A 53914-nucleotide genomic window follows, 5' to 3' on the forward strand; every position below is an offset into this window, starting at 1 on the left:
GCCCCAGGCGGTGCGCGGTCAGCCGGGTCATATCGCCGCTGGCGTCCTTGATGCCGACAATCCGACCGGGAAAACGCCGGGCCAGTTCGATCACGGTTTCAGGTTTGATATCGGTCACGGTGCGGCCCGGCACATTGTAAAGCACCATCGGCAGATCAACCGCTTCGGCCAGATAGCTGAAATGCGCCAGCAGCCCGGCCTGGGTGGGGCGGTTGTAATAGGGGGCAACCATCAGCGCCGCCTGGCAGCCCAGTTCCCTGGCCACCTGCATATGCCACTTGGCGGTCTGGGTGTCGTTCGATCCGCAGCCCGCGATCACCGGAACCTTGCCGCTGGCCGCTTCGACGCAAACTTCGAACAAGCGGTGCTGTTCTTCGTTGGTCAGGGTTGGTGCTTCGCCGGTGGTTCCGCAAGGGACCAAAGCGCTTGATCCTTCAGCCACTTGCCACTCTACCAGCCGCCGGAAAGCAGCCTCGTCAATCACTCCGTCGCGAAAAGGAGTCACCAGAGCCGGTATCGAACCCGAAAACATTGCCTATTTCCCCGCGCTTGTCCCATAGGGCGCCTGTTCAGCCTGCCATAAGGAGCGTTTCCGCAGAATGTCCAGCATGCATCGCAAGACCACCATCGCCGTGCTGGCATTGCTGGCTTTCACCCCTGCCCTTGCCCATGCGCAAGACGGCAGCGATGACACTGTGATGGGCGAAGACGGCCGCCAGTGGGACAAGGCAAGGGCCGATCTATCGGCATTGCCGCCGGGCGATATGGCCATGGCGATTGAGCGCTGGAAGATCCTCAGCAAATCAGCCGGCTATAGCTTTTACGATTATTCCAGCTTCCTGCTGGTCTATCCCGGCCTGCCTGAAGAGGCAAAGTTGCGCGGCCATGCCGAAGCCGCGCTTGATCGCGAGGCTGTGCCGCCGCAGCAGATCGTCACCTATTTCAGCCGCTTCCCGGCGCAAACCAATTCTGGCCGCGCGCACTATGCGCTGGCACTTTATGCGCTGGGGCGGCCCGAAGCCGGCACCGCTGCACGCGAAGCCTGGCGCGGCGGACCGATGAGCGATGCGGCAGAAGCCGCCCTGTTTGCACGGATCGGGCCCAGCCTGACCCAGGCCGATCACGACGCGCGCATGGATGCGCTGCTGTGGGCGGGTGCGGCCAGCCAGGCCGAACGCCAGATCATCAATGTATCGCCCGCGCGCCGGGCCACTTTCGCTGCGCGGCTGGCGATGGCCAAGGGGCAGGATCCAGCCAGCCTGGCATTGACCGCCGGGCCGGAAGCTGCCGGAGATGCGGGTTACGTCTATAACCGCAGCCGCTATCTGCGTAACCACAGTCAGCCAGGCAGCGCGGCAACCGTGCTGATCAACCGCCCGCGCTTTGCGGTTCCGCCGCGTGAACCGCGCAAATGGATTGCAGAATTGCTGGCCGTCGCGCGCAAGTCTGATGCGTCTACCGCTGTGGCAATCGCCGGTTCGGTCGATGATATGTTTGCACCCGGCACCGATGTCAGCCGGCAAAGCTTTGCGGTGCGGGATGATTACACCTCGCTGATGTGGCTGGGCGGTACCAAGGCACTGTGGGCGCAGGGTGATGGCCGCCGCGCCGCGCCGCTGTTCTACCGCTATGGCATGGCCGCCCGCAGCCCGCAGACCCGGGCCAAAGGCTTCTACTGGGCCGGCCGCGCGCTGGCCCAGGCCGGGGACAAGGCTGGCGCTGCGCAATACTTCGAATTGGCCGGGCAATACCCCGATCAGTATTACGGCATGCTTGCGCTGGAACGGCTGGGCCGCGCGTTGCCGCCGCTGGCCAGCGCGCCCAGCGTGGTCCCGACCGCGCAGCAGCGCGCCGCTTTTGAAGCCCGCCCGTTGACCCGGGCGGTGCGCGAGCTGGCCCGTGAAAGCGATTGGCCCACGGCGGTACGCTTTTTCAAGGAAATCGCCGATCAGGCGGAGACTGAGGCCGATCACGTGCTGGTGGCCGATCTGGCCCGCCAGATCGGGCGGCGCGATCTGGGCGTGATCCTGGGCCAGGCTGCCCATTCCGATGGGTTCGGCAATTTTCGCACCATCTCGTTCCCGCTGATCCCGGTTCCGCAAGGCGCCAATTGGACCGCGGTGCACATGATTACCCGGCAGGAAAGCCAGTTCGCGATGAACGCCGTTAGCCACGCTGGCGCGCGCGGGCTGATGCAACTGATGCCGGGCACCGCACGCGAACAGGCTGGCAAGATGGGGCTCAGCTATGATCGGCAGGCGCTAACGCTTGATGCGGGTTACAACCTGACCCTTGGCAGCGGCTATTTCATGCGGATGCTCGATTACTATAACGGCTGCTGGCCGCTGGCGATCGCCGCCTACAACGCTGGGCCCGGCAACGTGAACAAGTGGCTGCGCCTGAACGGCGATCCCAGAAACGGCGGGATTGACTGGGTTGAATGGATTGAGAAGATTCCGATTACCGAAACCCGCGGATATGTGCAGCGGGTGCTGGAAAATGCGGTGGTCTATGAAGCGTTATACCCGGGCCGGGCCAGCTACAAGGGAGCCAACCCGCTCAGCCATTTCCTGGGCAAGCCCTATCCCGGATGAAGCCTGACGGCCCGCCCATTACGCCAGCCGGAATGGCCGCGCTGCGCGCGCGCTATGATCACCTGCTGGGCACCGAACGCCCGGCGATCACCGAAATCGTCAGCTGGGCGGCGGGCAACGGCGATCGCAGCGAAAACGGCGATTACCTGTATGGCCGCAAGCGGATGCGCGAGATTGACCGCGAGCTGGCACACCTGGCGCGGCGGATGAAAAACTGCCGGGTGATCGATCCAGCCCGCCAAGAGGATCGCACCCGGGTGTGGTTCGGCGCCACCGTTGCCATCGCAGATGAGGATGACATCCAGCGCGTGTTGACGCTGGTTGGTGATGACGAACAAGACGCAAGCAAGAACCTGATCGGCTGGAGCGCGCCCATGGCCAAAGCCCTGCGCGGCGCAGCAGTGGGCGATCTGCGCCGGGTGTTCCTGCCCGGCGGTGAAAAGGAATGGGAAGTAGTCGCCGTCAGCTATCCCGAAGGAGCCTGACCATGGCCGAGATCGTCAACCTGCGCCGCGCCCGCAAGGCCAAAGCCCGCACCCAGGCTGCCAAAACCGCCGATACCAACCGCGCCCGGCACGGGCTGACCAAGGCCGAGCGAGTTCGCGCCAAGGCCGAAGCGGAGCGCACGGAGCGCGCGCTCGATGGCCTCAAGCTTGAACCCTAGCCCCCAAACACATCCCCAAACCCAGTGGCATAATGCGCCATCGCCATGGTGGTGTACTGCGCGTTGACCCGGATGCAACTGGGGAACACGCTGGCGTCTGTCACCAGCACGTTTTCCGCGCCGTGCAGCCTGCATTCCAGATCGACCACGCCTTCGCTGGGATCCTGATGCATCGGGTTGCCGCCTTGCGGGTGTGAGCTGGACAGGGTGATATCGTCCGCCTCTTTCACCGCCTCGCGGTAGAAGGCATCCACATCCATCGCCGGGGTCAGCGTCTGGCCTTTCATCAAGGCCGGGTAGACCTCCAGCGCGCCGGCTTCGAAATGGACCCGCGCCAGCGTGGCCGATGCGCGGCGGATCAGGTGGATGTCATCCAGCGTCAGCTTCATATCCAGCTTGCCCCCAACCAGATTCCCGCGCCGATCGGCGGGAAACAGGATCCCGGACGAACAGACCCGGCCATAGGCCCGCATCCGCCGGTCCATATCGCCAAACCAGCCGGGCATCATCGAGCTCATCGACATCGGCGGCTGAAAATGGCTTTCGAGCAAAAACTCACCGCAATCGACCACGCTGGTCATCTGATCCTCGTCCCACGCCGGAGTGGCCCCTTCGGGCATCAACGCGATGATCGGCGAGGCGACGTTGAGCGAGATCTGGTGGCCAGTGCCGGCAATTCCGCTGCGATCAAGCAACAACGAGCTGGCAATCGTTCCCGCCGCTACAACCACGCCTTTGCGCGCCTGGATCACGTGGACCATGCCATCGTTATCGACCACTTCCACCCCGACAGCGCGGCGCTTGCCTTTGGTCCCGCGGGCCCAGAGGATCTTTTCAACCTTGGTTTCGGCCAGAATTCGCATGCCGTAATTGGTGCAGGCCCAGGGCAGATAGGTCTGGCCCATCCCCATCTTGCGGCCATAGGGGCAGCCGGTGTTGCAATAGCCGCAATATGCGCAGGCCGCAGCAGTGCCCGGCGGGCCAAAATTCTTGTTCACCCAGCCGGCTTTTGCGGCCTTGAACCAAGGATCATCAGATTTTGCCGCGAATTCGCCCCAACCTCTGATCAGATGGGTGCCATTGGTCTTGCCCGATCGCGGCTCTGCCGGATCAATCCCCAGATCAACGGCCACCGCATCATAGCTGGCGGTAAAGCGCGCCTCATCGATTGGCGCGCCGATGCTGGCCCATTTGGCAAAGACATCTGCGGCCATCGGATGGCTAAGCCGATCCCCCTTCATCCGCAGGCAAATGCCGTTGTTGATCGTGGGCGATCCGCCAACATTGCGGCCCTGAAACACGATAAAATCATTGTCACGCGAGGATTGCAGCGCGCCGTGCTTGAACAGCGCGGGCACCATCGCGCGCTCTTCATGGGTGATCTTTGGCGATGGCATGAACGGCCCGGCCTCTATCACCAACACCTTGTAACCACGCATGGCCAGATTGTGCGCGGAAACGGCCCCGCCCGATCCCGATCCTACCACGATCACATCGATGTCTTGCGGCACCAGATCAATCGGCAGGACATGTTCGGCTGCGATCTCGCGGCCTTCGATCCGCTTCAGTGGAACCTCGCCGCCTCCGCGCCGGCGGAATTTGGGCAGTATGAAGCCGATCTGCTTCAGCACCGGATTGTCCTTGTTGGCGCTTTGCCCGCCATCAAGATTGGTCTGCCCGATCGGATCGATCCAGTGGCCATAGTAACCAAAATAGATGATCGAGCGCAGCTTTGCCATGTCTTGAAAGGCATCAAACTGGGTGTTCTGCATCCGGCTTTTTATCCGGGCCTTGCGATCTTCAATCGAAAGCCCGGTAAAAAACGGGGCCATCGCCAGCTCTGCCAGCCGCAGCGATGCGCTGATTTCCCTGGCCTTGGTTCCGCCAATCTGGGCAAACAACCGCTGGATGTTATCGATCACCTGATCGATCGGGATCGCCAGCGCATCGAATTCGTCGAACAGCGCTTCGGCCAAAGCTTTCAGGAAGCGCAACTGCGCATGATCAAACGGAAGTTTCAACGGCCGCCTCCCCCAAGTGGTGGTGATAGATTTAGCGCCCGTTTTTCAGCGTTGTATCGGGCAATATCAGGCCTGCCAAGGGGCTCTGCCACGGATCGACCTGCGCTGCCTTGCCAGCAGCGGACATTGCTCTAACGATACGGGCAAGCAGAGGAATCAAAGCCCCAATGACAACCACATCGCCAGCTGCCGACAAATCGTTCCTTGGCCACCCAAAGGGGCTGGCCTATCTGGCCTTCACAGAAATGTGGGAACGGTTTTCCTATTACGGGATGACTGCGCTGCTGACGCTCTACATGATCGAGCAACTGTTGCTGCCCGAACATGCGGCAAATGTTGCCGGGCTGGCGGCGCTGCGATCGGCGATCGAGGTTTCCGGGCCGATGAGCAATCTGGCGTTCGCTTCAATCGTTTATGGCTGGTATTCGGGGCTGGTCTATCTGACCCCGATCCTGGGCGGCTGGATCGCAGACCGGATCCTGGGCAAAAAGCGCACCGTGGTGCTGGGTGCCTTGCTGATGAGCGCCGGGCATCTTGCGATGACGTTTGACCAATCGTTCCTGCTGGCGCTGCTGCTGCTGATCCTTGGTTCGGGCTGCCTCAAGGGCAATATTTCGGCGCAAGTTGGCACGCTCTATCCGCGCGAAGCGGCATCGATGCGCGATCGCGGCTTTGCAATCTTTTCAACCGGGATCAATATCGGCGCAGCCAGCGGCCCGCTGATCACCGGGGCGGTCTATGCCATCTATGGCTGGCACGCCGGCTTTGCCGTGGCGGCTGCGCTGATGCTGCTGGCCCTGGTTGCCTATCTGGCCGGGCAACGCCATCTGCCCGAAACGCCGCCGCAGGAAATCAAACAGGCCGCCAAAACCCCGCTGACGCCGGATGAGCGGCGCCAGGTATGGGCTTTGGCAGCAGTTATCGCGCTGATCATTCCGGCCGAAATCACCTATCCAATGGTCTGGTCAATCGGGATCGTCTGGGTCAAACAGCAGGTTGCGCTGGGATGGATCCCGGCGCCCTGGTTTGGTTCAGTTGATTCAATCGGGTCAATCATCGCTGCACCGATCCTGCTGGCCCTGTGGGCTGCGCAGGCCCGCGTCAGGCGTGAGCCCGATAGCGTTGGCAAAATCGCAATCGGGACATTGCTGACCGGAGTTTTCGCGCTGGTCATGGCCGGGGCCAGCTGGTTTTCTCCGGCACCGCAATCGGTTTCGGTCGTGCTGGCGCTGATTGCGTTTCTGGGCATGGGGCTGGGCTGGATGTATTATTGGCCCACTGCGCTTTCGCTGGTCAGCCGGGTTGCCCCGGCCAAGATCAACTCCACTCTGGTTGGCGCGGCATTTCTCTGTCCGTTTCTGGCCCATACCCTGGCCGGATATATCGGCAGTTATTATGATCAGATGAGCCCTGCCGCGTTCTGGACGATGGACGGCGCGATCGGCCTGATTGGGGCGGCGATCCTGTTTGCGCTCAATCGCCCGCTGTCGCGCGCGTTGGAACCTGGCCCGGCATGATCCGCGCTGCCCGATTTGCGATTGCTGCACTCGCCTTGTCAGCCGCACCGGCGCTGGCGCGCGATGCGCTGGGCATGTTTGGCAATTGGGGGGTGTTCCGCGATCCCGCTGCGCCGCGCTGTTATGCCATCGCGATGGCCGCACCTTCCAGCAAAGCCCGCGATTTCCAGCCCTATGCCGATGTGGCCTGGTGGCCGCGCGCGCAGATCAAGGGGCAGGTCCACTTTCGTCTGTCGCGCAAGCTTCAGCCAAACGCACCAATCGTACTTTCAATCGGCAATCAAAAGATAGCGCTGACCGGCGGCAGCGCAGATGCGTGGGCGGCTGACAAGCGCGGCGATGCGGCGATCATGGCAGCAATGCGCAGCGCCCGGGAAATGACCGTTAGCGCGCGCGGCGCCAACGGTCAGGGCTTCTCCAACACCTGGAATCTGGATGGAGCAGCCACCGCAATGGACGCAGCGGCTGTGGCTTGCGCGCGGGTAAGCTAGAACCGCAGCCCTACTCCGCCCACAAAGTGCTGCCCGCGCACACTCTGGCCGTAGTTTGAGAAGCGATATTCACCGCGCACAAACAGGTTGTTGGCCAGATCGACTTCTGCCCCGCCGCCCACAACATAGCCGTGGCCTTCAAAATCGGGTCCGAGCGTGCTGTTGATTTTGTGATAGGCATAGCCGCCGCGCACAAACACCCGCGATCGGCCGGTCAGCGAAACGGCCAGCCGCACTGCGGCATTGCCGAACAGACCCTGGGCTGGCTGACCTGGCAGGTTGAGAGCGGCCGCGGTTGAATCGCCCAGCTCGCCTTCCACGCCCACTTGAACGCTGCCCAGATCCCAGTCAGCGCCAAGCTGAACCCCGTAGTAGAATCCGTCCTGTGCGCCGGTACCGGGCGCCGCATCGGTCCGTTCCAGCCCGGCAATAGCCGCCACGCGCAACTGCGGGGCTTCTGCCTGAGCCGGCAGGGCTGATCCCAAAGCAGCAAGTGCCGCGCCAATGGTAATAAGGCGGTATTGAGGGTTCATCCGGGCTTGCTCCTTTGCAACGAATTCCAAGACTATTCGCGCAAAAGGCTGCTTGGGTTACAGAGCCGCTTCTGGCGGCCACAACTGCAGACTGGCGAGAGCATGGGTTTGCGCCTATAGGCCGCCCCCTTATGGCCGACACCGCACTTATGCCGATTCCGGGACAGATCGATCCCGTCCCCACCCCGCGCGCGGTTACACCGCGTGAAGATGGCCGCCTTGATCTGATCGGGCTGCCCAAAAGCCAGATAACAGCGCTGTTCCTGGAGGCCGGGCTTGATCCCAAGGCCGCCAAGCTGCGCGCCAAACAGGTGTTCCACTGGCTCTATCATCGCGGCGCCACCGATTTCGAAGTGATGACCGATATCGCCAAGACGATGCGGCCATGGCTGACCGAACGGTTTGTTATTGGCCGGCCCGAAACCGTGCTCAGCCAGCATTCCAGTGATGGCACCCGCAAGTGGCTGCTGAAAACCGCCGACGGGCATGAGTTCGAAATGGTCTTCATCCCCGATGCCGATCGCGGCACGCTGTGCGTTTCCAGTCAGGTTGGCTGCACACTCAATTGCCGGTTCTGCCACACCGGGACGATGCGGCTGGTGCGCAATCTGACCCCGGGTGAAATCGTGGGGCAAGTGATGCTGGCCCGCGATGCGCTAGGTGAATGGCCGCGCGCAGGCCAGGCCGATCTGGCCGTGCTGGGCGATGATCTAGTTGATGATGATGGCGGCTATTCTGCCGATGGCCGTTTGCTGACCAATATCGTGATGATGGGCATGGGCGAGCCGCTGTACAATTTCGACAACGTCCGTGATGCGCTGAAGCTGGTTATGGACGGCGATGGACTGGGCCTGTCGCGGCGTCGGATCACGCTTTCTACCAGCGGCGTGGTGCCGATGATGGCCCGCTGCGGGGATGAAATCGGCGTTAATCTGGCCGTTTCACTCCACGCCACCAACAAGACCGTCCGCGATGAAATCGTCCCGATCAATCGCAAATACGGCCTAGAAGACCTGTTGCAGGCCTGTGCAGACTATCCCAAGGCCAGCAATGCCCGCCGCATCACGTTTGAATATGTGATGCTAAAGGACAAGAATGACAGCGATGATGATGCCCGCGAACTGGTTCGGCTGATCAAGAAATACCGGCTGTTTGCCAAGGTAAACCTGATCCCGTTCAACCCATGGCCCGGCGCGATTTATGAATGTTCAGCGCCCGATCGGATCAAACGCTTTTCCGATATCGTGTTTGAAGCCGGGATCAGTGCCCCGGTCCGCACTCCGCGCGGGCGCGATATCGATGCCGCCTGCGGCCAGCTGAAGACCACCGCCCAGAAGCTCAGTCGGGCCGAGCTGGACCGGCTGGCTGATGAAAAGCAGGCTGCGCTTGGCTAGGGTCCTATCCTTGTTCGCGCTGCTGGCGTTAGTCGCCTGTTCATCGGGCGAAACTCCGCCAGAACCGCCGCTGATCGGTGAAACCGAAGCCGCACCGATCAAGGATCTGCCGATCCAGCCCGCCACTAGCGCTGCCGCCCAGGACAATACCAAAGCTGCCAATGCACCAACGGCAGCCGTACTGGTTCGCCCGGCCAGCAAAGCGATTCAAAAGCCGCCGCGCAAAGCCGCACCCGACGCTTTTAGGAAAATCGAGAGCAAGCCTGCGGCCAGCACCGCGCCAAAAGCCCTAGTAAGTCCGGCCCCAGCCGAAATCGATCACTCAGCGCACTCTGGTCACGGCGACCACTAAGCCAACGGTTCGGCGCAGGATATGGCAGGGCAGAACGCAGCTTGCCGTTTACTTCGCCCGCTTGGCCGCAGTCTTGCTCGGTTCATCGCAGCGTTAATCGCTGGTTGTTTTTGTCCCTGCATTCTTGGCCATGCTCACGATCATAACAGCGAGAAGGAACGGCCAATGAAAAAGACTATTCTAGCGAGTATGGCCGCAATCACTGCGATTACTGCCGTTCCCGCCCTTGGCGATCCGCCCTCCTGGGCTCCGGCCCATGGCCGCCGCCACCATGACGGTGATCGCGATCATCGCTATCGCACCTCGGACAATGGGGTGCGGTACTGGCGCGGTGATGATGGCCGATACTATTGCCGCCGCAGCAACGGCACAGTCGGCTTGCTGGCCGGAGCGGCGCTGGGTGCTCTGATCGGCCGTTCGATCGATACCCGCGGTGAACGGGTGACCGGCACGGTGCTGGGCGCCGCCGCTGGTGCGCTGGTTGGAAATGAATTGGCCCAGGGGCCTACACGCTGCCGCTAGTGCTTGACCAAGCGGGACATCGCTCGCAAGACCATAAGCGATGGCCCGACCCGCAGTTCTTATAACCGGTGCAGCACGCAGGATCGGCGCGGTTCTGGCCCGCCGGTTTGGGTTGGCCGGTTGGCATGTGGTGATCCATGCCGGCCATTCAGCCAGCGCCGCGAATGAGCTGGCCGCTTCACTGCCCAGCGCCGAAGTCGTCGCCTGCAACCTGATCGACGGTGTCGTCGCGCTCGACATGATTGAAGATCTGGCTGCCCGGCTGGAAGATTGGCGGATGCTGATCAACAGCGCTGCGGTGTTCAAGCCCGATAGCGCCGAAGGTCTGTCTCCAGCGATATTCGCCGAAGCGATGCGGGTGAATGCCGAAACTCCGACCCGCATGGCACAAGCCTTCCTGGCCGATGCAAAGGCCGCAGGCGGCAAGCGGGTCGTGCAGTTCCTCGATATGAAGATCGCCAACCCCAACCCCGATTTCTTCAGCTACTCGATGGCCAAGCACGCCTTTGCCAGCACGGTGAAAATGCTTGCCATGGCCCAGACCGATCCGGCCAGCCGGATCTATGGCCTGGCCCCCGGCGCGATGTTGCCCAGCCACGATCAGCACGATGCCGAGCATGAACTGTCTGGCCGAATGAACCTGCTGCACCGATTAACCGACGCACAGGAACTGGCCGATGCCGCGCTGTTCATGAGCGAGGGCTGGATGGCCAGCGGAGAAACGTTGTTTGTCGATTCCGGCCAGCACTTGCTGGCCCAGCCCCGCGACGTGCTCTACCTCGCCCGCGGATAGCGTGCTAACTCGGTTCGGCTCCATCTTCTTGCCGCTGGTATCAATGCCAATCGCGCGATTCCGGCAATACCTGGGTATACGGCTGGTACATGGATCGGACGCGGGCGCGGTAATGGCTCCGGCCAGGCGCTTATCGTCCGATCCGTCTGAAACGAAAATTTCGGACAAAGGGAACGCCGTTATCATCAACATCGGCAGCGCTTTCGGTCATTTCGCGGCCATTGGCAGAAACCGCATAGGTCCGCACCGATTCCAGTTGCTTGTCCCGCGCCAGGCTCATCACCAGAACATTGGGGGCCGGTGAATTGACAGCGGCGGTATCGCCCTCGCCAGCATAGCCGCTGCTGGCATTGGCCAGACCATCGCGGAGATAGCTGACCGCAATGTCACGATTGCCGCCATCGTCAACAATGTGGATTCGGGTTTCCCAGCGCCCGTTGCCCAGATCGACAAATTCATAAGTGACGCTTTTGGGCGGTGTGCCATAGGTGACCGGCATTGTCGCAACATCCAGCGCCCATTTTCCCAGGAACGGTGATTTGGAGCTGCGCGGTGCAGCTGGGCCAGAAGCGGCAACGCCGATCAGGCAAAGTGCGGCAAGACCAAGCACTGGCAACGGCATTTTCATGATCGGATTCCCTTCACCATCTTCGATGATTGAATGTTATACCGTCACAAAATCGGAAGGCAATGCTGCTTAGTCGGGATATTTCTCGTTCATCACCTGCCAACTGATCGCCACCAATCGTTCCAGCACCGCCAGATCAACATCGGCCAGCTTCTTGATATAGAGGCAGGCCTTGCCGGTTGAATGCTTGCCAAGGCGCGCAAAAAGATCGTCCACCTCAGCCTGTCTGTCGCAATAATTGCCCATCAGATAGAGCGTCAGCGCCGCTTTGCGCGGACTGAAACCGGCGCGGCACATGGTGCCCTCTCTGCCGCTGTCATACCTGTAATGATAGCTGCCATAACCGATGATGCCGGGCCCCCACAGCCTTGGCTCAAGCCCGGTCACCCGCTGGTGCAGGGCATCGATCACCGCAGCCTCATCCCGGCGGCGTTGGTCCGGTTGGCCAGCGATGAATTCCGCGACGCTTTCCTGTGTTGCCTTGGTCTTGAGTTCGGCCTTCGCCACCCGCCTTGCCCTCCCATGTCGCTTGGCCTAGGGGCCGGGGCGAAACCTAACGTCAATTCAGCGGAAAGCCAGTCCATGACCGAAGCCAAAACGCCGGACATCAAGAAAGTCGTACTGGCCTATTCGGGCGGCCTTGATACCTCGGTTATCCTGAAATGGCTGCAAGTCACTTACGGTTGCGAAGTGGTGACCTTCACCGCCGATCTTGGCCAGGGTGAGGAACTGGAACCCGCGCGGGCCAAGGCCAAGCTGATGGGCGTCCCGGATGAACATATCTATATCGACGACATGCGCGAGGAATTCGTCCGCGATTTTGTGTTCCCGATGATGCGTGCCAATGCCCGCTATGAAGGCGATTACCTGCTGGGCACTTCGATTGCGCGGCCCCTGATCTCCAAGCGGCTGATCGAGATTGCCCGCGAAACCGGCGCCGATGCGATTGCCCACGGCGCGACCGGCAAGGGCAACGATCAGGTCCGGTTCGAACTTTCCGCCTATGCCCTCGCGCCTGAGATCAAGGTTATCGCCCCGTGGCGCGAATGGGAGCTGACCAGCCGCACCGCGCTGATCGCCTGGGCCGAACAGCACCAGATCCCGGTGCCGAATGACAAGCGCGGCGAAGCGCCGTTTTCCACCGACGCCAATCTGCTGCACACCAGCAGCGAGGGCAAGGTGCTGGAAGATCCGTGGAACGAAACCCCGGACTATGTCTATTCGCGCACCGACAATCCCGAGGATGCACCCGATACCCCCGAATACATCACCATCGATTTTGAAAAGGGTGACGGCGTTGCCCTGAACGGCGAAGCGATGAGCCCCGCTACCCTGCTCACCGCACTCAACGCGCTGGGCAAACGCCATGGGATCGGCCGGCTCGATCTGGTTGAGAACCGCTTCGTCGGCATGAAGAGCCGCGGGATGTATGAGACGCCCGGTGGCGAAATCTATGCCCGCGCGCATCGCGGGATCGAACAGATCACCCTTGATCGCGGCGCGGCGCACCTCAAGGACGAGTTGATGCCCAAATATGCCGAGCTGATCTACAACGGCTTCTGGTTCGCGCCTGAGCGCGAGATGCTGCAGGCAGCGATCGATCACTCGCAGGCGCGAGTGAACGGCACCGTGCGGCTGAAGCTCTACAAGGGCACGGCGTCGGTGGTCGGCCGCAAATCGCCCGACTCGCTCTATTCAGAACGCCATGTGACCTTTGAGGACGATGCCGGCGCATACGATCAGAAGGACGCCGCCGGCTTCATCAAGCTCAACGCACTGCGGCTGCGGCTGCTGGCCACGCGTGATCGGCGCAATTTCTAAGCGATTCCAAGCGAGTCAAAAGCCAGGTTCAGTCGATTCCTGCATCCACAAGTTCATCCGCAGGCTTGTCCACAATCATGTGACAATTTGCGTACGATTTCGCTTGCGCGACTCACTTTCGACGCGCAGCTTGTCTGTGTCGAGAGTGTGGAACCGCACTTGAAGTTCCAGTGGGAAACCACTGAAAGGACAAGGGAAAACTTAAACCTCACGATCTGGCAGCGATGTCCGCAGCTCTGTTGGAAAACACGCCTCAGGAAGCCTTCGGGCGGAATCTGGCGAACCGCAAATGCAGCGAAAGACGCGCAGTCAGCAGGTCGCATCATCAGCGGCCGGGAAAGGCAAAAGCAAAGCGAAAGGCCTTGGCCAGACGCGGAACGGAAAGCCCCGAACGGCAAAGCGGCGATGCGGTCACGGAACCGCCAGGTGGAAAGCAAAGGTCGCAAGACCCTAGCCGACCGCCTGACGGGACCGGACGCCGGCGAGGTGGCCGGGCGATGAAAGCCGGTTCCTTCGGGAACCACCGCGACGCCGATCCAGGGCGCTTGCAGGCAGCGATGCCAGCAGATGCCTGAAGCGAGGCAAACGGCAACAGGCGATCGCCCAAAATCGACCGGGCACATGCAGGCGATCTTGGGGCTGGCGGCAACGCTGGCCCCATTTGCTTTGGGGGTTTGGTGTGGAGAGGGGCTTTGGCGCAATGGAGCGGCTGTATTTGGAAACTGAATACTAGTGGCAGTCATTCCGGACACGACAAGATTTCGGTTTTAAGCGGGTTGTTGGTTGAAATTCAAAAGCGGTCATTTGCGACACAGATCAACATCACTATGAAACGGCGATGACGCGACTCAACCGCGATACGATCACTGGAGCAACATAGTGGCCAAGGCGAAAAAGAAACTGCTGCCCAAGGACTTTGAGAATCAATTGAAAACGTGTGATTTTGATGTACTGAAATCAATATTCGACACCTGTGACGTCAATGCCCGTGGCGGCGTTTTCAAGCAGACTGCATTGGCATTCAATGAATGCCCCGACGAACTGGCCCGGTGGTTGGTCGAGCAAGGTGCCGATCTATCAGCGGGTGATAGCTACGGAGAAACTCCACTACATGCTCGAGCAAGAAACTGGCAGGGCCGAATTGATGTCCTGCTCGAATTGGGGGCGGATGTGCACCAAGGGGAAGGCGGTCGCGGAACGCCTCTTCACTTTGCCGCTGCGGTAGGAAACTGCGACACGGCGCAATTGCTTTTGCAGCATGGAGCTCGGGTCGACGCCCTCAACGGTGATAATTTGACACCGCTTGCGTACGCTTTGCAGCGCTGTTCGAATGCACAGATTGAGAATATGGCGGCAATGGCAGAATTGCTCGTCAATGCGGGTGCTAACAAACCTTTAAAACCAAAAGGTCTCTTTACTCGGGTCTTCGGCTCGGGCGGGGCGAAGCCATCAGGTTCAAGCGCAGATATCAAAACGTTTATCCAGCGCATTGGGACAGATTTCGAGTTCCACCGTAGCAATTTTAACCCTGAAATGCTGGATGCAACCAGTGCGGCTCTTGAAAAGCTATATTTCTTATTTGGCGTTGCCCCTGTCCCTCGGCGTGCGATATACGATGGCAAATCCGCGATTGTTGCCAACACGAAGCGTTGGCAAGATCAACATCAGGAGCTTTGGGAGCTGCTTGTGCCTTCAAGCGGCGCTGCTGGTACCGTTCAAGGCGAAGTGATCCGCATTCCGGGTAAGATTCGCGACGAACTCGAAGGAAATGGCGGGGTCAATTGGGATTCGGATTACGAGAAAATGGCTGACGCATTTCTAACGCATGTTGGTTCCGGCGTAAAACTGCCTGACAGAGAATTTGCTGAAGCGCGCACAATCGTCGGTGAAGTCAAAGGACGTAGGGGCGACACAGAACGGATGTGCGAATTGGCCGTGAATTGGGTCGCACTCAATCCAAAGCCGATGAAACTATCCACACCAATCTATAGCAGGTAGCTAGGGCAGCTTTTGTGATTCTTAGCCCACTACCCGCCTGTCCGGACTCCCCGACATTCCTACAATTGCGGTTTGCTTGATGCGACATCAAAGCTGACAATCGAGCGCAACCCCTCCCCCCACCACCGTCGCCCCGTGCTTGACACGGGGCTTGGCTACCTATCGGCGTCAGGGTTCTGCCCCGCACCATCCGGATACCACTGTTCCCACAGATCCAGCCAATCGGGATTTTCCGCCTCGATCAGCGCGAATTTCCATTCGCGGCGCCATTTCTTGACCAGCTTTTCGCGGGCTATGGCCGGCTCGATTTCCTCGTGGCGCTCCGCATATACCAGCCGGATCTTGGCGAAGTCTGCAACATGGATCGAACCCTCGCCTTCGCGGTGCTGCCACACGCGCCGGATCAGGTCTGAGGTTACCCCGACGTACATCCCGCCGCGATAGCGGTTTGCCATGATGTAAACCCAGCCGCCCTTTTCCATCTGAGCCTTGTGCCAAACGATGGGCCGCGAGGGAAGCCAAACCCCGTGTCAAGCACGGGGCGACGTGGGAGGTTGCGTTTGGGGCGGTGTGGCCATAGTCCCAATCCATGCCCCGCCTGATCCTGTTCAACAAACCCTATGGCGTCTTGTGCCAGTTCAGCAATGACGGCTCATCCAAGCCAACGCTGGCGCCTTATGTAAATGTGCCAGGGGTCTATCCCGCCGGGCGGCTTGATACCGATAGCGAGGGGCTGTTGCTGCTTACCGATGACGGCAAGTTGCAGGCGCGGATTGCCGATCCGAAGTTCAAGTTGCCCAAAAGCTATCTGGTCCAGGTAGAAGGCGAACCCGATGCCGCCGCGCTGGAGGCTTTGCGGCGCGGGGTGGAGCTGAAAGACAGCCGCACCCGCCCAGCTGAGGCCGAGCTGATCCCCGCCCCCGAACTATGGCCGCGCGATCCGCCGGTGCGATTTCGCAAGACCGTGCCCGATAGCTGGATCCGCCTGACCATCCGCGAGGGCAAGAACCGCCAGGTTCGCCGGATGACCGCCGCTGTGGGACATCCCACGTTGCGGCTGGTGCGCTGGCAGGTGGGCGATTGGACGCTGGAGGGGATCAGGCCTGGGGAATGGCGCGAGGTTGCGATCGACTAGACCCTCTCCATTTTCGGGTTAGCGCACGAACAAGCTTGCCAACTCCACGTGGGTTGACCAGCGGAACTGACCGACCGGGCGCAGTTCGGCGAGGCGATAGCCGCCTTCGATCAAGGTCTGCGCATCCTTGGCCCAGCTGGATGGATTGCAGCTGATATAGACGACGCGTTCGACCGAGCTTTGCGCGATCCGCTCCACCTGGTCTCGCGCACCGGCGCGAGGCGGATCGAGCACCACGGCATCAAAGCGGTTCAATTCATCCGCGAGCAGTGGATTGCGGAACAAATCGCGGTGAAGCGCGTGGACCGCCTGCTGCGCGCGCCCCGCCGCCAAAGCACAGGCCGCAGAGGCATCGCGCGCGGCCTCTACCGCCAGCACTTTGGTTTGCGGGCCCGCCAGCGCGAAGGCAAAGGTGCCAAGGCCTGCGAACAGATCGGCCACACTGGCCGCCCCTGCCAGCCATTCGCGCGCTGCGCCCACCAGCGTGTCCTCACCGTCGCCGGTGGCTTGCAGGAAGCTGCCTGGCGGAAACGGCACGGTCACACCCGAAAGTGTTACGTTCACCGGCTCAGGCTCCCACACCGTATCAGGGCCATAGCCGCCATCGATCGTGATCCGCGCGATGCTGTGTGCGCGGGCAAAATCAAGCAGAGCCTCGGTCAGCACCAATCCCTCAGCACTCAGCCCCTTGATCCCCAGATCCACGCCTTGATCAGTCAGGGTCAGCTCAACATCAGCGGCCATCCGCGGTGTGGCGTGCTTTGCTGGCTTGGACTTTCCCCGGCCCTTGGGTGCTTCCTGTCCCTGCCCCAGCTTGATCAGCAACGCCCGTAATGGGCCGATCAAAGCTGCCAGCTCGGGCCGCAGCACCGGGCACTCAGCCAATTCAACCACCCGGTTTGATTTGGCCTCGCTATAGCCCAGCACCACCCGCCCGCCGCTCGACACGGCCTTGAGCGAGGTGCGGCGGCGGCTGTGCGGGGGTGAAAGGTGCGGCGCGGTGATCGTTTGGGCACCAAGCTCTTGCGAGGCGGACATATTGCTGACCCGTGCGGCCACGAAATCAGCCAATGATTGCTCGTCCAGTTGCTGCAATTGGCACCCGCCGCACTGGCCGAAATGGCGGCAAGGCGGGGTTATGTGATGCGGCCCCCATTCAAGGCTGCCATCCTCGGCCAGCAAGTCTCCCGGCGCGGCGCCCCAGGCAAATCGGCCCGATGCGGTGATACCATCGCCCTTCGCGGCGATGCGGATGATGGGTTCGGCAGGTGCGCTCATAGCCAGGCCGCGTAGGCGCTGCGGATCACTTCAGCAAGGGCGCGGCGGAACGGACGGGCGGGCCATCACCTCCGCTTCAGCTGCGAAATATCGCGCACCGCGCCGCGCGCGGCGCTGGTGGTCATCGCCGCATAGGCTTGCAGTGCCTGGCTGACCGCGCGCGTGCGCGGGCGTTTGGGCTGCCAGCCTTTTGCTTCCTGCGCGGCGCGGCGTGCCACTAGCACTTCATCGGATACCGCGAGGTGGATCGTACGTGCCGGAATATCAATTTCTATCCGGTCGCCCGGTTCGACCAGTCCGATCGCCCCGCCCTCTGCGGCTTCGGGTGATGCATGGCCGATCGACAGGCCCGATGTGCCGCCTGAAAAGCGCCCATCGGTAAGCAAGGCACAAGCCGCGCCCAGGCCTTTCGATTTAAGGTAGCTGGTGGGATAGAGCATTTCTTGCATTCCGGGCCCGCCGCGCGGTCCTTCATAACGGATTACCACCACATCGCCGGCCACCACTTGCCCAGTCAGCACTGCGGTAACGGCATCGTCCTGGCTTTCATAAACTTTGGCTGGCCCGGCAAATTTGAGGATGCGTTCATCCACCCCTGCGGTCTTAACGATGCAGCCTTCAAGGGCGATGTTGCCGAACAGCACTGCAAGGCCGCCATCCTGACTAAAGGCGTGTTCCTTGCTGCGGATCACCCCGTTTTCGCGATCAAGATCAAGCTCGTCCCAGCGCCGATCCTGGCTGAAGGCGGTCTGCGTAGGGACCCCGCCCGGCGCGGCCTTGAAGAAGTGCTGCACGGCCGGATCATTGGTGCGGCTGATATCCCAGTGATTGATCGCATGGCCCAGTGTGGGTGCGTGGACCGTGGGCAGATCGGTATGGAGCAGCCCGGCGCGGTCCAACTGGCCCAGGATCGCCATGATCCCGCCGGCCCGGTGAACGTCTTCCATGTGGACATCGCTTTTGGCCGGAGCAACTTTGGACAAGCACGGCACCTTGCGGCTCAGCCGGTCGATATCCTGCATCGTGAAATCAACACCGGCCTCCTCAGCGGCGGCCAGCAAATGCAGCACGGTATTGGTCGATCCACCCATCGCGATATCCAATGTCATGGCGTTTTCAAATGCGCCCATGCTGGCGATATTGCGTGGCAGAACGCTGGCATCGTCCTGTTCGTAATAGCGCTTGCAAAGTTCCACCACCAGCGAACCGGCGCGCAGGAACAGCGCCTTGCGATCTGCATGGGTGGCCAGTTGCGATCCATTGCCCGGCAGCGAAAGGCCCAGCGCCTCGGTCAGGCAGTTCATCGAATTGGCGGTGAACATCCCGCTGCACGAACCACAGGTTGGGCAGGCCGCGCGCTCAATCTCAGCCACTTCTTCGTCAGAGTATTTCTCGTCCGCCGCAGCAACCATCGCATCGACCAGATCGAGCGCTACTTCCTTGCCCCCCAACACCACCTTGCCGGCCTCCATCGGCCCGCCCGATACGAACACCACCGGAATATTGATCCGCATGGCCGCCATCAGCATGCCCGGTGTGATCTTGTCGCAGTTGGAAATGCAGACCATCGCATCGGCGCAGTGCGCGTTGACCATGTATTCAACGCTGTCTGCAATCAGATCGCGGCTGGGCAGCGAATAGAGCATGCCATCATGGCCCATTGCGATCCCATCATCGACCGCGATAGTGTTGAATTCCTTGGCCACGCCGCCTGCCGCCTCAATCTCACGCGCGACCAGCTGGCCCAGATCTTTCAGGTGCACGTGCCCCGGCACAAACTGGGTAAAGCTGTTGACCACCGCGATAATCGGCTTGCCAAAATCGCCATCCTTCATGCCCGTAGCCCGCCACAGCCCCCGCGCGCCGGCCATGTTGCGGCCATGGGTGGAGGTGCGTGAACGATAGGCGGGCATTGTGGGTAACTCCGGGTGAACTGATGATGCTGCGCCCTATTACAGCATCCCGCCCGACCCTAGCCAAAAATTTCGCATCTACTGCGCGCCGCGTAATTTTGCGTCAGGCTGGCGGCGGGCCGAAGCGGTTCGGCCCCGACGTGCCCGGCTGGGCCAGCATAATCACCAGCACCGCGAGCGAGCCGAGATAGGCCATATTCGTAAAGAACATGCCGAAAAACAGCTCCATCAGTGGGCCACTTGGATCGTCAAATTGACCAAAAAGCTGGCTCATCACCGCCAGTCCTGACAACAGCAGGACTGCGGGCGGCAGGCCCCAGGCGCCGGTGCGATTGCAGTCATGCAGCCTGCGCGCCACCGCAGCTGCCAGAAGCACGATAACTATGACCGAAATCACCCCGACCCCGATAAGCATGCCGCCGAAATCGGGCATCAATTCGGGATGGTTGCCGTGCACAGTAACCGAATAGCCATTAGGACTGACAGTTCGGGTAACTTGGTCAGGGTGTCCGGCAGCGAACTTTTCCAATTTGGTGAAGGTGGAAACGATGGCCGGGATCATCACCGCCATCATCGCAGCGATGCTGCTACCCACCGCGATCCCTGCCCAGATCCAGAATGGCGTCTTCGCTTCACGTCCGGAGAACCGCGCCAAGCCCCGAAAATGCTCAGCTATCAATTTGATCATGCCCGCTCCCCTTGAAACGGCCAGCCTAGCTCAGCCCGATTGAAGTGCAACTGCATTGGCGGGACTGGGCAATGAAGCTTCGCAAAATAACTTTCTCCTGGAATGAACCTGATCGCCGTTCAGCCCGACTTAGAGCAGCTAAGCAGGGGCTTAGCCGGGAAAAGGAATCGATAAATGTTGAAGTTCACCTCTTTGAAGGCTGCGCTGGTGATAGTTGCATTGACCGGATCGACGCTCGCATCCGCGGGATCGACTGGCTGGCTCAACCGCGATAACCCAGGCGGTTCTGGTGATTGGGAAAATGCTGCCGGGATGGTGACAGGTTTTGAATGCCAGATCATCGCAACCGGCCAATCAACCGTCGGCATGGCAGGCTATACCTGCAGTGTCAGCGGATCGGTTTGCCAGAACACTGCGGCGCGGCGCTGTCAGGACACCCAGGTGCGCTTTACCTTTGATGACAAGCGCGGTCACTCACACGTCACACCTTGGCTCAACCGCGACAATCCGGGCGGCACCGGTGACTGGGAATTGTTTTCGAACTTCTTCAAGGTCAATTGCCGCTTCACTGTTGGCGGACAGCCGATCACAACGGCTGGTCCGGCCTATACCTGCGGCACTCCAGATTCGCGCAGCGGCGGAATTGGTCTTAATGCCAAGAACGGCGGCAAACCGGTTCAGGATTTCGAAGTCGAATTCGTCTATTAATTAGGCGTATGGTGGAGGATCTTGAACGGTTCTCCACCATTCAACTTAATGCGAGCGCAACCTGATTGGCGATCCGGTGCAGCAGCTGCGCCCACTTTGCCTGACCCGCAGCGTCGCTGATCTCATCCTGACGCACCTCGATCCCCAGATAGGGTCGGCCATCGGCTTCGGCATGACGGTTCATGGTGTAGTTTAGCAATTGGCCGGAATAGGGCTGCTGATCGCCCACCACCAGACCTTGGCTCTCCAATAAGGGAATAGCGATCCGCGCTGCGCGGTCGTCATGATTGTAAAGCACACCAACTTGCCATGGGCGCGGTTCATCGCTTGAATTCAATTTGGGCGTGAAGCTGTGCAATGAAAGGATCAGCGCCGGCGGCGCGCTATCCAGCAGATCAGCCAGCGCGGTGTGATAAGGATGAAAGAACCGCTCCAGCCGCGCCAGATGCCCGGCGTGATCGATCGCGTTGCCCGGGATTGCATGGCCATCGCTGGCGATCGGGATCACCGCAGGGGCATGCGGCTCGCGGTTGACATCACAGACCAGCCGGCTGGCATTGGCTTGAAATGCGGCGGTGCCGGGCCGCTGGCCCATTAGAGCGCCAATTTCGGCCACCCCGATATCGACTGCGATATGCTGATCGAGCAGGGCTGGATCGATGCCCAGGCAAATGTCTTCCGGCACAAAGTTGCTGGCGTGATCCGACACCACCAATATCCCGCCAAAGCGCGCAGCGCCGATGATCCGGTAGGCTTCGCTCATCGCAGTGCGCCCGCCAATTGCCACCAATCCGGCCAGACGGCCTTGATTGCCGCCAAAGCAGAATCGCGTTCAGATGGGCTGCGATAGAGCGCAAAGCAGGTCGCGCCCGAACCTGACATCCGGGCCAGCCACGGATCGGTTTCGCGCAGTGCCGCAAGCACCCGCGCTACCGCAGGGCACAGCGCGATTGCCGGCCCTTCCAGATCATTGCGACCTTCCAGTGCGATTGTGCTTACCGGCCCGCCGGGGATCGGTCCGCGATCTACCCCATCCCAGTCCTTGAATACTGCCCCGGTGCTGAGCGGCACGCGCGGATTGACCAGCAGCACCGGCATTCCGGCAAGGTCGCCCTCAACCTCAAGCAGCTCGGTCCCGGTCCCGCGCCCCACCGCAGTAACCGAGCGGACGCAAGCAGGCACATCCGCGCCCAGTTTTGCCGCGCGCTGATGCCAGTCATCCGGCAGGCCATATTCGCGGTCAAACAGCCGGAACAGTGCACCGGCATCGGCCGAACCACCGCCAAGCCCGGCGGCAACCGGCAGGTTCTTGTCCAGCGTCACCGCCCAGCCCTGTGGACGCGGCAGCGCGGACAGCGCCTGCATCACAATATTGTCAAACGGGTCAGTCAGCCCGCCGCCAAACTCACCAAGCGTTCGAAGTTCATCGCGCGTCGCGGGGGTAACACTCAGCCGGTCGCCCGCATCGACGAAGGCAAACAGCGTCTCCAGCGCATGATACCCATCATTGCGCCGCCGCCTGACATGCAGCGCAAGGTTGATCTTGGCGTAGGCGGTCTCGATCACAGCCGGAACCGGACGTTACAGGGTCGCGACATATTTCTTCGATGCGTCCTCAAATTCCATGATCGGCGCGCGGATGGTTCCATCTGTCAAAACCTCACCGCCCACCGGATCAATCGCCGCGATTTCATAGTCTGGCTGCGCAGGATCGATCCCGCTGATGATCACATCAAACGTCCGCGCTGGCCCGCCTTGCGGCACGAACCAATGGATATTGTCGCGATCGCCGGACATGGCCGAGAGCATTCCGGTGCTGGCCAGATAGTCCCGTGTGGGCCGAACCACCATGGCACCAGCTAGATCCTTGATCCGGTCATAATTGCGGACCCGGAAGGCACCTTCAACCACCAGATGCGACGAAACCATATTTCGGTGGCCATGCGGCGTGATCACATTGCTGGGCGAGAAATCGAACAGCGCCGCCGCGAAGCCCATTTTGCGAGGCGCGCCGTGCTGATCTACAAACCGGATTGATCGCTTGCGCGGATCGTTGGTCGGCAAAAGAGCGCCCAAGGTGATCTTTGCCCGGTTGATTTCGGCCATCAGTTCTGCAGGATCAACCTCAGCGGCCAGACGTTCAACCTCTGCCATCCAGGCAAGCGGCGCAAGCTGACCGGTTTTGAGCGCAACGGCCAATTCACCCTGACGTTCGATCCAGGTGCGCGCTGCCATCTTTCGCGTCGGTTTGGCGCCTGATACCTCGGCTAGCAACGCGAACATAGTAAAGGCCGCCAACCCGGTTGCCAGCGATCCCCTGCGGGTCAGTCCAAGATCCTCAGGCCGAGCAGATCTTGCATTGGTCCAATCGCTCGCCTGCATGATCACCCTTTCCGTGCCGATAGCACGCCAGCGCTCTACATATTCGGATAGTTTGGCCCGCCGCCGCCTTCGGGCGTGACCCAGTTGATGTTCTGGGTCATGTCCTTGATGTCGCAGGTCTTGCAGTGGACGCAATTCTGGGCGTTGATCTGCAGGCGCGGATTGCCATCTTCCACGCCAAGGAATTCATAAACCCCGGCCGGGCAATAGCGCGCCTCCGGCCCGCCATAGAGCTTGAGGTTGATTTCCACCGGCACCGCCGGGTCTTTCAGCTGCAAGTGGCAGGGCTGATCTTCCTCGTGGTTGGTAAAGCTTTGCGCCACGCTGGAAAGCCGATCAAAGCTGATCACCCCATCGGGCTTGGGATAGGCGATCGGCTTGTACAGATCAGCGCGTTCGATCGCTTCATTATCGGGGTGCAGCTTCATGGTGATCGGCAGGCCGATCTTAAGCGTGCGCATCCACATATCGATCCCGCCCAGTACGGTCCCGATATCGTCGCCATACTTTTCCATTGCAGGCAGCACGTTCTGGACCAGCTTGAGTTCCTTGGCGATCCAGCTGTCACGCACTGCGGCGTCGTATTCGCCCATCGCATCGCTGGTCCGGCCCGCAGCGATTGCGGCAGCAGCGGCCTCGGCGGCAAGCATACCGCTTTTCATCGCGGTGTGGCTGCCCTTGATCCGCGGCACATTCACGAATCCGGCCGAACAGCCGATCAGCACCCCGCCCGGGAAATCGAGCTTGGGCACGGCTTGCCAGCCGCCATCGTTGATCGCCCGCGCGCCATAGGAGACGCGGCGGCCGCCTTCGAGGATTGCGCGGATTTCGGGGTGCTGTTTCCAGCGCTGCAATTCCTCAAACGGGAACACGTATGGGTTCTTGTAATTGAGCCAGGTGACGAAGCCCAAAGCGACCTGATTGTTTGCCTGATGATACAGAAACCCGCCGCCGTTGGTGCCGCTTTCGCTAAGCGGCCAGCCCTGGGTATGGATCACCCGGCCCGGCACATGCTTGGCTGGATCAATGTCCCACAGTTCCTTGATCCCGAGGCCGTAAATCTGCGGCTGGCTATCGGCGTCGAGCGCGTATTTGGCCTTCAATTGCTTGGTCAGATGGCCGCGCGCGCCTTCGGCAAAGAAAGTGTATTTGGCGTGGAGTTCCATGCCGGCCTGATAATCGCCCTTGTGGCTGCCATCCTTCGCCACGCCCATATCTTGCGTGGCAACGCCTTTGACCGAGCCGTCTTCGTTATACAGCACTTCGCTGGCCGGAAATCCCGGAAAGATTTCAACGCCCAGCTCTTCGGCCTTGCCCGCCAGCCAGCGGCACAGATTGCCAAGGCTGCCGGTATAATTGCCCTTGTTGCTAAGCAGCGGCGGCATCGGCCAGTGCGGGATCGCGGTCTTCCCGGTTTTGCTCAAGGCCCAGTGCCAATTATCGGTCACGGGCGTTTCGGCCATCGGGCAGCCATCAGTCCGCCAGGTTGGCAGCAATTCATCCAGCGCCTTGGGATCGATCACCGCACCCGACAGGATATGCGCGCCCACTTCGCTACCCTTTTCAAGGATGCAGACACTAATTTCAGGATTGATCTGTTTGAGCCGGATCGATGCAGCAAGGCCGGCCGGCCCGCCTCCAACGATCACCACGTCATACGGCATCGATTCGCGTTCGCTCATGACCTTCGTCCACACCCTGTTGATGGCAAAATATCGCTCCAACCCTTGATTGCTGCGCTCCCGCAGGTCAAGACCAGATGGTGACATTCGCCGCGGCAAAATATTCATCAGCAGAAGCGCTGATCTCTGCGCTGGATTGGTGGCGTGAGGCCGGGCTTGATCACGATTTTTCCGATGAAGCGCAAAATTGGCTGGCCCGGCCAGAGCCCGAAGCCATGGCAGAACCGGCTTCTGCCCCGCCGCCTGCGATAATTTTTGAAGCGCCGCCCGCGCCGCCGCGCCAGCCCATTGGCGGTGATCGTGCACAGTGGCCAAAGGATCTGGCCGCTTTTCAGAATTGGTGGCTGGCAGAACCTTCGCTTGATGAAGGCCAATTGGGCGGACGGGTGCCACCGCGCGGACCAGCCGAGGCCGAATTGTTGGTGCTGATCGATCATCCAGAAGCGCAAGACAGCGAACATTTGCTAAACGGTCCGCGGGGACGGTTGCTGAATGCAATTCTGGCCGCGTTGGGCGTCGATCCCGCTACGGTCTATTTCGCAAGCGCTTTGCCGCGCCACATGCCGCTGCCCGATTGGACGGCCTTGGCCGGTGCCGGGCTGCCCGATCTGACGCTTCATCACGTCAATTTGGTCGCTCCAAAACGCGTGATCGGCTTTGGCAGCCACGTCTCATCGCTTCTTGGCCACGATCCAGCGAAAAGCGCTCAGCCCCTTCCGCAAATATGGCGTCTAGGCGCAAGTGTTCCGGCCATGACCGCGCCGGAACTGGAAAACCTGTTGGCCCGGCCAATGGGCAAGGCCCGGTTTTGGCAGGCGCTGCTCGATTGGCAATCAGCCTGATCATCGGCAGGACAGAATTTTGGGGACAGTGAAATCGTGAAATCCGCCGCACCGGCCAAAATCGCATTGCTGCTGGCAACGGCTGCGGGCGCCTGCCTGCCGCTGGTGGCGCAGGCCAATTCCGCAGCGATGCAATATTTCGCAGGCCGCGCCAATCGCGGCGCGGTGCCCACATTGCTAAGCCAGGACGAGCGCACGTTCTATCGCGATCTGTTCGGGGCAATTGCGGCCAGCCAGTGGGCAAAGGTCCAGCAGCTGTTTGCACAGCGCCCTGCCGGGCCACTGCATCAGGCTGCCCAGGCCGAATATTTTCTGGCCCCAGGATCGCCCAAAATTGAGCTTGATGCGCTAAATGCTTGGCTGGCGCAGGGAACCCAATTGCCGCAAAGTGACCGGATTCTGGCCTTGGCGCAAAAGCGCGGGGCAACCGTGCTACCGGCTCTGCCCCGCGCCAACAGCTTCGTTTCGGTTTCCAGCCGCGCCCGGCGTGAACGCCCGCGTGAGGCTTCGGATGGAACGATGCCCGGCGCGGTTGGCGCTGCCATCCAGCGCAAGATCAAGGATGATGATCCGGCTGGTGCCAAAGCTCTGCTCGACGGGATCGATTCCCAGCTTTCGGCTGGCGCCCGGGCTGAATGGCGCAGCAAGGTGGCCTGGAGCTTCTACATCGAAAACGATGATCCTTCGGCCTATGCCCTGGGACTTACCGCCCAGAATGGTGCCGGGCCCTGGGTGCCCGAAGGGTTGTGGATTGCAGGCCTTTCGGCATGGCGGATGGCCGATTGCATGGGCGCTGCCGATGCCTTTGCCCGCACCGCCCAACTTTCCGCCAATCCAGAGCTGACCGCCGCCGCGCATTACTGGCAAAGCCGCGCGCTGGTCCGTTGCCGAATGCCTGAAAAGGCGGCTGAGCCACTGCGCAAGGCGGCCCGGATGGATGAGACGCTTTACGGCATGCTGGCGGCCGAGCAGCTTGGCATGGACCTGCCCAAAACTCACGAAGCGCCCGATTTTTCGAACGCAGATTGGCAGATGCTGCGCGATGTCGGCAACGTTCGCGCCGCCGTGGCGCTGGACGAAATCGGCCAGAACAGCCTGGCCGACGAAGTGCTGCGCCACCAGGCACGGATTGGTGCGCCGCAACAATTCCAGGCGATTTCACGGCTGGCCCGGGCGCTGGGCACACCATCGACGCAGCTGTGGATGGCCTATAATGTCCCCGCCGGAACCAGGCCCGAACCCGCCGCCCGGTTCCCCACCCCGCGCTGGACCCCGGTTACCGGGTGGAAGGTCGATCCGGCGCTGGTCTATGCCCATACGCTGCAGGAATCGGTGTTCCGCACCAGTGTGGTCAGCCCGGCAGGTGCGCGCGGATTGATGCAAATCATGCCTGCTGCGGCCAGGGATCATGCCGCCTCGCTGGGCGTATCGGGCAATGCCAGCGATCTGAACAAGCCCGAAGTCAACCTGGCATTCGGCCAGAAGCACCTGCACATGCTGCGCGATTCGCCCGGCACGCAGGGGCTGCTGCCCAAGGTTATGGCGGCCTATAACGCCGGGCTAACTCCGGTCACCCGGTGGAATAGCGAAATCAAGGATCAGGGTGATCCGCTGTTGTGGATTGAATCGGTGCCCTATTGGGAGACCCGCGGATATGTGAACATCGTGCTGCGCAACTACTGGATGTATGAACGTCAGGCCGGCGGCCCATCGGAAAGCCGGATGGCCTTGACCCAAGGGATGTGGCCGATGTTCCCCGGGCTGAACGGTTCAATCGCAGTGCGGATGCGGCCCGATGGAACTATCGACCGTGGCCGTTGATCCCACCCGCCCGTTCAAACCGATCCGGATCGCCGTGCTGACCATTTCGGATACCCGTGATCTCGAAAGCGATACATCTGGTGCGCATTTGGCCGAGCGGGTTGAAAGCGCGGGGCATAGTCTGACGGCGCGGGTGGTGGTGCGTGATCATGTTCCAACCATTGTCGCGATGCTGCGCCAGTGGATCGGCGGTAACGAAGCCGATGCGATCATCACCACAGGTGGCACCGGATTGACCGGGCGCGATGTGACGCCAGAGGCGCTCGATCAGATCAAGGACAAGGATATTCCCGGCTTTGGCGAACTGTTTCGCTGGATCAGCTATCAATCGATCGGCACCAGCACCGTGCAAAGCCGGGCCTGCGCCGTGCTATCGGGCGGGGTCTATGTTTTCGCGCTGCCGGGCTCCAACGGCGCAGTTAAGGACGGCTGGGACAAAATCCTGGCTGAGCAACTGGATAGCCGGAACAGGCCGTGCAATTTCGTGGAACTGATGCCGAGGCTGAGGGAGGTTTAGGTCCCACCAAATATACTCTCCATTTTCAGCAAAGGCGGCAAATGGGGAGGATCTTGCTTCTTGCATTTTCGTTCCATATATGTTCCAAAGCAGTCATGCCCTCCCCGCCCCCCATCCATGGCCGCGGCGCGCCCAGCGCACATGTGCCGCAGCGCTTTGGTTTGGCCGCACGCGAGGCGGATGGGGATTGGCTTGACGCGCGCGAGGCCATCGACGGCCCTGGCCCCAAACTGCGGACCACAGTGATCCTGGAACACGCCCGCTCGATCATCAGTTTCAACCAATCGCCCGACATCCCGTTTGATCGCTCGATCAACGCCTATCGCGGATGTGAGCATGGCTGCGTCTATTGCTATGCCCGGCCCAGCCACGCCTGGCACGATCTTTCCCCAGGGCTAGATTTCGAAACAAAGCTGTTCGCCAAGCCAAACGCGGCAGAGCTGCTGCGCAAGGCGCTGGCCAAGCCAGGATACAAAGTGGCGCCAATCGCAATGGGCACCAATACCGATCCCTATCAACCGATTGAGGAGCGCTTTCGGATCACCCGCAGCGTACTCGAAGTGTGTCTGGAAGCCGGACACCCAGTGACCATCACCACCAAGTCTGCGCGGGTGCTGCGCGATCTGGATTTGTTGGCAGAATTGGCGGCACGCGGGCTGACAGCTGTCAGCGTTTCGGTTACCAGCCTTGATCCCAAGCTTTCAGGCCTGCTCGAACCGCGCGCATCTTCGCCTTCCAAGCGGCTGCACGCCTTGGAAAAACTGGCTGCCGCCGGCGTGCCCGCGCATGTCTCGGTCGCCCCGGTAATCCCGTCGATCACCGATGAATATATCGAGGGCATTCTGAGCGAAGCCGCCGCGCGCGGCGCGCAAACCGCCAGCTGGATCATGCTGCGCCTGCCGCATGAAGTGGCCCCGTTGTTCCGCGAATGGCTGGCCGCGCACTATCCCGACCGCGCCGGCAAAGTGATGAGCATCGTCCAGTCAGTCCGCGAAGGAAAAGACAACGACCCCGGCTTCTTCACCCGGATGAAACCGCTAGGCCCCTGGGCCGACATTTTCCGCCACCGCTTCCGGATCGCCTGCAAACGTCTGGGTCTCAACCGCGAGCAGCCGCGGCTGGATTGCAGCCAGTTCGTGCGGCCCGAGGCGGATGGACAGTTGCGGCTGCTGTAAGATCAGTCCGCCGCGTCTTCGCGCAGGGTCTGCGGGTTGACATAAAGGAAATCGACCCGCTGGATCAGGCCATCGCGCAAGGTGATCGATGCAACCAGCACCTGGGTAGTGGGCTGGTCCTTCAAAGCGCAGCTGCCAGATTGCTCTTCGGTCTTGCAGGTCAGCACCAGAGTGCCTGCAACCTTGCCGCGCGCGATTGGCAGGATCCGGGCAAGGGCCTCAGCCCCCTCGCCCACTTCCTCAACCCGCGTCACATTGTGCACCATATCGCGCCGCCCCAGCGTAACCTTTACAGTAGGCGAAACCTGCGCCGACAATCCGCCAAGCGTTCCGCCGAACAGCGCCTGGCCAAACCCATCCACCACCTTGCGGTCGGCTGCAGATGGTGGCTGCGGCAGGGACCTTGGCTGGAGCGATCCGATCGGCATTGGCGGAACTACCCCGAGCGGACGCCGATTGCCGTTCTCGTCAAATTCGGCCGCCATCCGCTTGGGGTCCCAGAATTCGGCAACCACCACGAACGGCCCGTTCTTGTCCTCGAACAGCAGCGCCCGGTACTTGCCATCGGGACATTGCCAGTCGACCTGCATGTGCGGGTTGTAGGCGGTTCTTTTCTGGCGCTGGGTGATCTTGCAATCGATGATCCGGTCAACGAATTCGGCCGGGGTAGCCACCGGCTGCGGCCGGCCCGAAATCGATTCAATCGCCAGAACCCGGTGGATCGCCGCCTGGCGATCATGCCGTTCCAGCGCGTCCAGCAACTTGTCGGCACCAGGGGTCAGCACGCCGCCGGAGGGTGCCGTAAGCGCCGCCAGTGCTGCCAGCAGAAACACCTTACGCATCATTTGCCCCCGAACCGGATCAACCGGCTGTCCGCAACGGCGGCAGAGCGGTGCGGCACCACATCGCGCACGTATTCCTCATTCTTGACCATGGCCATGAACACCCCGCTGTTCGGATAACCCATCACGAACGCCTCGTCCCATTCGCCTTCAGGGCCGGTGACCACGCATTCGATAGGTGCTTCCCAGACCATCGCCGCGCCATCATCTGCGACCACGCGCTGAAAGCCTTCAAGGTAGATCGCATAGGCCTCGCGCCCGGTCAGGCCTTTGCCGTGGTTGGGATGGCCCTCGGGGTACTGCGCCAGATCACGGAACTTGATCAGGTTGAGCATGTGGATCGGCCGATCACGCGGCAGGTCCTTGAAGCGCTGCCAGTTTTCACGGCTGGGATCGATGTGGGGCATTTGCTTCTCCTGATCCTCCCCCTTTGGGGAGGATCAATCCGCCAGCTTGTAATCGCGGAACTGTTCGCGCAGGTCTTTCTTGCTGACCTTTCCGGTGCCGCCGTGGGGAATCTCCGCGACGAATTCCACCGCATCGGGCAACCACCATTTGGCCACAGTCTGCGCCAGATGCACCTTGATTTCATCAGCGCTCACTTCGGCCCCGGCCTTTTTGACCACGATCAGGATCGGGCGCTCATCCCAGCGCGGGTGATAGATTCCAATCGCCGCCGCCTCGGCCACTGCCGGGTGGCTCATCGCAGCATTTTCCAGTTCGACCGAGCTGATCCATTCGCCGCCAGATTTGATCACATCCTTGGTCCGGTCGGTCAGCTGCAAGGTGCCATCGGGATGGATGATCGCAACGTCGCCGGTATCAAACCACTGTTCGGCATCGGTCGCATCGGCTTCGGCCTTGAAATAGCGTTTGATCACCCACGGCCCGCGCACTTGCAACGCACCGCTGGTCTGGCCATCGCGCGGCAGCTCCTGATTCGGATCGTCCAACGATACGCAGCGGATTTCCACCCCAAACGGTGTGCGGCCCTGCATCGCCTTGATATCGACCTGCTGTTCAAAGCTGAGATCGTCCCAATCGGGTGTCCGTGCCCCGGTGGTGCCGATCGGGCTGGTTTCAGTCATCCCCCAGGCGTGGGCAACATTGACCCCGGCCTTCATCAACCGTTCCAGCATAAAGCGCGGCGCGGCCGATCCGCCGATGATCGCGTGGCGCAGCGTCGGCAGTGTGGTGCCGGTGGCATCCATGTGCTGGAACGTGGCCAGCCAGACGGTGGGAACGCCGGCCGAATGGGTCACTTTCTCACGGTTCATCAGATCACACAGCACCGCCGGATCGTTGACTGCGCTAAACACGAATTTGACCCCGGCCGCAGCCCCGCCCCATGGCAGCCCCCAACTGGCCGCATGGAACATTGGCACCACCGGCAGCATTACCGATCGGGCATCGAAATCAAACAAGGCCGGCTGGATGCTGGTGATCGCGTGCAGCATGGTCGAGCGGTGCTCATACAGAACGCCCTTGGGATTGCCGGTGGTTCCGCTGGTATAGCACAGCATGCACGGATCGCGCTCGTCGCCCTGGGCCCATTCGGTCTGGCCATCTTCCGCCCCGATCCAGTCTGCAAACTGGCCGTTATCAAAACAGATGTAATGCTTGATCGTGGTCCAGCGCGGCTTCATCCGATCAACAATTGGCTGGAATGCCGCATCATACAGCAGCACCTGATCCTCGGCATGGTTGGCGATATATTCCAGCTGATCGTCAAACAGCCGCGGATTGATGGTGTGCAGCACTCCGCCTACGCCAACCGCGCCGTACCAGCTGATCAGGTGATGGACATGGTTCATCGCCAAGGTCGCAATCCGATCGCCCTGCAGGATGCCAAGCCCGCGCAGGGCCTGGGTCATCTTCAGAGCGTTGAACCGGACCTCTGCCCAATTGCTGCGGCTCTCGCTGCCATTGGCCCAGCGGGTCACGATTTCGCGCGTGCCGTTTTCCCGCGCCGCATGATCGATGATCCGCGTGACCCGAAGGTCCCAGTCCTGCATGGCTCCCAGCATTTGGCTCTCCTGATACCCGTTTGTCTTACGCAACCAGGCGGAGATTTGCCCCCCCGCGCCGCGCGCTCAACGCTACATTGGCAAGTCCAGAGACGCTTGCCAAGCGCTCAGCAAGTTCACCATCAAGCTGAAAGTCCTTGCCCAGGCAAATCCGGGCCTCTTTGCCGCCTGCTGTCTGGATACAGGCTACAACTTCACCGCGGCCATCCGCCCCGCGCGGCAATAGCAGAGCCAGTTCGCTGAACAGTTCGGGCCGCAACACTTCAAAACGCAGCAGCATTGATCCGGCGCTTTTCACCTCGCTGAGCGGGCGCGCCCCGCGCACGGTTACGCGTGGTGGCTCGTCAGGGCTTGGTGCATCAAGCTCTACCGTCAGCAGCAGGCAAGTACCATCCTTGGCCCACCCCAGCATCGGTTCAACCAGGCCTTCTTCAAAGCAGGCAGCAGAGAACTGGCCAGACTGGTCGGAGAAATCGGCCCGGACAAAATCTGCCCCGCGTCGGGTCTTGCCGCGATTTACCCCTTCAACCATCGCCGCCATCACCGCCTGGCTGCGCCCGCCCGGCACGCCGCCTTCCATCAGGCTAGCATAGGTCCGCGCGCCATTGGCCACCGCAACCGCGCGCCATTGCTCGGCCGGATGCGCGGCAAAGTAAAAGCCGAAAGTTTCTCGTTCGCGGGCCATTTGTTCGGTCTTTGACCAAGGTTCAACCTGCACCAACCGCAACGCAGGTGCGGCATGATCATCCCCGCCAAACAGCGCAGCTTGTCCGCTGGTGCGGCTGCGTTCGGCCTCATCCGCCACCGCCAGCAGCATATCGGCATTGGCCAGCACCTTGGCCCGATCAGGCTCCAGCGCATCGAAAGCCCCGGCCCCGGCCAGCCCTTCAAGCTGGCGCCGGTTCATTGATCCTTGCGGGGCCCGGCGGAACACATCCTCAAGGCTGGTGAAGGCGCCGTTCGCCTCGCGCTCTGCAACGATCGCATCCATCGCCTTTTCGCCGACATTGCGGACCCCGGCCAAGGCATAGCGAACTGCGTGGCCCTGATCGGTCCGCTCAACCGTAAATTCGGCTTCGCTGTGATTAATATCCGGCCCTTCCAGCGCCAGTCCGCAGCGCCGCATGTCGTCCACGAACGACGCCAGTTTTTCCGACTGGTGCATATCGAAGCACATCGAAGCGGCATAGAATTCGTGCGGATAGTGGGTTTTTAGCCAGGCGGTCTGATAGGCCAGCAGGGCATAGGCCGCAGCATGGCTCTTGTTGAAACCATAGCCGGCAAATTTGTCGATCAAGTCGAACAGCTCGTCGGCCTTGGCCTCCCCAATTTGCGAAAATTCGGCGCTGCCAGCGATGAACCGGGCCCGCTGATCGTCCATTTCCTTCTGATCCTTCTTGCCCATCGCGCGGCGCAAAAGATCTGCTTCACCCAGCGAATATCCCGCCAGGATCTGCGCTGCCTGCATCACCTGTTCCTGATAGACGAACACCCCATAGGTTTCGGCCAGGATCTGCTCCAGCTTGGGATGCGGATACTCAATCGCTTCGGCCCCGTTCTTGCGGCGGCCAAACAGCGGGATGTTATCCATCGGGCCAGGCCGGTAGAGCGCAACAAGTGCGATGATGTCTCCAAAATTGCTGGGCTTTACGACATTCAGCGTGCGCCGCATGCCTTCGGATTCAAGCTGGAAGACCCCCACCGTGTCAGCCGATTGCAGCAGCTGATAGACCGCTGCATCATCCCACGGCAAGGCATCAAGATTGATCTCGATCTCACGCTTGCTCAGCAATTGCAGCGCCTTCTTCAGCACGGAAAGCGTCTTGAGACCCAGAAAATCGAATTTGATCAGCCCGGTATCTTCGACATATTTCATGTCAAATTGGGTGACCGGCATGTCAGATCGCGGATCGCGGTACAGCGGGACCAGCTGCGCCAACGGACGATCGCCGATAACCACGCCAGCGGCGTGGGTAGAACTGTTGCGGTTTAGCCCTTCAAGCTGCATCGCCAGATCGATCAGGCGCCGCACTTCATCATCATTATCGTATTCGCGTTTCAGCTCGGCCACGCCGTTCAGCGCGCGCGGCAAGGTCCAGGGATCGGTCGGATGGTTGGGCACCATCTTGGTCAGCCGATCAACCTGGCCATAGCTCATCTGCAGGATCCGCCCGGTATCGCGCAGCACCGCGCGGGCCTTGAGCTTGCCGAACGTGATGATCTGGGCAACGTGATCGTGGCCATATTTGGCCTGGACATAACGGATCACCTCGCCACGGCGGGTTTCACAAAAATCGATATCGAAATCCGGCATCGAAACGCGTTCGGGGTTGAGAAAGCGTTCGAACAGCAGCCCCAACCGGATCGGATCAAGATCAGTGATGGTAAGCGCCCAGGCCACCACGCTGCCCGCCCCAGAACCGCGTCCCGGCCCCACCGGAATATCGTTGTCTTTGGCCCATTTGATGAAATCGGCCACGATCAGGAAATAGCCGGCAAAGCCCATCTTGTTGATCACGCCGGTTTCAAAATCTAGCCGGTCCGCATAAACCTTGCGCTCTTCTTCGCTCAATTCACCATAGGGTGCCAGCCGCGCTTGCAATCCGGCGCGCGCATCGTCCACCAGCATCTGCGCTTCACCAGCCTTGTCGCCGGCCAGGCTGGGCAGCAACGGCTTGCGCTTGGGCGCGGCATAGCCGCAGCGCTGGGCGACCACCAACGTATTGGCCAATGCTTCGGGCAGGTCTTCAAAGATCTCTGCCATCATCGGCGCGCTCTTCACCCAGTTCTGTGAATTGGTGCGCGGGCGATCGGCAGCATCCAGGTGGGTTGAATTGGCGATGCACAGCATGGCATCATGCGCCGCGACAAAGCCGGGATCCCCGTATGCCGCCGGATTGGTGGCGACTAGCGGCAGGCCGCGTTCAAACGCCAGCGCGATGAGCGCATCCTCGGCCACATCCTCAGCCATTTCGCCGCGCCGGGCCACCTCGATATAGAGCCGGCCTGGAAACAAGGCTTCAAGCCGCTGGCAATAATCGCCTGCCGCCTCTTGCCGATCTTCAGCCAGAAGCCGCACCAGCGCGCCCTCGCCCGCCGCTGTCAGCGCGATCAGGCCGTCGGTGCGCCCGTCAAGCTGATCCAGCGTTACATGCGGTTCCAATTCAAGCGGACGATCAAGATGCGCTGCGGACACCAGATGGCACAGGTTGTTCCAACCAGCTTCGTTCTGTGCCAGCAATGCCAGCCAATCGACCGGGCCATCAAGCCCCCGCCGCACCCCCAGCAACGTACCGATGATCGGCTGCACGCCCATTTCGCGCGCTGCCCCTGCAAAGGCCATCGCCGCATAAAGCCCGTTCCGGTCAGTCAGCGCGATGGCCGGAAAGCCGCGTTCCACTGCCAGCTTCGCCACGGCCTTGGGATCAATCGCGCCTTCAAGCATCGAATAGCTTGAAAGCACGCGCAGCGGAACGAATTTGGTGTGGGCCATTTTGCCGAGCCTAGTGCGGTGCACCGATTCGGCCAATCATCCAGCCGCGTTTTCCCCGGGCCTAAAGCAGCTTTTCGATGTCTTTGGCGATGCTTTCGGGCTTATCGGTCGGGGCATAGCGCCGCACCACCTGACCATCGCGGCCGATCAGGAATTTGGTGAAGTTCCACTTGATCGAACGCGTGCCCATCAGGCCGGGCGCCTCTTTTTTCAGCCAGCTGTAAAGTGGATCCTCGCCGGGACCGTTGACTTCAACCTTGGCCATCAACGGAAAGCTGAGCCCGAAATTGACCTTGCAGAATTCCTCGATCTGATCGGCGCTGCCCGGTTCTTGACCGCCAAACTGGTTGCAGGGGAATGCCAGCACTTCAAAGCCTTGCGCGCCATACTTCTTGTGCAGCGCTTCCAGCCCATCATACTGCGGGGTGAAACCGCATTTGCTGGCGGTGTTGACCACCAGCAGCACCTTGCCCACTTTGTCGGCCAGCTTGGCCTGCTTGCCGCCGGGCAAGTCTGCGGTGAAATCGGCGATAGTGGTCATCTAGGCTCTCCCAAATCTGTTTGGATCAGTCTGAGCCCGATTTGGCCGCAAGGTCAACTCGCCGGTTTTGCGCGCCGATAAATGAAATCGAAATTGTCGGTCCAGGTCATTCCATGATCGGTTGAGATCTGGCCATATTGGCGCACCGTATCAGCATCGATCCGGGTATAGCTCATCCGGATCAGGCCGTCTTTGCCTGGGCCAGCAACGCCGGGCCAAAATCCGGTCAACACCATTGCGCCCGCTACCGGACCTCCATCGAATTCAACCCGTCCGCCGGTGCTGTCCAGCCAGTATTGGTGCCAACGCCCGGTTGCCGGATCAGGCGCATTCAAACTGCCCCCTCCGGCGCCTTGGACCGGCATCCAGTTTTCGCGAATGGCGCAGCCGCCATAGAGTTTTTCGATTCTGCTGCGGGCAATCAGCGGAGCCTTGGCCGGGTCCTTGATGTTGGGATAGACATCCCAGTCACCCACCCAGAAATCGAACGCCTGATAAACCGGCGCAGCACAGGGGTTTGGCGGCGGCGCAGGAGCTGTCGCCCCGGCGGCCTGGGCGATCAGTGCAGCGGCAAATGCAAATGACATGGCGGTCCCTCCATGCCGCACGAGGCCGCGCTGGATGCCGCTTGGCAAGCCCGGTTCGACCGACCGCCAAGTCGGCCCGATCAAGGCCTGTCCAGTACGCCTTCGTGCAGCCGCACCACGCGGTCCATCCGCGCTGCCAGGCGTTCGTTGTGCGTGGCGACCAGCGCTGCGCTGCCGGCATTGCGCACCAGGCTGAGGAATTCGCCCAGCACCTTGTCCGCCGTCTGCTCATCCAGATTGCCGGTCGGCTCATCAGCCAGCACCAGCACCGGCTTGTTGGCCAGCGCGCGGGCTACGGCCACACGCTGCTGCTCGCCGCCGGAAAGCTGGCTCGGGCGGTGGGTCAGGCGCTCAGCAAGCCCCAGCGCGCCCAGCAGTTCGCTTGCGCGCGCTTCGGCCTGGCTGCTCTCCGTGCCGATCAGCAGCTGCGGGATCACGACATTTTCCAAGGCGTTGAAATCGGGCAGCAGGTGATGGAACTGGTAGACGAAGCCCACTTTCTCGCGCCGCAAGGTGGTGCGATTATCGCCGTCCAGCGCCGATGCATCGGTACCGTCAATCTCGATTGTGCCGCCAAACCCGCCTTCAAGCAGGCCAACCGCCTGCAGCAAGGTTGATTTGCCCGACCCCGAGGGCCCCAGCAGCGCCACGATCTCTCCGGGCGCGACGGTCAGATTGACCCCGCGCAGCACTTCGATCACTTCCCCGCCCTGCTGAAAGCTGCGGGTCAGCCCGGTCAGTCGGATCACGGGGTTACTCATAGCGCAGCACCTGCACCGGATCGGTCGCGGCCGCGCGGTAGGCCGGATAGAGCGTGGCAAGGAAGCTGAACAGCAGCGCCATCACCGCGATCATCGCCACTTCAAACGGCTCGCTACGACTGGGCAGCTCGGTCAGAATCCGGATCGTGGGATCCCACATGCTTTGCCCGGTAATCCGTTCGATCAAATGGACAAAGCCCTGCCGGAAATACAGCAGTACAAACCCCAACCCCAGCCCAAGCAAGGTGCCGGCCGCACCGATGCTGAACCCCAGCGTGACGAACACCTTGAGAATCGATTGGCGGGTTGCCCCCATCGTGCGCAAAATCGCGATATCGCGGGTTTTGGCACGGACCAGCATGATCAGGCTGGACAGGATATTGAACACCGCCACCAGCACGATCAGCGACAGGATGATGAACATCACCACCCGCTCAACCTCCAGCGTCTGGAACAGGCCAGAATTGATCGATTTCCAGTCCTTGATCAAGGCCTGCCCGGCATAGCGTTCTTCGATCCCGGCCATCGTTTCCATCGCCCGGTCCGGGTTTTCGACCTGCACCTCGATCATCCCAATCGTGTCACCGCTAAGCAGCAAGGTCTGCGCATCGGGGATCGGCATCACCACAAAACGCTGATCGTATTCATAGACCCCGATCGTGAAAATCGCGGCCACCCGGTAGCCGATCTGGCGCGGCACGGTGCCAAACGGGGTTGATTGCCCCTGCGGATTGATGATCGTGATGGTATCGCCAACTCGCGCGCCCAGATTGTTCGCCAGTTCATTGCCGATCACCACTTCACCGGCATCCGGGCGCACGTTGGCCAGGCTTCCGGCCACAACCTTGTCCTTCAGCCGGGCGATATCCTCAGCCGTGTTGCCGCGGGCGAAGATCAGATCGGCCCGGCCATTGAAAGTGACCATCAAGGGCTGTTCGATCAGCGGGGACGCGCGCTTGACGCCGGGCGTCTTCCTGATGTCTTCCAGCACCTGCTGCCAGTTATCCAGCCGCCCGCCATAGCCCTGCACGATCGCATGACCGTTCAACCCGACGATCTTGTCAAACAGTTCGGCGCGAAAGCCGTTCATCACGCTCATCACCACGACCAGCGCCATCACCCCCAGCATCACCGCGACCAGGCTGATCCCGGCGACCATGGCAATAAACGCCTCGCTTCGGCCCGGCAGCATATAGCGCCGGATCAGGGTCTTCTCAAAAGGGGTCAGGATCAAGCGGGTTCTCTTTGAAATTTCGCCAAGGCTGAGCGCAATTTAGGGGGACAGGCGAGCAAGAGCAATGGGCGACCACTTGCTTTCCCCTGCATCCGGGGCCAAAGGCGGCGGAACAGGGCGATTCCCCAGGGCCAGGCAACCACATATGAACCTTACCCACCCCTTTCTTGACGCAGACGGTGACAAGCTGCGCGAGGAATGCGGCATCTTTGGCGTGATCGGATCGCCCGAAGCTGCTGGTATGACTGCGCTGGGGCTCCATGCGCTGCAGCACCGGGGCCAGGAAGCTGTCGGGATCGTTAGCTGGAACGGCGCAGAATTCTTCGCCCGGCGGGGCCTTGGCCATGTTGCCCAGGTCTTTTCCGATGCCACGATCCTGTCTGAACTGCCCGGCGAAATGGCCAGCGGGCATGTGCGCTATTCCACCACCGGCGGCCAGGGGCTGCGCAATGTCCAGCCGCTCTATGCCGATCTGGCGCGCGGCGGTTTTTCAGTGGCGCACAACGGGAACATTTCCAACGCACTGCATTTGAAACACGAATTGGTGCACAAGGGATCGATCTTCCAATCCAGCTCTGACACCGAAGTGATCATCCACCTGATCGCCACCAGCCGCTTTCCAACACTGATGGACCGGTTGGTCGATGCGCTTCGGATGATCGAAGGCGCTTATTCGCTGATCTGCATGACCCCCAAGCGGATGATTGCCTGCCGCGATCCTCTGGGGATCCGCCCGCTGGTGATGGGCAAGATCGGTGACGCCACCGTCTTTGCCAGCGAAACCGTCGCGCTCGACGTGGTCGGGGCAACTTTCGTTCGCGAAGTTGAGCCAGGTGAAATCATCGAAGTGCGTATGGATGGCAGGGTTTCCAGCCACCGCCCGTTCGGCGATCCGGCCCCGCGCCCATGCATTTTTGAACACGTCTATTTCAGCCGCCCGGATTCGGTGATGGGCGGCAGGTCGGTTTACGAAGTGCGCAAGGCAATCGGCAAGGAACTGGCCAAGGAAGCGCCAGTAGAGGCCGATCTGGTGATTCCGGTGCCCGATAGCGGGGTGCCCGCAGCAATCGGCTTTGCCCAGGAAAGCGGCATTCCGTTCGAGCTGGGGATTATTCGGTCGCACTATGTTGGCCGCACGTTCATCCAGCCCAGCGACGGGGCCCGGCATGCCGATGTAAAGCGCAAGCACAATGCCAACCGCGCGTTGGTGGAAGGCAAACGGATCGTGTTGATCGACGATTCGATCGTGCGCGGCACCACATCGATGAAAATCGTGCAGATGATGCGCGATGCCGGAGCCAAAGAGGTGCACATGCGGGTGGCCAGCCCGCCAACCCAGCACAGCTGCTTTTACGGGGTTGATACCCCCGAACGGCACAAATTGCTGGCTGCGCGGATGGACGTGCAGGAGATGACCAAGTTCATCGTTGCCGATAGTCTGGCATTTGTTTCGATCGATGGTCTGTACCGGGCAGTGGGCGAAACCAGCCGTAACGGTGCCTGTCCGCAGCATTGCGATGCCTGCTTCACCGGCGAATATCCCACCAGCCTTACCGATCTGGCCGATCGCGCCGCAGATCAGGATCAGCTGCCACTGTCGGTTGGCCAAGTTGCATGACTGATCTTTCGGGGCAGATCGCGCTGGTCACCGGGGCCAGCCGCGGGATCGGTGCGGCTTCGGCAAAGGCATTGGCTGCGGCCGGCGCGCACGTGGTGATAACCGGGCGCGATGCCAAATCGCTTGAAAGTATTGAAGAAGCTATCTTCGAAGCTGGCGGCAGCGCCACGATTGCCCCGTGCGATCTGGCCGAAGGTGATTCGATTGCACGGCTGGCCGAAGCGATTACCCAGCGCTGGGCCAAGCTTGATGTCATGGTCCACGCGGCCGCCGTTTTGCCTCAGCTGACTGCGGTGCGCGATATCGATCAGGCCCAGTTTTCAAAGGCACTGACCGTCAATGTTCTGGCCACCCAGGCCCTGATCGCGTGGTTTGATCGGTTGTTCAAGGCATCGGCCGATCCGCGGCTGGTCTATCTGACCAGTTCAGTCGCCAGCGAAGCCCGGCCCTTTTGGGGGGCCTATGGCGCAAGCAAGGCCGCGGCCGAAAATCTGATCGCCAGCTATGCCGAGGAAGCGCGCAATACCTCAAAGACCCGGGTTGCGATCCTTGATCCCGGTGCAACCCGCACCGCAATGCGGGCCAAGGCCTATCCCGGCGAAGATCCGGCCAGCGTAAAGCCGCCCGAAGCCGTGGCTGAACGGCTGCTGGCATTACTTGGTGAACGGTTTGCCAGCCCACACCGCGAACGGGTTAACCTTTCCTCATAAGGCCCCGGAAACCGCAAGGCGCCATACTTTGCCAATCGTGTCGGGAAGGGAACCGGCAACGTTTGATCAAAGGGCCGGGCAATGCACGAAAACCTGTTGCAGACAAAAGATCCATATTTCACGGCCGCGCAGGAAGATCGCAGCGCACCGCGTACACGCGTTTCGATCCCCGCAACCTTGCGGGTTTCGGGTGGTCGTGGCTTTCAAAGCGTAATCCACGATCTGTCGCTCAGCGGCTTTTGCGGCGCTTCGGTAAACCGGCTGCTGCCCGGCACCGTCTGCTGGCTGACCTTGCCCGGCATCGAATCGCTGCAAGGCGAAGTGATCTGGTGGGACAACAGCCTGGTTGGCTGTGCGTTCGAAAAATTGCTGAGCCCGATCGTCCATGACAACATCCTGTCGCGCTGGCAGACCACTCCGATGTTCCGCACGGTTTCCTGAGCGGAACCTTGCCGTCCCACCTGGGCGCCGGGCTTTCCCCCCGTGTCCCTACCCCCCATAACGCGGTTGTCGCGCGTCTGGGTGGGACAACCCTACTCTAGGATCAGCGTCACCTGGGCCACAGTAATCAGGCCGCCGCGGAAGCCACCCTCGCAATACATCAGGTAAAAGCGCCACATCCGCACAAAGCGGTGATCGAAACCATCTGGCAGCCGGCCCTGGCTGACAGCGAGATCGAATTTCTCCAACCAGATCCGCAACGTTTCGGCGTAATCGAGCGGGAAGTCGATCTGGTCTTGCCAATCCAGACCGTGCAGCGCTGCGAGCGCGCGAAACCGGCTTTCGCTGACCAGCATCCCGCCGGGAAAAATGTAGGTCTGGATGAAATCGGCGCTTTGGGCATAGGCTTCGAATAGATCGTCACGGATGGCGATATACTGGATTGCGGCTCGTCCGCCCGGCTTCAGGCAGCGCGCCACTGCGGCAAAGAACGCGTCCCAGTATTCCTGGCCGACCGCCTCAACCATCTCAACCGAAACGATGGCATCAAACTGCCCCTGGGCATCGCGGTAGTCCTGCTTGCAAAAGTCAATTGCCGATGGCCGGTTGGCCCGGGCCCAGTCCAGCTGTGCATCGGACAGGCTGATCGCGGTGACAGCCATCCCGCTTTCAGCAAGCCGCTGCGCCAGCGCTCCCCAGCCGCAACCGATCTCAAGCACGTTGTGCGCACCTGCAACCCGATCCGCAACGCTATCCAGCTTGCGCCGTTGTGCCGCAGCCAGATCGGGTTCACCCGGTTGAAACCGGGCACTGGAATAGACCATTTCGGGATCAAGCCAGGCGGCGTAGAAATCATTGCCCAGATCATAATGGGCATGGATGTTGCGCCGTGCGCCCGATCGGGAGTTGCGGTGCAGGCAATGCAGCACGCGTCCACCCAGCCGCCACGGACCGCGTGCGCGCAATTGCTTTGAAAGGTGCGCTGAATTGGCCGCCAGCACTGCAAACAGGCCGGCCAGATCGGCACTGTCCCACTCACCTGCTTCCCAGCTCTTGAACAGCCCGACAGACCCGGCGCTGGCCCCGCGAACCAAGCCGCTCCAGTTATTCAGGGTAAGCTGGGCAGCAATGCCGGGGTTGCGTCCGCCCAGGCGCTGGCGGCTGCCATCGGGAAGTGTCAGATCGATTGAGCCCTGGACTATCCCGGCATCAAAGCCGCGCAGCAGCCGCCTGGCAGAGCCGACCCATAACCGCGCCAGCCAGCCCGCATCCAGTGCCACCGGCCCGCCCGCATGTGTCAATTCGGTTCCCCGCCCGCTGTTCATTGGGCGGGATATGGACCACGCGAATTGGGACTGCAATCGGCGGGATCACATCCGGCGGTTGGTAAGTGCTTCCAGGATCACTTCGTTGATCGGGCGCAGAAACTCGCAGCCGAATTCGAAATCGGTCACCCATGCGACCCGCGCCTCGATCGGTTCAAGGTTGCCGATCTTGAGGAAGAAGCGATCGCCGTCGTGGACCAGAAATACGCCCGATATGCGCGCGCCAAGCCCGGAAATATCGAGCACTTTCACATCGGCACGGCGATTGCCGGCGCGAAACTGCACTTTGGCTTCATACCCAGTCCGATCGGCCCGGCGTTCGCCTGTGGTGTTGGGATGTGCTTGCTCGATCATGGTTCTGGACGATCCAAATCCTCAGTTAACGTTAGAACTATCGCACCAGCAGGTAAAATCGAGGTTAAGGATGAATTTACCTCTCTATCAGACACTTGAAATGAAAGGGGCACCGCCAATGGCAGCGCCCCAAGCACCTTAACCGCACTGAATTGGTTCAGAACTTCACTTCAACCTGGATGTTGAACGAACGCCCGCGCGGATCGGCCACGCGCGGTTCCCAGCTTCCCCCGGCCCCCGAATTACCATCATAAGTGATGGCAAACGGCGGATCGGTGTTGAACAGGTTCTTCACCCCAACCGTCATCTTGTAACCCGGCGCCAGTGAAAGCAGCGAGGCCGACAGATGGTAGATCGCATAGGGTTTAACGCGCGGATTGTAATCGGGGCGGGTCACCGTTCCATTTGCAATCCCCGGCAGCGCGCCATTGCCATAGCTGGACCGGAACACCTGGGTAAAGGTGATCGCGAAATCCTTGCTGTTATAGCTGATCCAGGCGTTGTGCTTCCAGCGCAAGCCCAAATCGTTGGCAAAGCTGAACACGCCAAGTTGATTGAGATACTGCGCACCCGGGGTGACCTTGTCGCGTTTTTGCAGCAAATAGGTTCCATCGAGCCCGACATTTACTTTGGCCATGCCGGCCATATCGAAGCCGCCACGCAGTGCAATTTCGAGACCTTGGGTACGGCGCGCACCAGTGTTGAGCCAAGGCTGATCAATTGCAGTGATAACCCCGGCCAGGTTGCGGATAAAATAGGGCTGAAGATCAAGTGCGTTGCGCGTATAATCGCGAATTGAAACAATCGCGATCGGATCATCGACGTTGATCATCCACCAGTCCACCGACAAGGTCCATTGCCGGTTCGGACGGAAGACGACGCCAAGGCTGGCCTGAACTGCGGTTTCGGGGACAAGATTCAAATTGCCGCGGTTGATGATATCCGGCCGAATCCGCGAGCAAGGGAAACCTGCGGTGTTGGTGGTGGGAACGCCTCCAGGACAGGAAACCGGATCGGCAATGTCGCTGCCCGAATACGGCGATGTGGTGATACCATTATACAGCTGGTTAAACCCCGGAACCCGGAAGCTGGTGTTGTAACTGCCCCGGAACATCAGCCATTCACTGGCCTGATATTTGAACGAAACCTTGGGGTTGGTTGTGCTTCCAAACAGGGTGTAATCATCAAGCCGAAACGCCCCGGTAATTTCAAAACCTTCAAAAACGGGGATGAGCACTTCGGCATAGGCCGAGGCAATGTTGCGTGATTTTGGTGTCAGTGCGTTGACGTTGTCAAAGGCCGCCAGGAATATGACCGGCTGATTGGTCGCAGCAGCCGGCGAGCCATTGAAGCTGTAAGTCTCCTTGCGATAGGCCGCACCCAGTGCAATTTGCACCTTGCCCGCCGGCAGATCAAACAGTGGACCAGAAACCGAGGCATCGAATTCCTTGACCGTATAGCGCCCCCCATAAAGCGTTGTGCCTTCAGCAGAGACAGCGGCCAGACCGGAAATCGCAGCATCGGTTTGGGTCAGCGAAAAGGGGTTGAGGATGCCAGCGTTGATCAACCCGAGCAGGCCCGGCGCGGTTGCGCCCGGTGCAGTCGGCGCCGCCAAATCTGACGCACCGTTGCTAAGCGTGCCGCGATAGTAATACCCGCTGCCCAGCAACGATGAACTTTCGCTTTCGGCATGGCTGGCAGCCATCCGGTAATCCCAGGCACCATCACCGATCGGGCCTTCTATGCCCACCATCGCCCTAAGGGTACGGGTGTTGGTCACATATTCCCGTGGTCCGCACGCGATGCAGCGCCAGCGGCCTGAGAGCGGGCGGCCATAGCGCGCATTCAGCGTGGCAGCGCTGCCCGGAAAGGCATTGAGGAGCGAATTGAAAATCGCGTTGTAGGTGGCCGTGGTATTGCCGTTAAGTGGATAGGCCCATGGCAGGTTGCCGGTGTTGGCCGTAACCTGGGCGTGCGAAAAGCTTTTGGCTGATTCAGCGCTTGAACCGGTAACTTCGCCAAATAGCTGGCTGCTGCCCAGCTTGATCGTGACCTTGCTGTAATAGGTCAGCGTTTCGATCGGCTGCTGGATCACGGCGGCGCGCCCGGTATCCCAGGCGCAGGCATAATAGTTATCGGGCGAGGTCCACAGTTCCCAATCATAGGCCATGCCGCCGTCCATCGATTCGCAGCCAGCCCCGCCGGGCAGATCGAGGATGTTGATCCCGCCCGCAGCGGCATTGCCGCCGTTGGGCGCTGTCAAAACCAATCCGGCCAGCAACGAACCAGTGGGGTTCTGGAACGTGTTGGTGCCAATGTTGAACAGCGAGGCGATCGGTGTGCCGCGGGTGTCGATCGAAAGCCCCCGGCCCGGCTGGTTACCGTTTACGAAATCGCGCTGCGATCCGCGCAGCATCTTGTTCCAGCTGTAAGAGACGCCGCCCATTATATTGATGCCGTCTTCATCCAGATCGCCGATGCCCATCGCACCCGAGACGCGATAGATGTTTCCGCCGCCCTGCTCGGTCACGTCGGCCATCCCCGAAACGCTGAAGCCGGTGAAGTTCTTGCGGGTGATATAGTTGATCACCCCGCCAATCGCATCGGTGCCGTAGATGGCCGAAGCACCGTCCTTCAGCACTTCGACCCGTTCGACCAGCGCAAACGGGATCTGGTTGACGTCAACCGCGCCGCCCGAAAGCCCGTGCGCGGCAACCCGCCGTCCGTTGAGCAGGATCAGTGTGGAGCCACTGCCCTGCCCGCGCAGGTTGGCAGCCGAAAGTCCGTTGGTGCCGCGCTGTGCGCCGGTTACAACGTCAGAATTTGAGGCCAGATTGTCTGCGCCCGAACCGTTCGAGGTCAGGAACATGTTCATCTGTTCGGAGCTTTGCACCCCGGCGCGTTCCAGATCGGTGTTGGTAAAAATCTGCAACGGAACCGAACTGCGCGAAGGATCGCGCTTGATCCGGCTGCCGGTAACGATGATTGGCGCTTCCTTGGTTTCGGCCGATTGGGCCGCGCTGTCTGGCAATTCCTGAGCGAACGCGGGTGTTGAAAGCGCTACCAATGAAGCGCTGCAAGCATAGGCGACGCGCGCGAGAATGCGTGAATTCATGATTACCCCCAAAAAAGCCCGAATCGCGGATCCTGACCCGCAAGTGGCAGCAGCGTAACAGCCGTTTGACCGATTTCCATAGCGCGGAACCAGCAAGGACACTTTTGATCGGCAGACCGGGCAAGTGTTGCAACCGGGCAACAACCCCCCTCAATTGGCGGCGTGGATCAGTTGCAACACCTTTTCCATGGTCGGGATTGCGCTGGTTCCATCGGGGACATCATTGGCAAAGAATACAAATGTGAAGGTGCGCCCCTTGGCTGTGGTCAGAGTACCCGATAGCGCATTGGTGCCATTAAGCGTGCCGGTCTTGGCGTTGACCTGCCCTTCCAGCGGTGTTCCTTTGAAGCGCCGCTTCAGCGTGCCATCGACCCCAGATACCGGGAACGAGGCCAGCCAGGCCGGGCCCCATGGCTGATGCCGGGCGTATGTCAGCAAAGCCATCATCGCGCGCGGGCTGAACCGGTTGTAAGTTGACATGCCCGAGCCATCGAACAGATCATAGCCTTGCCGCGGCACCCCGGCTTGCTGAAGAAAGGCCTGCTCTGCGGCTAGACCATCAGCCAGCGACCCGCTGCCCTTTAGCCGGCCGATCCGCCGCAACAGCTGTTCGGCGTGGTGGTTCTGGCTGGGCTTGTTGACCAATGCCGGCATCTCGGCCAGCGGCGGCGGCGTGAGTGCCGCGAGCGGACCTCCCAACCAATCATGCCCTGCATCCAGCGTAGCGGCCGTTGCATCCTGGTCCGGGCGAGTGACCATTACGGGCTGGTGCTTCACCCGGATTGCACCGGTCACTTTCACCCCGCGCGCGCGCAGCATATCGGCAAAAACAAAGGCGGTATAATGCGCCGGATCATCGATCCCGATCCGCTCGCTCCACCCGGAATTGCCGATTGCGATCTGGCCGTGGAGCCGGAATTCGCGTGAATTGGGGGTGTGTTCGATCACCAGGTTGGTCGGTGCGCCGGCGCTAACGGTAACCGCTTCATTGCGAATCCGCGCATAGGGCGGCGCGATGATCTCCGGCGGCTTGCCCATTTGTCCGGGCGAGACTTTGACGGTCATTTCATTGGCATCAAGTGACAGAGCGGAAGCTGCCGTGGCGTCATTGGATCCAAAATTGTTCCAGCTCATCCCCGGGCTCCAGCGCTGGTCTGGGAAGAAGCTGTCATCGCCCAGCACATCGCCGACCACCTTGGTCTTGGCGGCCACCGCATCGGCAAGCGCGGCCAGGCAGTTCTGCGTGCAATCGGGCGCGCTCGACATCCGGGCATCGCCGCGGCCATAGAGCATCACATCGGGCACCTTGGAGCGTTTTTCCCGGAGCAGGAACACTTGCGTACCGCCCGCTACATCGGGCTTGTCGATATCTGGCAGCAGCGCCAGTGCAGCGGCGGTCGTGACCATTTTGGTATTGGAGGCCGGAACGAAACGCATATCGGGATTGACTTCAACGATGCTGCGGCCCTGATCGTCTACCACCATCAGGCCAAAGCGCGTACCGCTTGGGGCATTGGCCAGCTCTTGCTCGATCCGGATTTGGAGCAGGTTGGGCTGATCCACCGCAGCCATGACGGTTTCTGCAGCAGCCGGCCGATCGGCCAGGGCCGGTGTTGCCAGAAACAGCAAAGCGATCGAAGTGAGACGTTTGAGCATCGCAGCAGCTTGCCCAAGGCTTCAGCGCAAGTCCACCACCTCAATTGCAGATAGCGCGCCAGCGCCGGGTTGTTCTGCCCAATGCCGGGCATTTAGCACCCCGCCATCAGCGCGCAGCTGTGCAACTGTGGCCAGATCAATCTCTGCAAACAGCCACTGCGCCGCGTCCAGCTCGCCCAGTGCCACAACGCCATTTTCGGGCAAACCCTTGTCGGGCGGGCCATAGACCCCAGCTGCACCGCGATTGACGTCCACGGCCGGTGACCAGGCCGCTTCCCCCACTGTCGGGGCCTGGACCACAAAACATTGCCCTTCGAGCGCACGGGCCTGTGCACCCAGCCGCACCCGCCAATAGCCGTGCAGGCTGTCAGTGCAGCTGGGAACCAACAACAGCTCCATTCCGGCTTCCACCTGAGCCCGAGCTAAAAGCGGAAATTCGCTGTCATAGCAGATGTTTATACCGATGATTCCAAGCGACGTTTGAAACAGGCGTAGTGGGCCCGATCCGCTGATAAACCATTGCTCGCGCTCAAACCGGGTCATCACCAGCTTGTCTTGCACCCCTACTTTGCCTGATGGCGCAAACAGCCTGGCGCGATTGACGAAGCGATCCTTATGCCGAACCGGCATCGATGCGGCCAGGATGTGGATACCAAGCCGCGCGGCCAGCTGCCTGTGCAATGCATCAACTTGCGGGGCGAACGCGGCAACACTGGCAAGCGAACCTGCCAAATCACCAGAAGTTGCCGGATCCAGCGCGGCCAGTTCCATCGCGCCATATTCCGGAAACACCGCCAGCGCAGCCCCGCCTGTCACTGCGGCCTCAACCCAGGCTGTCAGCTTGCCGGCATAGTCTGCCCAGCTCTCAAGCTGCTCAATTGGGTATTGCGCAGCGGCGATGGTGAAGCGGGTCACAGCTCGCGCATCCAGTATTGCATCGGCTTGAGGCTTTCATCGGCCTCGCCATGCTCTTTCCACGCCAGTTCGGTAATCAGACCAGCAATCGGATTGTAACTGCGCCGGCGCCAGAATGCATCAAGCGGGGTGTAGCCTGCCGGACGCAACGGATGGCTGTCTGGCCGGATCACCGCCGCAAAAGTTGCGCGATCAGCGCCCGCCATTCGCGCCTGGCGTTCGCGCTGATCGAAAAAGGCATGGCCGATCCCCTTGCCCCGGTATTCGGGCAACAGCACGCTCTCACCAAAGTAGAACAAGCGCCCGGTATCAATCCCGCGCGTTTCAAACGGTGCGCGAATTGCATCCATCTGCGCCCCCATCGGGCTGGCCGTGGCTGCCCCGACAATTCGCGAACCATGGATAGCTGCAACCAGCACCGCATCGGGCGCAGCCGTGAAGTGCCTCAGGTAATCCGCTTCATAGCCAGGATCGCCATCGTAGCAGTAAGGATAGGCCGCAAAGACCGTGATCCTAAGCTGTGCCAGATCGCCTATTGCATCCTGCAATTCCGCACCGGTCAATGGGCGGACAGTTACGCTCATGCACCAACCTGCGCGCACCAGTCGTTGAGGTTGTAATAGACCGTGACCCGATCGATCTTTCCATCTGAAAACGCAAAGAAGGCTCCGGCGGGCAACTGATAGATCTGGCCATTGGCCTCGGGCAGGCCTTCATCGGTGCAGAGGTATTCGCCGTGGACGATGAATTCTGCAGCCCCGCGCGTGCCATCCTCGCTGGCCATCAGCACAATGGCATCCAGCCGTTCACGATAGCACCGCTCCATATGCGCCAGAAAGGCCGCGAAAGTGGCCTTGCCGCGTTGGGTTTCGCCCTGATTGATATCGTGCGCCACATCATCGCTGAGGCAATCGAGCATCCCGCGCCAATCACCGCCATTGAACGCGGCATAATAACGGGTCAGCAGGGCAAGGGCTTCGGCGCGGTCCATCTTATCCTCCGGTTGGTGCCGGGCGATTAACCCGAACCAGGCGGCGCGGCAACGCGGATGCGCGGTGCATCAGAATTCCTCATGATGGCATTCGCTGGGCTGAATATGCATGGGCAATGGGCGCCTGGTGCAAGTTGAGCGTGCTTGGCTGCGGCGCAGGGGCGCGGTGCGGCCCTATTTTCGCCGATCGGCAGCCGCCCTTCTCCTCCACTGGCGCGTTTTTCCAATCGTGTTGCGATCCGGCTGTCTAGGTCATGAATCCACCAAATTTCCAGCTGCCGATGCCCCAATCATTTTGAAAGTTTCACCCGTCATGGCCAATTCAAACTTCAGCCGCCGGTTTTTGTTCAAATCGGCAGGCGCAGTCAGCCTGCTGGCAGTGGGTGGATCGGATTTATTTGGCGCAAAGCCAAAAGTGCCCGAAGCGCCTGTGCCAGATTTTCTGGTCACAGAGGGTAACATAGCATCGCTTGCAGGCGTCAAGCGGGTGATAATCAGCAATTTCGTCTGTGCATTCCAGATGGATGGATCCGTTCACAACGACAACGCCACCCGCTTGGGTAGTACCACATTCTTTGGTGGTAAGACCAAAGAAGTAGAAGCGAAGATGGCCTGGCCAAACCCCGATACGGCCGTACTGCAAGCCATTGCTGACGCTGGCCTTTCTGCACTTAAAGCAGATTTCAGGGCCAAGGGTATCGAAGTGCTTGATGAAGCGCTGCTGGCCAGCCAACCCACCTATCCCGATATCATCGTAGCATCCGGGCTGACCCAATACGGCGACTACATGGTTGGCAACATATCTGACAATACGACCAAGGGCGATACCAATGGCGGCATGGCGAAAATCGTTAGTGCCACAGGGCTAAAGGCATACAATCACTCCTTATTCGAAGGAGGGCAATGCTGTTATGTCCATGGTAAAGGCTACCCATCGAGCAAGATATATTATGTGCCCGGTCATGAAACCGCGATAGCCAAGGCTCTGGATTGCGTGGTCGTGAAGGTATGGCAATTTATCAACTTCACAAAAGTATCGGCGAAGAGTGAAAGTGAACGCGCGAGTACTAACTACAGTGCATCTGCACAATCTGTGGTGCGCCTTCGTGAGGAAAAATCCCGGATAGCTTTCCGTTTACCGGTGAGCGCCAATATCAAAAAGAGCGCCAAGGCTATGCCGCCGAAAGATGGCGACGTGGTAGTTGCACTGGGCAACCCGGTTTTCATCGGCACGGACTATTATACAATTTTTGACGCAGGCGATCGCATGTCTCTCGCCGGAACGCAGCATCTCAACTTCGGCGTTACCCTTAATGACGCAGCAGGTTATAAGAAGGATGTCGGAAACGCGATCAGCGCCGCATTGAGCGGCCTTGTTCGAACGGCATTGGGCCGATAGCCGGCAGCCAGCCAGGCACACTCTTGCGGCGCTCACTTGTGCCGGCAAGGGCTGCGATGCGGTCCATCTCATCCTCCGGTTGGTGCCGCGCGATTAACCCGAACCAGGCGGCGCGGATGCGCGGTCAATCAAGGTTCGTCATCGATTAGGAGTCCGGGCGTGGCGCCGTTGGCTTCATCGGCTGTTCAGGCAATTTCGAGCACTGCTTTCCAGTCAGAGAATTGGCCATTGGCTTCTGACTTAGGGGTATACCGATGTTCAAAATTTCGCGCTTCACTTTTGCAGCTCTGGGAATCATGGGACTATCGCTGATGGCCGGACAGAGCCATGCCCAGCCTAGCTACGCGGAAGACATGGCCCGCCAGCACGCACAAGAAGCGCAGATTATGCAGCAGAGCCATGACCAAGCGGAATGGGAAGCGGAAAACAGCGACACCGACGAGGGTGACGATTATTGGTCTGATTCTCGGTTCTCCTCGGCACCACCGCAATCATCTATCAACTGGATTGCCCGCGCTGCCGAGCTGGAACGCGCAGAGCATGAGCAGCGGCTAGCAAATGACCCGACTTATCGGGCCCTGTACGAGGGGGTGTGGACCTTTCATCAATCTAAACCGACCGACCCCCAGCCAACTTGCATCGCCACGTTCTGGACCCTGAAAGGCGGGGTCACGATGATCCATTGGGGTGGCAAGGAAAATATCACGATGCTTGGGTTCTTCGGCGGCGTCTTTCCCAAGCCCGCAAAACCCGAAATGGTCCAGCTCGATCTAACCCAATCGGGCGAAAAACAATCGGTTCGCGCCTTCAGTATGCGCTTCGGTCCAGAAGGCAACTTGGGAATGTTTGTATTCCTGGTTCCCTCGGCGCAGGCCCTACTCGACTCGATTGAGGACAAGCAGGATTTTCAGGTCGGCTATAAAGGCGGCCCTGCAGTAGGGGGCGTTTGGCACAGCGGCCTGAAGGCACGGGCTGAATTGACGAAATGCCTTGCCAGCCTCCCTACAGTGGCATCGCAAACGGGAAGCTGATCGGCCTGCGCATTGCGCGGTGCAGCAAATTCGCGTAAGGCCGAAGGCCCGCCCCGGCTGCGCGAGTCTGCCTGACCCGCCCTTGCCGGGGTTTGTCATTTCTCTGCCCAAGGAACGCTCTCACATGTCGCGTCGTCGCCAGATTTACGAAGGCAAGGCCAAGATCCTTTATGAAGGCCCGGAACCGGGCACGATCATCCAGTATTTCAAGGATGATGCCACCGCCTTCAACGCCCAGAAAAAGGGCACGATCCAGGGCAAGGGCGTGATCAACAATCGCATCAGCGAATATGTTTTTACCCGTCTTAGCCACATCGGCATCCCCACTCATTTCATCAAACGGCTCAACATGCGCGAGCAATTGGTGCGGCAGGTGGAAATCGTGCCGATCGAGGTGCTGGTGCGCAATGTCGCTGCCGGTTCGCTCAGCAAGCGACTGGGCATTCCTGAAGGCGAACCGCTGCCCCACACGCTGATCCAGTATTGTTTCAAGGATGATGCACTGGGCGATCCGCTGATTTCCGAAGAAGAAATCGCCTGCTTTGGCTGGGCCAACAACGAGGAAATGCAGGACATTTCCAGCATGGCGATCAGGATCAACGATTTCATGAGCGGAATGTTCGCCGCCGTGAACATCCGTTTGATCGATTTCAAGCTGGAATTTGGTCGATTGTGGGATGGTGATTATTCGCGGATCATCCTGGCCGACGAAATCAGCCCCGATGGTTGCCGCCTATGGGATATGACAACCGGCGAAAAGCTCGACAAGGACCGGTTCCGCCGGGATCTGGGCGGTGAGGAAGAAGCCTATCAGGAAGTCGCCCGGCGCCTCGGCCTGCTTGATACCGATAACGGGCCCAGCGAAGTGCTGGACCTTAACGCGCATCGCAAGCTGCGCGGCAAGTAAGGTTTCGGGCGGTGATGCCGTCTCCAGATGAAGTCATTGCCTTTTGGCAAGAAGCCGGACCTGAAAGATGGTTCGCCAAGGACGATGCCTTCGATACCGCGATCCGCCAGCGGTTTGAGGGCTGGCACCACGCTGCTGCTCGGGGTGAAATGCCGGGTTGGTTGGAAAGCTGGGAAGGCAGCCTGGCCTTGCTGCTGCTGCTGGATCAATTCCCGCGCAACCTGTTTCGCGGATCGGCCCATTCCTATGCCGCCGATCCGCTGGCGCGCTCCATCGCCGCTCCGGCGCTGGCAGCCGGACACGATCGGCAGGCACCCGCCGCGCTGGCGGTGTTCTACTATCTCCCGTTCGAGCACAGCGAGGATCTGGCCGATCAGGAAACGCGCGAGCACCGGCTGGCGCTTCTCGTAAGGCACCACGTCGCCGATCCACGCCATCGCCCGCGGGATGATCGCGGCGGCCGTGGCGCCGGCCAGTGCACGTGCCAGCGTCAGCATC

The 53914-nt window shown here is 60.6% G+C and carries 53 protein-coding genes; 25 read left to right on the forward strand and 28 right to left on the reverse strand.

The genetic code is table 11. From position 1 onward, the window contains the following. Positions 1–532 (reverse strand): dihydrodipicolinate synthase family protein (locus tag ABL914_RS07450; protein ID WP_391562544.1); only part of this gene is annotated, 532 nt, incomplete at its 3' end. A gap of 67 nt (positions 533–599) precedes the next feature. Between ABL914_RS07450 and ABL914_RS07455 the strand changes: the two genes are divergently transcribed. The 3 genes from ABL914_RS07455 to ABL914_RS07465 are packed head-to-tail and all read left to right on the forward strand — an operon-like array spanning position 600 to position 3258. Continuing rightward, complete coding sequence (locus ABL914_RS07455; RefSeq protein ID WP_391562545.1) at positions 600–2594, forward strand: transglycosylase SLT domain-containing protein; 1995 nt, start codon at positions 600–602, stop codon at positions 2592–2594. Next, positions 2591–3079: a GreA/GreB family elongation factor gene (locus ABL914_RS07460; RefSeq protein ID WP_391562546.1), complete on the forward strand. Its 489-nt coding sequence runs from the start codon at positions 2591–2593 to the stop codon at positions 3077–3079. The genes ABL914_RS07455 and ABL914_RS07460 overlap by 4 nt, the downstream gene beginning before the upstream one ends. A 2-nt stretch (positions 3080–3081) precedes the next feature. Beyond that, positions 3082–3258 carry a DUF4169 family protein gene (locus tag ABL914_RS07465; protein ID WP_391562547.1) on the forward strand — a complete coding sequence of 59 codons (177 nt, stop codon included), beginning with the start codon at positions 3082–3084 and terminating at the stop codon, positions 3256–3258. Here ABL914_RS07465 and ABL914_RS07470 read toward each other — a convergent pair. Next, complete coding sequence (locus tag ABL914_RS07470; RefSeq protein WP_391562548.1) at positions 3255–5279, reverse strand: GMC family oxidoreductase N-terminal domain-containing protein; 2025 nt, start codon at positions 5277–5279, stop codon at positions 3255–3257. The two genes, ABL914_RS07465 and ABL914_RS07470, sit on opposite strands and share 4 nt — an antisense overlap. A gap of 167 nt (positions 5280–5446) precedes the next feature. On the opposite strand from ABL914_RS07470, the gene ABL914_RS07475 reads away from it, so the two are divergent. Both ABL914_RS07475 and ABL914_RS07480 read left to right on the forward strand, forming a co-directional pair. Continuing rightward, positions 5447–6796 (forward strand): peptide MFS transporter, encoded by a 1350-nt coding sequence (locus ABL914_RS07475; protein WP_391562549.1) that lies wholly within the window; start codon positions 5447–5449, stop codon positions 6794–6796. Next, positions 6793–7287, forward strand: a complete 495-nt coding sequence (locus ABL914_RS07480) for a hypothetical protein (RefSeq protein WP_391562550.1) — start codon at positions 6793–6795, stop codon at positions 7285–7287. Before ABL914_RS07475 ends, ABL914_RS07480 begins: the two co-directional genes overlap by 4 nt. On the opposite strand, the gene ABL914_RS07485 is transcribed toward ABL914_RS07480, so the two are convergent. Next, positions 7284–7820: an outer membrane protein gene (locus ABL914_RS07485; RefSeq protein WP_391562551.1), complete on the reverse strand. Its 537-nt coding sequence runs from the start codon at positions 7818–7820 to the stop codon at positions 7284–7286. The genes ABL914_RS07480 and ABL914_RS07485 overlap by 4 nt on opposite strands. Before the next feature lie 131 nt (positions 7821–7951). Between ABL914_RS07485 and rlmN the strand changes: the two genes are divergently transcribed. From rlmN to ABL914_RS07505, 4 genes are all read left to right on the forward strand, one after another. Then, entirely contained in the window at positions 7952–9214 is a 1263-nt protein-coding gene (rlmN, locus tag ABL914_RS07490; RefSeq protein ID WP_391562552.1) for a 23S rRNA (adenine(2503)-C(2))-methyltransferase RlmN, read from the forward strand. Between the two features lie 10 nt (positions 9215–9224). After that, the gene (locus ABL914_RS07495; protein WP_391562553.1) at positions 9225–9566 is read left to right on the forward strand and encodes a hypothetical protein; all 342 of its coding nucleotides are present in this window, start codon (positions 9225–9227) and stop codon (positions 9564–9566) included. Positions 9567–9731: 165 nt separating this feature from the next. Continuing rightward, the gene (locus tag ABL914_RS07500; RefSeq protein WP_391562554.1) at positions 9732–10088 is read left to right on the forward strand and encodes a glycine zipper 2TM domain-containing protein; all 357 of its coding nucleotides are present in this window, start codon (positions 9732–9734) and stop codon (positions 10086–10088) included. Between the two features lie 40 nt (positions 10089–10128). Then, positions 10129–10881: an SDR family oxidoreductase gene (locus ABL914_RS07505; RefSeq protein ID WP_391562555.1), complete on the forward strand. Its 753-nt coding sequence runs from the start codon at positions 10129–10131 to the stop codon at positions 10879–10881. A gap of 130 nt (positions 10882–11011) precedes the next feature. Here ABL914_RS07505 and ABL914_RS07510 read toward each other — a convergent pair whose 3' ends face one another. Further along, the gene (locus tag ABL914_RS07510) at positions 11012–11509 is read right to left on the reverse strand and encodes a hypothetical protein (protein WP_391562556.1); all 498 of its coding nucleotides are present in this window, start codon (positions 11507–11509) and stop codon (positions 11012–11014) included. A gap of 69 nt (positions 11510–11578) precedes the next feature. Further along, positions 11579–12016, reverse strand: coding sequence for a DUF1801 domain-containing protein (locus tag ABL914_RS07515; protein WP_391562557.1), 438 nt, complete (start codon positions 12014–12016; stop codon positions 11579–11581). Positions 12017–12091: 75 nt separating this feature from the next. On the opposite strand from ABL914_RS07515, the gene ABL914_RS07520 reads away from it, so the two are divergent. Together ABL914_RS07520 and ABL914_RS07525 are read left to right on the forward strand one after the other, a co-directional pair. Then, on the forward strand, positions 12092–13330 hold the full coding sequence (locus ABL914_RS07520) for an argininosuccinate synthase (RefSeq protein ID WP_391562558.1): 1239 nt from the start codon (positions 12092–12094) through the stop codon (positions 13328–13330). A gap of 879 nt (positions 13331–14209) precedes the next feature. Continuing rightward, a complete protein-coding gene (locus tag ABL914_RS07525; RefSeq protein ID WP_391562559.1) occupies positions 14210–15328 on the forward strand; it encodes an ankyrin repeat domain-containing protein in 1119 nt (372 codons plus the stop codon). 155 nt (positions 15329–15483) lie between these two features. On the opposite strand, the gene ABL914_RS07530 is transcribed toward ABL914_RS07525, so the two are convergent. Then, on the reverse strand, positions 15484–15810 hold the full coding sequence (locus ABL914_RS07530) for a GIY-YIG nuclease family protein (RefSeq protein ID WP_391562560.1): 327 nt from the start codon (positions 15808–15810) through the stop codon (positions 15484–15486). Between the two features lie 107 nt (positions 15811–15917). On the opposite strand from ABL914_RS07530, the gene ABL914_RS07535 reads away from it, so the two are divergent. Further along, positions 15918–16463 carry a pseudouridine synthase gene (locus ABL914_RS07535; protein ID WP_391562561.1) on the forward strand — a complete coding sequence of 182 codons (546 nt, stop codon included), beginning with the start codon at positions 15918–15920 and terminating at the stop codon, positions 16461–16463. An 18-nt stretch (positions 16464–16481) separates the two neighbouring features. Here the strand turns inward: ABL914_RS07535 and ABL914_RS07540 are convergent, their stop codons facing one another. From ABL914_RS07540 to ABL914_RS07550, 3 genes are all read right to left on the reverse strand, one after another. Continuing rightward, positions 16482–17741 carry a class I SAM-dependent RNA methyltransferase gene (locus tag ABL914_RS07540; RefSeq protein WP_391562562.1) on the reverse strand — a complete coding sequence of 420 codons (1260 nt, stop codon included), beginning with the start codon at positions 17739–17741 and terminating at the stop codon, positions 16482–16484. A gap of 65 nt (positions 17742–17806) precedes the next feature. Then, entirely contained in the window at positions 17807–19654 is a 1848-nt protein-coding gene (ilvD, locus tag ABL914_RS07545) for a dihydroxy-acid dehydratase (protein WP_391562563.1), read from the reverse strand. 103 nt (positions 19655–19757) lie between these two features. Then, on the reverse strand, positions 19758–20249 hold the full coding sequence (locus tag ABL914_RS07550; RefSeq protein ID WP_391562593.1) for a DUF805 domain-containing protein: 492 nt from the start codon (positions 20247–20249) through the stop codon (positions 19758–19760). Between ABL914_RS07550 and ABL914_RS07555 the strand changes: the two genes are divergently transcribed. Both ABL914_RS07555 and ABL914_RS07560 read left to right on the forward strand, forming a co-directional pair. Continuing rightward, positions 20203–20385, forward strand: coding sequence for a hypothetical protein (locus ABL914_RS07555; protein WP_391562596.1), 183 nt, complete (start codon positions 20203–20205; stop codon positions 20383–20385). The genes ABL914_RS07550 and ABL914_RS07555 overlap by 47 nt on opposite strands. 131 nt (positions 20386–20516) lie before the next feature. Next, the gene (locus tag ABL914_RS07560; RefSeq protein WP_391562564.1) at positions 20517–21050 is read left to right on the forward strand and encodes a hypothetical protein; all 534 of its coding nucleotides are present in this window, start codon (positions 20517–20519) and stop codon (positions 21048–21050) included. Positions 21051–21090: 40 nt separating this feature from the next. Here the strand turns inward: ABL914_RS07560 and ABL914_RS07565 are convergent, their stop codons facing one another. The 4 genes from ABL914_RS07565 to ABL914_RS07580 form a co-directional block, all read right to left on the reverse strand. Next, complete coding sequence (locus ABL914_RS07565) at positions 21091–21813, reverse strand: N-formylglutamate amidohydrolase (RefSeq protein ID WP_391562565.1); 723 nt, start codon at positions 21811–21813, stop codon at positions 21091–21093. Next, positions 21810–22616, reverse strand: coding sequence for a 4-(cytidine 5'-diphospho)-2-C-methyl-D-erythritol kinase (locus tag ABL914_RS07570; RefSeq protein WP_391562566.1), 807 nt, complete (start codon positions 22614–22616; stop codon positions 21810–21812). The genes ABL914_RS07565 and ABL914_RS07570 overlap by 4 nt, the downstream gene beginning before the upstream one ends. Positions 22617–22631: 15 nt before the next feature. Continuing rightward, positions 22632–23285 (reverse strand): hypothetical protein, encoded by a 654-nt coding sequence (locus tag ABL914_RS07575; RefSeq protein WP_391562567.1) that lies wholly within the window; start codon positions 23283–23285, stop codon positions 22632–22634. 182 nt (positions 23286–23467) lie between these two features. Continuing rightward, positions 23468–25114 (reverse strand): electron transfer flavoprotein-ubiquinone oxidoreductase, encoded by a 1647-nt coding sequence (locus ABL914_RS07580; RefSeq protein ID WP_391562568.1) that lies wholly within the window; start codon positions 25112–25114, stop codon positions 23468–23470. 80 nt (positions 25115–25194) lie between these two features. Between ABL914_RS07580 and ABL914_RS07585 the strand changes: the two genes are divergently transcribed. The 4 genes from ABL914_RS07585 to ABL914_RS07600 all read left to right on the forward strand — a co-directional run bounded on the left by ABL914_RS07585 (position 25195) and on the right by ABL914_RS07600 (position 29469). Next, the gene (locus ABL914_RS07585; RefSeq protein ID WP_391562569.1) at positions 25195–25956 is read left to right on the forward strand and encodes a hypothetical protein; all 762 of its coding nucleotides are present in this window, start codon (positions 25195–25197) and stop codon (positions 25954–25956) included. Between the two features lie 129 nt (positions 25957–26085). Then, positions 26086–27777: a lytic transglycosylase domain-containing protein gene (locus ABL914_RS07590; RefSeq protein WP_391562594.1), complete on the forward strand. Its 1692-nt coding sequence runs from the start codon at positions 26086–26088 to the stop codon at positions 27775–27777. Then, the gene (gene moaB / locus ABL914_RS07595; RefSeq protein ID WP_391562595.1) at positions 27767–28294 is read left to right on the forward strand and encodes a molybdenum cofactor biosynthesis protein B; all 528 of its coding nucleotides are present in this window, start codon (positions 27767–27769) and stop codon (positions 28292–28294) included. The genes ABL914_RS07590 and moaB overlap by 11 nt, the downstream gene beginning before the upstream one ends. 95 nt (positions 28295–28389) lie before the next feature. Further along, complete coding sequence (locus tag ABL914_RS07600; RefSeq protein ID WP_391562570.1) at positions 28390–29469, forward strand: PA0069 family radical SAM protein; 1080 nt, start codon at positions 28390–28392, stop codon at positions 29467–29469. 2 nt (positions 29470–29471) lie between these two features. On the opposite strand, the gene ABL914_RS07605 is transcribed toward ABL914_RS07600, so the two are convergent. From ABL914_RS07605 to ABL914_RS07640, 8 genes are all read right to left on the reverse strand, one after another. Beyond that, entirely contained in the window at positions 29472–30311 is an 840-nt protein-coding gene (locus ABL914_RS07605) for a hypothetical protein (protein ID WP_391562571.1), read from the reverse strand. Beyond that, positions 30311–30718, reverse strand: a complete 408-nt coding sequence (locus ABL914_RS07610; protein WP_391562572.1) for a DUF1330 domain-containing protein — start codon at positions 30716–30718, stop codon at positions 30311–30313. The genes ABL914_RS07605 and ABL914_RS07610 overlap by 1 nt, the downstream gene beginning before the upstream one ends. 33 nt (positions 30719–30751) lie before the next feature. Then, the gene (locus ABL914_RS07615) at positions 30752–32338 is read right to left on the reverse strand and encodes a long-chain fatty acid--CoA ligase (RefSeq protein WP_391562573.1); all 1587 of its coding nucleotides are present in this window, start codon (positions 32336–32338) and stop codon (positions 30752–30754) included. Between the two features lie 25 nt (positions 32339–32363). After that, positions 32364–35831 carry a DNA polymerase III subunit alpha gene (gene dnaE, locus ABL914_RS07620; protein WP_391562574.1) on the reverse strand — a complete coding sequence of 1156 codons (3468 nt, stop codon included), beginning with the start codon at positions 35829–35831 and terminating at the stop codon, positions 32364–32366. 61 nt (positions 35832–35892) lie between these two features. Further along, positions 35893–36372, reverse strand: coding sequence for a glutathione peroxidase (locus ABL914_RS07625; RefSeq protein WP_391562575.1), 480 nt, complete (start codon positions 36370–36372; stop codon positions 35893–35895). Between the two features lie 53 nt (positions 36373–36425). Next, positions 36426–36959 (reverse strand): hypothetical protein, encoded by a 534-nt coding sequence (locus tag ABL914_RS07630; RefSeq protein WP_391562576.1) that lies wholly within the window; start codon positions 36957–36959, stop codon positions 36426–36428. 80 nt (positions 36960–37039) lie between these two features. Next, positions 37040–37720, reverse strand: a complete 681-nt coding sequence (locus tag ABL914_RS07635; protein ID WP_391562577.1) for an ABC transporter ATP-binding protein — start codon at positions 37718–37720, stop codon at positions 37040–37042. Next, complete coding sequence (locus ABL914_RS07640; RefSeq protein WP_391562578.1) at positions 37713–38954, reverse strand: lipoprotein-releasing ABC transporter permease subunit; 1242 nt, start codon at positions 38952–38954, stop codon at positions 37713–37715. The genes ABL914_RS07635 and ABL914_RS07640 overlap by 8 nt, the downstream gene beginning before the upstream one ends. 145 nt (positions 38955–39099) lie before the next feature. On the opposite strand from ABL914_RS07640, the gene purF reads away from it, so the two are divergent. From purF to ABL914_RS07655, 3 genes are all read left to right on the forward strand, one after another. Beyond that, positions 39100–40572, forward strand: a complete 1473-nt coding sequence (purF, locus tag ABL914_RS07645) for an amidophosphoribosyltransferase (protein WP_391562579.1) — start codon at positions 39100–39102, stop codon at positions 40570–40572. After that, a complete protein-coding gene (locus tag ABL914_RS07650; RefSeq protein ID WP_391562580.1) occupies positions 40569–41282 on the forward strand; it encodes an SDR family NAD(P)-dependent oxidoreductase in 714 nt (237 codons plus the stop codon). Before purF ends, ABL914_RS07650 begins: the two co-directional genes overlap by 4 nt. A gap of 81 nt (positions 41283–41363) precedes the next feature. Beyond that, positions 41364–41723, forward strand: a complete 360-nt coding sequence (locus ABL914_RS07655; RefSeq protein WP_391562581.1) for a PilZ domain-containing protein — start codon at positions 41364–41366, stop codon at positions 41721–41723. Between the two features lie 92 nt (positions 41724–41815). Here the strand turns inward: ABL914_RS07655 and ABL914_RS07660 are convergent, their stop codons facing one another. The 7 genes from ABL914_RS07660 to ABL914_RS07690 all read right to left on the reverse strand — a co-directional run bounded on the left by ABL914_RS07660 (position 41816) and on the right by ABL914_RS07690 (position 50079). Next, the gene (locus tag ABL914_RS07660) at positions 41816–43048 is read right to left on the reverse strand and encodes a class I SAM-dependent methyltransferase (RefSeq protein WP_391562582.1); all 1233 of its coding nucleotides are present in this window, start codon (positions 43046–43048) and stop codon (positions 41816–41818) included. A 45-nt stretch (positions 43049–43093) separates the two neighbouring features. Continuing rightward, positions 43094–43402: a PilZ domain-containing protein gene (locus ABL914_RS07665; RefSeq protein ID WP_391562583.1), complete on the reverse strand. Its 309-nt coding sequence runs from the start codon at positions 43400–43402 to the stop codon at positions 43094–43096. 157 nt (positions 43403–43559) lie between these two features. After that, positions 43560–46517 (reverse strand): TonB-dependent receptor domain-containing protein, encoded by a 2958-nt coding sequence (locus ABL914_RS07670; protein ID WP_391562584.1) that lies wholly within the window; start codon positions 46515–46517, stop codon positions 43560–43562. Positions 46518–46667: 150 nt separating this feature from the next. Next, positions 46668–48173, reverse strand: a complete 1506-nt coding sequence (dacB, locus tag ABL914_RS07675) for a D-alanyl-D-alanine carboxypeptidase/D-alanyl-D-alanine-endopeptidase (RefSeq protein ID WP_391562585.1) — start codon at positions 48171–48173, stop codon at positions 46668–46670. Positions 48174–48194: 21 nt separating this feature from the next. Next, positions 48195–49088 carry a carbon-nitrogen hydrolase family protein gene (locus ABL914_RS07680; protein WP_391562586.1) on the reverse strand — a complete coding sequence of 298 codons (894 nt, stop codon included), beginning with the start codon at positions 49086–49088 and terminating at the stop codon, positions 48195–48197. Continuing rightward, on the reverse strand, positions 49085–49672 hold the full coding sequence (locus tag ABL914_RS07685) for a GNAT family N-acetyltransferase (protein WP_391562587.1): 588 nt from the start codon (positions 49670–49672) through the stop codon (positions 49085–49087). The genes ABL914_RS07680 and ABL914_RS07685 overlap by 4 nt, the downstream gene beginning before the upstream one ends. Next, positions 49669–50079 (reverse strand): ketosteroid isomerase-related protein, encoded by a 411-nt coding sequence (locus ABL914_RS07690; protein ID WP_391562588.1) that lies wholly within the window; start codon positions 50077–50079, stop codon positions 49669–49671. Before ABL914_RS07690 ends, ABL914_RS07685 begins: the two co-directional genes overlap by 4 nt. A 109-nt stretch (positions 50080–50188) precedes the next feature. Here ABL914_RS07690 and ABL914_RS07695 point away from each other — a divergent pair, with 109 nt between their 5' ends. The 4 genes from ABL914_RS07695 to ABL914_RS07710 form a co-directional block, all read left to right on the forward strand. Further along, the gene (locus tag ABL914_RS07695) at positions 50189–51478 is read left to right on the forward strand and encodes a hypothetical protein (RefSeq protein WP_391562589.1); all 1290 of its coding nucleotides are present in this window, start codon (positions 50189–50191) and stop codon (positions 51476–51478) included. Positions 51479–51732: 254 nt separating this feature from the next. After that, positions 51733–52509 carry a hypothetical protein gene (locus tag ABL914_RS07700; RefSeq protein ID WP_391562590.1) on the forward strand — a complete coding sequence of 259 codons (777 nt, stop codon included), beginning with the start codon at positions 51733–51735 and terminating at the stop codon, positions 52507–52509. Positions 52510–52633: 124 nt separating this feature from the next. Further along, positions 52634–53416 (forward strand): phosphoribosylaminoimidazolesuccinocarboxamide synthase, encoded by a 783-nt coding sequence (gene purC / locus ABL914_RS07705; RefSeq protein WP_391562591.1) that lies wholly within the window; start codon positions 52634–52636, stop codon positions 53414–53416. 14 nt (positions 53417–53430) lie between these two features. Then, a partial coding sequence (locus tag ABL914_RS07710; RefSeq protein ID WP_391562592.1) for a DUF924 family protein occupies positions 53431–53914 on the forward strand: 484 nt, incomplete at its 3' end.

Origin of the sequence: Novosphingobium sp. (assembly GCF_040079535.1) — a bacterium.
In the GTDB taxonomy this organism is placed as follows: Bacteria; Pseudomonadota; Alphaproteobacteria; order Sphingomonadales; family Sphingomonadaceae; genus Novosphingobium.

What these genes read in the sequence shown, in the direction of transcription:
- ABL914_RS07660 (WP_391562582.1), bottom strand. Translation starts at nt 43,048, where the DNA reads ATGAACAGCGGGCGGGGAACCGAATTGACACATGCGGGCGGGCCGGTG.
- ABL914_RS07610 (WP_391562572.1), bottom strand. Translation starts at nt 30,718, where the DNA reads ATGCCCCACATCGATCCCAGCCGTGAAAACTGGCAGCGCTTCAAGGAC.
- ABL914_RS07465 (WP_391562547.1), top strand. Translation starts at nt 3,082, where the DNA reads ATGGCCGAGATCGTCAACCTGCGCCGCGCCCGCAAGGCCAAAGCCCGC.
- dacB (WP_391562585.1), bottom strand. Translation starts at nt 48,173, where the DNA reads ATGCTCAAACGTCTCACTTCGATCGCTTTGCTGTTTCTGGCAACACCG.
- ABL914_RS07685 (WP_391562587.1), bottom strand. Translation starts at nt 49,672, where the DNA reads ATGAGCGTAACTGTCCGCCCATTGACCGGTGCGGAATTGCAGGATGCA.
- ABL914_RS07615 (WP_391562573.1), bottom strand. Translation starts at nt 32,338, where the DNA reads ATGCTGGGAGCCATGCAGGACTGGGACCTTCGGGTCACGCGGATCATC.
- ABL914_RS07485 (WP_391562551.1), bottom strand. Translation starts at nt 7,820, where the DNA reads ATGAACCCTCAATACCGCCTTATTACCATTGGCGCGGCACTTGCTGCT.
- ABL914_RS07520 (WP_391562558.1), top strand. Translation starts at nt 12,092, where the DNA reads ATGACCGAAGCCAAAACGCCGGACATCAAGAAAGTCGTACTGGCCTAT.
- ilvD (WP_391562563.1), bottom strand. Translation starts at nt 19,654, where the DNA reads ATGCCCGCCTATCGTTCACGCACCTCCACCCATGGCCGCAACATGGCC.
- ABL914_RS07700 (WP_391562590.1), top strand. Translation starts at nt 51,733, where the DNA reads ATGTTCAAAATTTCGCGCTTCACTTTTGCAGCTCTGGGAATCATGGGA.
- ABL914_RS07535 (WP_391562561.1), top strand. Translation starts at nt 15,918, where the DNA reads ATGCCCCGCCTGATCCTGTTCAACAAACCCTATGGCGTCTTGTGCCAG.
- ABL914_RS07510 (WP_391562556.1), bottom strand. Translation starts at nt 11,509, where the DNA reads ATGAAAATGCCGTTGCCAGTGCTTGGTCTTGCCGCACTTTGCCTGATC.
- ABL914_RS07670 (WP_391562584.1), bottom strand. Translation starts at nt 46,517, where the DNA reads ATGAATTCACGCATTCTCGCGCGCGTCGCCTATGCTTGCAGCGCTTCA.
- ABL914_RS07475 (WP_391562549.1), top strand. Translation starts at nt 5,447, where the DNA reads ATGACAACCACATCGCCAGCTGCCGACAAATCGTTCCTTGGCCACCCA.
- ABL914_RS07655 (WP_391562581.1), top strand. Translation starts at nt 41,364, where the DNA reads ATGCACGAAAACCTGTTGCAGACAAAAGATCCATATTTCACGGCCGCG.
- ABL914_RS07555 (WP_391562596.1), top strand. Translation starts at nt 20,203, where the DNA reads ATGGCCGGGATCATCACCGCCATCATCGCAGCGATGCTGCTACCCACC.
- ABL914_RS07575 (WP_391562567.1), bottom strand. Translation starts at nt 23,285, where the DNA reads ATGGCAGCGCGCACCTGGATCGAACGTCAGGGTGAATTGGCCGTTGCG.
- purF (WP_391562579.1), top strand. Translation starts at nt 39,100, where the DNA reads ATGAACCTTACCCACCCCTTTCTTGACGCAGACGGTGACAAGCTGCGC.
- purC (WP_391562591.1), top strand. Translation starts at nt 52,634, where the DNA reads ATGTCGCGTCGTCGCCAGATTTACGAAGGCAAGGCCAAGATCCTTTAT.
- ABL914_RS07560 (WP_391562564.1), top strand. Translation starts at nt 20,517, where the DNA reads ATGTTGAAGTTCACCTCTTTGAAGGCTGCGCTGGTGATAGTTGCATTG.
- ABL914_RS07460 (WP_391562546.1), top strand. Translation starts at nt 2,591, where the DNA reads ATGAAGCCTGACGGCCCGCCCATTACGCCAGCCGGAATGGCCGCGCTG.
- ABL914_RS07580 (WP_391562568.1), bottom strand. Translation starts at nt 25,114, where the DNA reads ATGAGCGAACGCGAATCGATGCCGTATGACGTGGTGATCGTTGGAGGC.
- ABL914_RS07590 (WP_391562594.1), top strand. Translation starts at nt 26,086, where the DNA reads ATGCAATATTTCGCAGGCCGCGCCAATCGCGGCGCGGTGCCCACATTG.
- ABL914_RS07665 (WP_391562583.1), bottom strand. Translation starts at nt 43,402, where the DNA reads ATGATCGAGCAAGCACATCCCAACACCACAGGCGAACGCCGGGCCGAT.
- ABL914_RS07540 (WP_391562562.1), bottom strand. Translation starts at nt 17,741, where the DNA reads ATGAGCGCACCTGCCGAACCCATCATCCGCATCGCCGCGAAGGGCGAT.
- ABL914_RS07635 (WP_391562577.1), bottom strand. Translation starts at nt 37,720, where the DNA reads ATGAGTAACCCCGTGATCCGACTGACCGGGCTGACCCGCAGCTTTCAG.
- rlmN (WP_391562552.1), top strand. Translation starts at nt 7,952, where the DNA reads ATGGCCGACACCGCACTTATGCCGATTCCGGGACAGATCGATCCCGTC.
- ABL914_RS07600 (WP_391562570.1), top strand. Translation starts at nt 28,390, where the DNA reads ATGCCCTCCCCGCCCCCCATCCATGGCCGCGGCGCGCCCAGCGCACAT.
- ABL914_RS07630 (WP_391562576.1), bottom strand. Translation starts at nt 36,959, where the DNA reads ATGTCATTTGCATTTGCCGCTGCACTGATCGCCCAGGCCGCCGGGGCG.
- ABL914_RS07530 (WP_391562560.1), bottom strand. Translation starts at nt 15,810, where the DNA reads ATGGAAAAGGGCGGCTGGGTTTACATCATGGCAAACCGCTATCGCGGC.
- ABL914_RS07625 (WP_391562575.1), bottom strand. Translation starts at nt 36,372, where the DNA reads ATGACCACTATCGCCGATTTCACCGCAGACTTGCCCGGCGGCAAGCAG.
- ABL914_RS07455 (WP_391562545.1), top strand. Translation starts at nt 600, where the DNA reads ATGTCCAGCATGCATCGCAAGACCACCATCGCCGTGCTGGCATTGCTG.
- ABL914_RS07605 (WP_391562571.1), bottom strand. Translation starts at nt 30,311, where the DNA reads ATGCGTAAGGTGTTTCTGCTGGCAGCACTGGCGGCGCTTACGGCACCC.
- ABL914_RS07505 (WP_391562555.1), top strand. Translation starts at nt 10,129, where the DNA reads ATGGCCCGACCCGCAGTTCTTATAACCGGTGCAGCACGCAGGATCGGC.
- ABL914_RS07500 (WP_391562554.1), top strand. Translation starts at nt 9,732, where the DNA reads ATGAAAAAGACTATTCTAGCGAGTATGGCCGCAATCACTGCGATTACT.
- ABL914_RS07690 (WP_391562588.1), bottom strand. Translation starts at nt 50,079, where the DNA reads ATGGACCGCGCCGAAGCCCTTGCCCTGCTGACCCGTTATTATGCCGCG.
- ABL914_RS07650 (WP_391562580.1), top strand. Translation starts at nt 40,569, where the DNA reads ATGACTGATCTTTCGGGGCAGATCGCGCTGGTCACCGGGGCCAGCCGC.
- dnaE (WP_391562574.1), bottom strand. Translation starts at nt 35,831, where the DNA reads ATGGCCCACACCAAATTCGTTCCGCTGCGCGTGCTTTCAAGCTATTCG.
- ABL914_RS07565 (WP_391562565.1), bottom strand. Translation starts at nt 21,813, where the DNA reads ATGAGCGAAGCCTACCGGATCATCGGCGCTGCGCGCTTTGGCGGGATA.
- ABL914_RS07695 (WP_391562589.1), top strand. Translation starts at nt 50,189, where the DNA reads ATGGGCAATGGGCGCCTGGTGCAAGTTGAGCGTGCTTGGCTGCGGCGC.
- ABL914_RS07480 (WP_391562550.1), top strand. Translation starts at nt 6,793, where the DNA reads ATGATCCGCGCTGCCCGATTTGCGATTGCTGCACTCGCCTTGTCAGCC.